Here is a 57,671-nt window from a genome sequence, read left to right on the forward strand (position 1 = left end):
CCTCGGGGGAGGCCGATGCGGTTTTTGGGCAGTGCTGGAGGCAGCCGATGGTTTTCTTCCTCGAACCCCGGATTGGGGCTGGACTGTCAGGATATGTCGCGGAGCTTGGTTCAGCCTTCCTTTGCGGCGACCTTGGCCTTTCCACCAGCCCGCGCCCGGATCACGCCAGCTACCTCGCCAGCTGGCTGAAGGTGCTCAAGGCCGACAACCGGGCGATCTTCACCGCCGCGAGCGCGGCGGCGAAGGCAGCCGAGTGGTTGGAAAACCTGCAACAATCAGGCCTTTCTGCTGGGCGGTGATCCTGATAGCAACACCGGGTAAGCCGGAGACCAATAAACGCATGCCGCGCATATTTGACAATATCGACAACTCTCTTCTTCCCGAACTGAGTAAAGTTCTAGCTGTTTCCGAGCGGGCTGATTTCTGCGTAGGTTATTTCAATTTGCGGGGCTGGCGCCGGATCGATGAGCACATCGAAACCTGGTCTGGAGATAACGGGGATTCGTGTCGGCTTCTTGTTGGCATGCATCAATCGCCAGAACGAGGACTTCGTGAGAAGCTTGCCGCCGCGTTTCACGAGGACGGCATCGACAACGCCCGCGCTCTTGAGCTCAAAAAGGCACTTGCTGAAGAATTTCGGACACAGCTTACACTGGGTACACCCTCAAATAGTGACGAAGCAGGACTGCGGCGGCTTGCTCGCCAGATTCGAACCAAGAAGGTCGTCGTAAAACTGTTCCTGAGGCATCCGCTGCACGCAAAACTTTACCTTCTGCACCGCCCGGACCCGGTGAACCCAAAGGTGGGTTTCGTTGGCAGCAGCAACCTCACCTTTGCCGGCCTCTCCTTGCAAGGAGAGTTGAACGTCGACGTTATGGACCATGACGCCTGCAACAAGTTGGCAGAGTGGTTCGAAGCCAGATGGGCTGATCGATGGTGCGTGGATATTTCAGACGAGCTGGCCGAAATTATCGAGACCAGCTGGGCAGGCGAAGTCTTGATCCCACCCCACCACGTATATCTGAAGTTCGCCTATCACCTCGCGCAAGAGGCAAGACTCGGTCAGTCGGAATTTCGCATTCCATCCATTTTCGGCGACAAGCTTTTTGCCTTTCAGACTAGCGCAGTCAAGGTGGCCGCCCATCACCTCAACAAGCGAGGCGGTGTAGTTATTGGCGATGTCGTTGGGCTGGGTAAGTCCATTATGGCATCCGCCCTCCTCAAGATCGTTGAGGAAGTCGATGGACGTGCGCTGATCATCTGTCCGAAGAACCTGCTCGATATGTGGCACGACTATGTCGAGACCTACGAGCTAAACGCCAAAGTTGTATCCTTGTCTCGGGTTGAGAGCGAGTTGAAAGAGCTCAAGCGGTATCGAACTGTCTTGATCGACGAAAGCCACAACCTACGGAACCGTGAAGGGAAGAGATATAAAGCGATTGCGGACTACATTCGGACAAACGACAGTCGATGTATTTTGCTGTCAGCTACACCTTACAACAAGACCTTTATCGACCTCTCGTCACAGCTTCGTCTATTCATCGAAGACGATCAAGATATCGGGATTCGTCCTGAGGAAATGATCCGAACCATGGGCGGCGAAACAGAGTTTGTGCGAAGGCATCAATGCGCTGTCCGATCTCTCCCAGCCTTTGAAAAGAGTGATCAAACCGAAGACTGGCGCGAGCTCATGCGGCTTTACATGATCCGTCGTACGCGCGGTTTCATTTTGCAGAACTACGCTCAAACTGATGAGACTAGTGGCCGAAAGTACATCACGTTCTCTGACGGATCACGGTCATACTTTCCCGTGCGGCAGCCGAGATCGGTCAAATTTGAGATCGACGATAGCGACCCGCTCGACCCGTACGCCAAGGCATATTCGGACGAAGTTGTGTCCGCTATCGATGGCCTAGCATTGCCGCGCTATGGGCTCGCCAACTATCTCAACCCAGATCCGACACACCCACCTACGCCAGCCGAAGACACAATTATGGATGGGCTTGGTCGGGCCGGAATCCGGTTGATGGGCTTTTGCAAGACGAACCTCTTCAAACGCCTTGAGAGCGGTGGTCCGGCATTCATCCAATCTTTGCAGCGTCACATCATGCGCAATCAGGTTTATCTGCATGCATTGGAAAATGGCTTAGTAGTGCCGATCGGGACTCAGGACTCAGAGTTGCTCGATGTTTCAGACGAAGACGCCGATTCCGATGCCATCGAAGGCTTGTTCGAGACAGGCGAGTATGGGGAGACGGACAATGATGTCACTTCAGAAGTTTCCGAAGAACTTACGATCCTCAAGCAGCATGCCGCCCAAATCTATGGAGTGTACGCCAACGCCAAGAAACGGCGCTTCAAATGGTTGAAGGTAACGCACTTCAAGCGCGCATTGCAAACCGATCTACAAGCCGACATCGATGCTTTACGTCGTGTTCTCGAAATCTGCGGCCCTTGGGAAGAGGCGCGAGACAAAAAACTTCGTGCGCTCATCGAGTTGGTTACCGTGCGGCATCCGACAGACAAGCTTCTGATCTTCACGCAATTCGCGGACACCGCCCGATATCTTGAAACAGCCCTTCGCAACGCCGGGGTAACCGCTGTCGCCGCAGTTACCGGTCAGTCTGAGAACCCGACGCGGCTTGCGTGGCGCTTTAGCCCAAGATCGAACAAGAAAGAAAAGGTGGCCCAACAAGAGGGCGAGCTTCGAGTCCTGATCGCCACTGACGTGCTGTCAGAAGGGCAGAACCTTCAAGATTGCGCAACGATCGTGAATTTTGATCTGCCCTGGGCGATCATCAGATTGATCCAACGCGCCGGTCGCGTCGATCGCATTGGCCAGCAGGCTGATACGATCAACTGCTACTCCTTCCTTCCGGCAGAAGGCGTTGAGCGCATCATAAGACTACGCGCTCGCGTTCGGGCGCGGCTGAAGGAGAACCAGGAGGTAGTAGGCTCCGATGAAGCTTTCTTCGAGGACGATAACGAAGAGAACCCCATCCAAGATCTCTACAGCGAGAAATCCGGCATTCTTGACGGCGAAGATGAGGGTGAAGTGGACCTTGCTTCGTACGCATTTCAGATTTGGCAGAACGCTATTACTCAAGACCCAAAACTCAAAAAGTTGGTCGAAGATTTACCCGACGTTGTCTTCGCAACCAAGGCACTGCCATCAGTACCGGACGCGAAAGCCGGAGCGCTTGTTTACATCCGAACACCCGACGACAATGATGCATTGGCATGGGTCGATCAGGACGGCGCAATCCTTACTCAGTCCCCATTGGCAATCCTGAAGGCCGCCGAGTGTCCGCCAGCCGAGCCTGCCTTGGAGCGGACTGACTACCATCATGAGATCGTCCGCCAAGGGGTCGAACACCTCATGCAGGAAGAACGCACCACTCACGGCGCATTGGGGCGACCATCCGGTGCTCGATTCAAGACCTACGACCGCCTGAAGCGCTATCTTGAGCAGCAGGGCAACGAGCGGACTCTCTTTGTGACCGACCATTTCGTTCGAGACGTTGAGAAGGCGATGGCCGACATCTATGATTTCCCAATGTTTCAATCGGCTATCGATACTCTCAATCGGCAGCTGAAAACGGGCATTGGGGACCATCAACTTGCCCAATTAGTGATCGCGCTGAGAGAAGACGGGCGCCTCTGCGTGAAGCAGGACAAGGACGAAGTCGAAGCCGATATGAGGATCATTTGCTCCATGGGTTTGAAAGGCTGACAATGGCAATCGACAGACCCCGCGCTACTCAACACCTCAGGGCTTTCGATTTTGCCACCCTCTTCGTCGAAGAGCTTGGCTGGGATCGACCAGGTTCAAGCCAGACCGAGATGATAAATGCTGGTGGTCGAGACTACCATCTATCGCCCGTCGCCAATAAGCGCGGCGTCAGAATTTTCCATTGCCCAGAAATTCCTGATCGCGGCATCCGCCAATACATCGAACGGGAGATCACAAAGCGCGCCTTTGAGCACCTCATCATTTTCACTGACGAGGAGCGGACTAGGCAAATCTGGCAGTGGGTCGCCCGAGAGAAGGGCAAGCCAGCCGCCTTCCGCGAGCATATGTGGCTAGCGAACAGCGCACCCGATCCGTTGATCCAGAAGCTCGATCACATTGCCTTCACCCTGAATGATGAAGAGGGACTGACGCTGTCAGGCACGACATTGCGCATGCGCGATGCGTTCGACCGCGAAAAGATTACGAAGCGTTTCTACGAGGATTTCAAGAAGCAGCACGACCGCTTCCTCGGCTTCATCGATGGCCTCGCGAACGTGTCGGACCGTCAGTGGTACGCCTCCCTGATGCTCAACCGGCTGATGTTCGTCTATTTCATTCAGAAGAAGCGCTTCTTGAATGGCGACATTGACTATCTAAAGACCAAGCTGGCCGAGGTGCGCGCCGAGAAGGGGGATGACCAGTTCCACACTTTCTACCGTGCGTTCCTGTTGAAGCTGTTCCACGGTGGCCTCGCCACACCCACCAATGCCCGTGATGACGACACAGCGCGACTGCTCGGCAACATCCCCTATCTCAATGGCGGCCTTTTCGAGCCTCACGCGCTGGAGGCCGACGGTAACGACATCCAGATCGCCGACGCGGCATTCGAGGGCGTATTCAGCTTCTTCGACCAGTACGAATGGACGCTCGACACCCGCCCCATCGAGCAGGCCGATGGCAAGGAGATCAACCCCGATGTCCTCGGGCACATCTTTGAAAAGTACATCAACCAGAAGCAGATGGGGGCGTACTACACCAAGGAAGACATCACCGATTACATCACCAAGAACACCGTCATTCCATGGCTTTTCCAGAATGCCATCGCACACGACAAGGTGGCCTTCGAGCCGGGTAGCGCGGTGTGGCGGATGCTTTCCGAAAACCCCGACGCCTATATCTACCCGGCGGTGAAACATGGGGCGGATCAACCGCTTCCCGACAATATCGCCGCAGGCATCGACGATGTCGCCCAGCGTGGTGATTGGAACAGGACCGCCCCTGCCAGCCACGGCCTGCCGACCGAAACTTGGCGTGAGCTGGTCGCCCGGCGCGAACGCTATGCAAGCATCAAGGCCAAGGCGGCGTCCCGCGAGATTACGTCCATCGAGGATTTCATCACCTTCAATCTCGATATCCGCCAGTTCGCGCGCGATGCGATCCAATATGCCGAAAGCTCCGATCTGGTCGATGCATTCTGGAAAGGCATAAGAAGCATCAAAGTGCTCGATCCGGCCTGCGGATCGGGAGCGTTCCTGTTTGCCGCGCTCAACATCCTGTATGATCTGTATGATGCATGTCTTGAGCGGATGGAGCAGTTCGTAGAGTCCTCGCCTCCAACCAAAGGCGGCTATCCGCCCCACAAGAAGTTCCGCGAAGAGCTAGAAGCGGTCGAGCGCCACCCCAACCGGTCCTATTTCATCTACAAATCGATCATCCTCGACAACCTCTACGGCGTCGATATCATGGATGAGGCGGTGGAGATTTGTAAGCTCCGCCTGTTCCTGAAACTCGCTGCCCAGCTTGAACGCGCCGACCAGATCGAGCCGCTGCCTGATATAGATTTCAACATCCGGGCAGGAAACTCGCTGATCGGCTACACCTCAATGGCTGATGTGCGGAAGGCGACCAAGACCAAGGGCTTCGATTTCGACGACAGCGCGGGCAAGATCGAGGCGGCGGCGCAGGACTTGGACGCTGCCTTCCGTCTATTCCGGGAGCAGCAGACCGCACTGCACGGAGCCATCGGAGCGGACCACAAGGCACAGCTTCGCAAACGGCTCGCAGCGCTCGAAACGCAGTTGGATCGCTTTCTAGCCAATGACTACGGCGTCGAAACCGACGGAGATACGTCTGCCAAGGCCAAGTTCGCGACGTGGAAGGCTAGCCACAAGCCGTTCCATTGGCTGATCGAGTTCCATGGGATCATTACCGGCGGCGGGTTTGATGCTGTGGTTGGAAATCCGCCGTATATTGAGTTATCGAAAGTCAAAGCTGACTATGTCCCGCGGGGCTATGCCACATCGACTAGTGGCAACCTGTACGGTCTTTTCGTCGAGCATGCCGCAAAGATATCGTCCGCAGATTCCTATAGCGGACTAATCGTTCCAATTTCGGTGATGTGCACGAAACGTACGATCGACGTACAGAAATGCCTACTATCAAACTCGATAATTTGGGCCTCCACCTTCGACGTATTTCCAGCGCGTGTCTTTGAAGGGGCAGCGCAGCGTGTCAGCATCGTGTTGTGGTCAAATCCCGAGCGCAATGAGAAAAAGCTCTATACCACTAGGTACCTGCGGTGGTTCCAGCAGGAAAGGGAGACATTGATCGAGCGCCTGGAATACGCTGAGACCCACGGACTTGGAAAACTGGGCTGGCTGCCCCGGCTCGGATCTCAACGTGAGACTTCTATCCTCAAGCAGCTGAAGGGCACGCCACTATCGGCGCATATAAAACGTGCCGGTGGGACACCGATTTATGCTCATAGAATCGTGAATAACTTTGTGAAGGCAGTAAAATTCCCGCCCTTTTTCAAAAAGGCTGACGGAACCGTAACAACATCAGACGACTTCAAGATTATAGGCTTGGAGAAAGCCATGATCGGTCCGTTTGTTGCTGCGCTCAATTCGTCTTTGTTCTATTGGTATTGGCGAGCGCACGGGGACGGATTCCATTGCGGCTATCGAGACATCGGGATGTTCCCGTTCAGTTTCGAAAAGCTGCCCCCTACGAAGTTAGGCGACGTCGAGCGGATAGCCGAAAAGCTCAGTGCAAGCTTACGCGACAATTCAGAAATTCGAACGAGAAATCAGAAGGCCACTGGCCTGGTCCATTTGCAGACGTTTTTCGTCGGAAAGTCGAAGAGCATCATCGACGAAGTGGATATGATCCTTGCAGAGATTGCTGGCCTCCAGCCAGAGGACACAGACTTCATCATCAACTACGACATTAAATACCGCATGGGTGCAGACGAGGACGATGCCAAGTGAATCGCTCGCCGCGCACAACGCTCCGTCGGTGTTGGCAAACGCACCGATCGCCTTTTTTTGCTCCCGATCCTGCCCCGGCGACATCATCCTGAAGGCGCAGGACTGGGCCAATGCGCGGGGGCCGGAGAGTGCGCTGGTGATCGGCGGCTTTCACACCCCCGTTGAGCGCGACGTACTGCGCATCCTGCTGCGCGCCGGAGCGCCCTTCATCGTAGTCTTGGCCCGGGCCGAGCAAGGCTGGCGCGCGCCGAAGCCTCTCGGCCCCGCGATCAAGGCCGCCGTCGCATCCGGCACGGCGCAGATCGTCAGCCCGTTTCCCGCCACCCAGAGACGCACAACCGGTGCAACCGCCGAAACCCGCAACCGTCACATCCTGACCCTCTGCAACACGGTCTTGATCGCGCATGCCTCACCAGGAGGCAAGACTGAGGCTCTGGCAGGCGAAGCTATTGCAGGCGGACTTCGGGTCGAGACCTTCGAATCCCCCTCCAATGCCAATCTCATGGCCTTGGGGGCCACCACAGGATCAATGCAATGACAGAGCCCGAGGCAGTTCCCGCCGATATCCTTGCCGAAATCAGGCAGCGGGCAAAGGCCGAGTGGCCCGATGATCCGGATTGGCAAGAGGATTTCATTGCGGAGGAGGCCAGCGGCTATCTCGCCTTTCAAAAGATCGATTTCTCGATGGCTGCGACGGTCAAGGACCAGATAACCGCAGAGGCACTCCAATATTTCGAAAGCTGGGAAGAGCGCGCCGACCAAGCAAGGGACGAGGTCGAAGCCTATGCCGAGATCGCCGCGACCGCACCTGACGATATCCCGGCAGACGTGCTGGCCCGTATCAAGCAGGACATTGCGAAGGAAAACGATTGGTTCACGACGCAATTGGACAACCTGCGAGGTGCCATCGATGCCTATCGCTATGTTTGCGAAACACGCCAAAAGGTTGGGCCGATCCGCGACCTGTTGATCCGCATGGAAAAGGTCATCGGTGAAGAATGCTACAACGGCAACATTCAGAACTACAGCTCATGGGGTGAATGGGAAGGCGAAGGTCGCTCTTTCCGCTATCCGGTGACGTTCATTCGCGATGGAACCGAGGAAAAGCGCCGGTCGCATACAGACGACTTGGAGCACGAGGAGCTTGTAACCGGCTACTACAAGTTTGGTGCCAACGAATTGAGCATTTATCGTGCTCTTGTACGCATAATCGACATGCTGAAGGCGGATTACGGCTTGGAATTGCCTGACGCGGCACAAGGGACTGAAAGCAATGATTGAGGGCGCGCGCAAACTTCCCATGCAGCACATTTCAGTCCGCGTGCCGTGGCACGATGCCGGATGGAACGGGAAAATTTGTTCGAACCCTCTCGGGAATACGTATTGCATCGCGCTACCGCGCATCGGCGACACCCGCGATGATGATTGGGAGACGGCGAACGCCGGAGTAGTGTTCGATCCAGAGGGCCAGCGACTGCCGGCCTGCGCCGCAGAACGCGGCGCATTCATGTCTGAAACTGCCTATGAACGGCGCTTTCCGCACCCTTATGCGCGACAAAACAACGCGCTCTACACTCATTTCCGCACGACGACCTATCGCCACGCGCCGCGTTCGGCCTCAGCCGTTCCCTTTGCCTGGATGATGAAGGAGGCGAAGACTGGAATACCGGCTATCGCAGAGCGTCTGTCTTTGGGCTTTCGCCCCGAACGCGAACCTGAACTCGGCTTCCACAGCATTTGGGTGCAAGAGCGTTCCAATCAGCTGGTCATGCTCGACACCTTCTTTGAGGCGATCAAGCCTCAGGAGTCACTGGTTTTCTTCTATGCGAAGCGGACACCACTGACGGACGATCCGCGCCGTGTGATCGTGGGCATGGGCCGCGTCACCGGCATCAGCGGGCCTACCGAATATGCCTATGAGAACAGGCCCGATCATGGACTGCGCTCAATGGTATGGGAGCGCAACGTTAGTCATTCGATCCGCCCCGAAATCGGCGACGGCTTCCTGTTGCCCTACCAAGAATTGCTGGCGCTCGCCGCTGAGGACGCAGATTTTGACCTCACCCCATACGTCCTTCACGCCCCGGAGGAGAATTGGGATGCCTTTTCGATGGGGTCTGAGCATGTCAGCCACGATCAGGCGGTATCGGTGCTTCTGTCCGCTGCTATTGTCATTTCTCGCTACGAGGCTTTGTTACCCGGCGACTGGAGCAAGGCACGAAGCTGGATCGATGCGGAACTCAATCGCCTGTGGCGGTTGCGGGGTGCCTTCCCCGGCCTTGGCTCTGCGCTTACCGCCTTGGGGCTGGAAAATGGTACTCTCATCGCACACGAGGTCGGGGCACAGCTGCATGCCGACGGCAAGGAAGAAGTGCGCGATCCATGGCCGTTGGTCGATGAGGTCTTGCGGGATCCTACCAATCTGCCTGCCGATCTGAGAAAGTCTGTTGGACCAGTCATCGTTCAGCTTTGGGATAAGCTGAAGCCGGAACGGCTCGCTTTGCTGAAATTGCTAGCCCGTTTCGAGATATCTGCTGAACAGGCGAAGCGCTGGTGGGTCCATGAGGTCCGCAAAAAGGCCGGACTTGCCGTGGAAGATTCCGAGCTACTGGCAAACCCATATCTTTGCTTCGAAATGGATCGCGGGTGGCCGGATGCGATTTCTTGGGGCACAATTGACCGAGGTCTGTTCCCCGACCCGCAGATTGATGCTGCGGTCCCTGTGCCTGAGCCCTCTGCTTGCCCGGAGCCTATCGACCCGAGACGTGGCAGGTCGCTGATTATAAAGACACTCGAAGAGGCGACTGCGGAAGGTCACACGCTGCTACCGCAGGAATGGATTGTAAACCGTATTCGCGACGCTGAGGTTTCTCCCGCATGCTCGATTGGCAGCGATTGGTTCGAGGCATTCGCAGAAAATCTTGCCCCGGTCCTTGCAGTAACGGAAGATGCCTCAGGAAGCCCCGCATGGCAGCTTGACCGCTACGCAGACACGCGAACACTAATCGGAACTCGTATTCGTAAGCGGCTTAGTGGCATTCGCCACAACGCTGACGAAAACTGGCGAGTCCTGATCGACAAAATGATACCCGTTGCAGCAGGCGCAGATGATGCCGAGGAGCAAGCGGCCCGGAACGAAAAAGCCATCGCCTTGGAGGAAGTCTATCGGTCGCGTGTGTCTGCGTTGATCGGACCAGCAGGAACCGGCAAGACCACCCTTCTACAAGCATTGCTGTCTATCCCAGCGGTGAAGAACGGTGGTGTCCTTCTCCTCGCGCCGACGGGCAAGGCCCGCGTCCAAATGCAAAAGAAGGCGGGGGATGTGAAGGCATTCACACTCGCGCAGTTTCTGTCCGAATATGAGCGGTATGATGGCAAATCGTTCCGCTATTTTGTGACCGGCCAGCCGCCGCGTGAAAACGGATTTGCTACTGTCATAATCGATGAAGCCTCCATGTTAACCGAGGATCAGCTTGCCGCCACTTTGGATGCTCTTGATGCCGCTGCTGTGCAGCGGCTCGTGCTGGTAGGTGACCCCCGCCAACTTCCACCAATCGGCGCAGGGCGCCCATTTGTTGACGTCATAACGCTCTTGCGAGAAACCGATGCAAAGCGGGTGCCCGGCCTTGCCGAGCTAAGCATTGTCCGGCGTCAAACGGGTGGTGACGGTGTACTGTTGTCCCGTTGGTTTTCCGGTGAAGCACCTGATCCTGGAGCAGATGAAGTTTGGGACAGACTTGCTTCTGGCCATGCAAACGGCGTTCGGGCTATCCGATGGGGGAATGATGCTGATCTACAAGAGCGGCTGCTTGCAGAGTTGACCGCCCATGTTCGCCGTCAAGCGGACCCTTCCTGGTCCGACGAGACTGCTTTCGAAGTCAGCTTGGGCGGGTCAGAATTCAGAGGGCGAGCGTACTTTTCACCTTCGCGGCTAGTAGACGGGCAGCGAAACGGGGGCGGCGCAAATTCCGAAAGTTGGCAAATACTAGCCCCACTGCGGGGCGGCGAAACCGGCGTCGATGGCATGAATCGCTGGATCAAAAGGGTCTTCCGCAGTTCGGCGCGATCTTGGGCTGAGCCTGAGGATCCAAGGTATCGTAAGATCGCGAAGCCAATGGGAAGTCAGGGGATTTTATACGGAGATAAGGTAATCAACCTTTCGAATGGCAGACGTTTTGATGTCTATCCTGAAGATTCAAATGCCTACTTGGCGAATGGCGAGATCGGACTGGCGGTAGGCCAATACAAGGGAATGAAATGGAAGCCCAAGAAGCTCCCATGGAAACTTGAGGTCGAGTTTTCAACGCAACTTGGTCAAAAATTCGGCTTCTCGGAATCCGATTTCTCCGATGACGGCAGCGACCGGCTCGAGTTGGCATATGCGTTGACGATCCATAAGTCACAAGGAAGCGAGTTTGGCACGACATTCGTGGTGATACCCAACCCCTGCCGCCTTCTTTCCCGCGAACTTCTCTACACAGCGCTTACTCGACAACAGCAGGAAGTGATCATTCTCTATCAAGGCGAGATTCGTGAGTTGATGAGAATGTCCGACGCATCAAGGTCAGATACCGCGCACCGTCTTACGAACCTTTTCGCACCCCCCTCACTTGTTCAGCATGGAACCAAATTTCTCGAACAAGGCCTTGTCCATCGCACCATTCGGGGAGACCTGGTTCGATCAAAGTCAGAGGTCATCATCGCTAATCTTCTGGATTCGATGGGCGTTCCATACAGCTATGAACAGCCCTTCGTCGGCCTAGATGGGTCTGTCAGATACCCGGATTTCACGGTTGAAGATGCCGAGAGCGGTCGTCGCTTGTTGGTCGAGCATTTGGGAATGCTTGATCGACCTGACTACAAGAGCCGCTGGGAAAAGAAGCTGCTCTGGTACAGGAAAATGGGAGTGAAGCCGGTCGAGGAAGGTCAGGCGGAAACGGGACTTCTCATGACGAGTGAGATCGATGGCTTCGACGCCGCCAAGGTGAAGACCAAAATTGAAGCTGCCCTCGGAAGTTAGAATCTATTTTGATTTGGATACGCATTTCATGATCAACGCGGGGTGCTGCCCTGCCGGGCGACCTGCTCTATCCGCTGGCGCAGACCGGGCCTGTAGTCCCGGCCCCTTCGGGTGACGATCAGGAGCAGGTCGAAGCGGAGCGGGAATTCCTGGGGGACGCGCTCTGTCCCGCGCATTCTGCGCTCCTGAGGGCGCGGCACCTCTGAGCTAACCCGCAGGCACTCTTGCCTCTCTCATTGCCGGAGGCCCGCTGGCGCACTGATCGCGCGCGCAGAACCTCCGTCGGCTTCGCGCCGTTGCAAGGGTGCCAATATTCTTTGGATCGCCGGGCGATCCCTGACGGGAACGCCAAGGGCTTTGCCCTCTCGTTCCCGAAACCGGAAATAGACGCCCCCGTGTGGCGGGCTGTGCCCGCTGGCCCGCGCCAGGGCATCGATTCCGGTTTTCCCTCCCCCTCCCATCCTCGCCGGAAGGCAGACCGCATGCCGCGTGTCGGATGCGGCTTTGCCGGAAGGAGTCAGGCAGATGGACGATCAAATCTTGAACTACCGCGCTTGCGGAGCCGAGTGCCGCGAGGATTGGTTGCGGATGCTGGCGAACGAGAACGGCTTGCCGTTGGTGACGGTGCAACGCTTGGCAGAGGAACTAGGCGAGCGTGAGGATTTCGGCGAGCTGGTCGATATTTGTGAGTTTGGCGGGAGGGTGGTGCAATGACTGCTGGCACCCTTTCCCGCAGCGAGAGGATTGCCCGGCTTAATGATAGGGCGCGGCAGGCGATGGGCCTTGCCTGTGTTGCCGAGGCGACCGAGGGATTCCGTGCCTTGCCCGAGGAGGATCAGTCACGGGTGCGCGAGCTGGTCGAGACATTCGACGCGTTCACGCCGGACAACGATCCTTATGGTGAACGCGATTTCGGGGCGATCTATCAGGATGGCGAAGGTCGCTGGACGACCACGCGACCGGCGCGGCCTGCCCAAACCGTGTTCTGGAAGATCGATGCCTACGACCGCGACTTGCGGTTCGGCAGCGATGACCCCGCCAATCCCGCAGTTACCCGGCGGGTGCTCACCATCATGCTTGCCAGCGAATATTGAAGGGAGGCAATCCGCGCGCCGCCTGACACGTCAGGCGGCGCGTTGATCCACGAAGCAGTGTTCGTTGTGCCAATCAAGGAAGGCGGGTTCAGGATCGAACCGCACTGCCGAGCGCAATGTCTCGTTTTCGAATTGCCGGAAATAGTCGCGCGTCTCGCGGCTCTGGCTTTCTCGCAGTTGCCGCGAGACGCGTATGCGCCGCTGGCGATCTACCGTGATGAGCCCGCGATCAAATGCGCGGTCGAGTGTCGCAGAAAGCAGCAGGCCATTGGCCGGGTTGTGCCGGTTCTCGCTGTCCTTGCCCCACGGCTTGATGTGGCTTGCCGTGAGCAGGCGCGGATCGGCGATCCCAGTGATGCAGCAGGTCTCTTCGTAATTGGCGAGCACCGCGCGGCGGAAGAAGTTTTGGCCAACGCGCTGATTGACGAGCGCCTGTGTGGTGGACTCGCCTTGATAGGGTTCGAACCGGAATTCGCTGCGCTTCTCATTGAGGCGCGTTGGCTTGCTAGGCAGCTCTAATTGGCCGATTTTGGCTGCCCATAGGTTCGCTGCCTGTGAGACGAGACCGGTCCAGTCCTGGCCGAACTCGGAATAGGTTGCGCGATCCAGCTTGGATGCACCGTCCAGACCCTTGCGTCCGCTGTCGGTGATCTTGGGATCGAGGCTGGCGAAGTTGCACAGCTTCATCGCGACCGAGCTGTTCGTGCGCCCGAGCGCAGCGGCGAGCTCCTGGATTTCCGGATTGCCCGAGTGCAGCTTTCCGAACGGCAGCTGAAAGTAGAGATACAGCGCCAGCACCGTCTCCTCTTCGCTCCAGCGTTTCCGTGAACTGCCCTCGATTGCCACGACGAAGGTTTGGGCGAGAGTGATCCAGCGCGCAAGTGTGACGGTTTGCCATGCGTTTGCATGTCTTTCGATCAGGCGGTTTCGTTCTTGAGCACCCCAACTGGCCGCACTCGGTCAGCCTTCAATGTCCGGCCCGCGCCGGTTCGCTCCGCTCACCCGTGTTGGACATGAATGCTGCCCTTGGCCGTGCGGCCCTTCTGTTTGGTGCAACGAGCCACCAGACACGAAAGGAAATCATCATGGCACGCAGCAATACCGCACCCGCTCAGGAGACCAATCCGCCGGATTTCCTCGCCTGGCATGTCGCCAACAAGGGCGACAAGGGTTTCTGGACCCGCATCGGAGCCGCGTGGTTCCATCGCGACCGCAAAGGACTATCGCTTCAGCTCGAAGTAGTGCCGATCAATGGCCGGATCGTCCTGCGCACGCCGCTGGACGACGAGAAGAAGGAACCGGGCGCTTAGCGCCCGGCCTTCGCCCGTAGGGCCGCAAAGTTGACCGTGAGGTAATTACAGGGCGCGGGGAGCGACGATCTGCGATGAACGGGCGCTGGTCTATCTTAATGGACTTGCATTGGCCACACAGCTCTCGCAACTCAACGGCCATCTAAGGCGAGCTAAAGTTGCCACTGTTGTGGATCGATCGTGCAAATTCCTTGACAGTTGCGCCTGACAAATGTCGAACAAATATGGAACGGGGTGATCGATGAACGGCGTCGTAGATGAATTTATTGGTAGGTTCCTAACTGAACTACGGGAGGACAATGCCGCCGTCTTTGTTGGCGCCGGGCTTTCTAAGGCCGCGGGCTTTGTAGATTGGCGGGGCCTACTCGCGCCGATTGCCACTCCGTTGGGGCTCGACGTTGAGAAGGAAAACGATCTCGTCGGCTTAGCCCAATTTCATCTCAATACTAACGCTGGCAACCGTAACCAGCTGAATCAGCTTCTTATTGAACAGTTCGCGGATTTGCCTGCACCTACTGAAAATCATCGGCTGCTCGCGCGCCTTCCGATCCGTAGCTACTGGACCACCAACTATGACCGGTTGATCGAGCAAGCTTTGAAGGACTGCGGCAAGCGGGTCGACGCGAAATACACCGTTGAGCAACTTTCTCTAACTGTTCGCGGGCGAGATGCCATCGTATACAAGATGCACGGTGACATCGAACACGCCGATAAGGCCGTGCTCACAAAGGATGACTACGAGCGTTACGCTGGGACGCACGCACCGTTCATCACCGCACTTTCAGGCGATCTGGTTGAGCGAACCTTCTTATTCCTCGGATTCAGCTTCACTGATCCCAATCTGGACTACGTTTTGGCGCGGATACGCTCGCGCTTCGAGAAGAACCAGCGGCAGCACTTTTGTATCGTCAAGACTCGCTCCAAACTGCCGAATGAATCAGATGCAGACTTCGCCTATGCCAAGACGCGGCAGGACCTCGTTGCTCAGGACCTGCTGCGATTTAACATCAAGACCATCGCCGTCGAAGAGTTCAGTGACATCACCAAACTTCTGTCCACGATCGTAGATCGGTTCCGGCAGCAGACCGTCTTCATTTCTGGAAGCGCGGCGGATTACGGCCAGTGGGGCCAGCAAGAAACCGAAAATTTCTTGATGCGCCTTGCTGCTGCACTCATCGACCGCGATTGCCGGATCAACAGCGGTTTTGGACTCGGCATAGGCAGCGCCGTCGTCACTGGCGCAGTAGAGCAGATTTACTCCAACAATCAGCGCAGCATCGACAGCCATTTGCTGCTGCGCCCCTTTCCGGCTGGCATCCAGGACCAAGCCGAACGCGAACGGGTCTTTGAGCGTTATCGAACCGAGCTTATCGCTCAGGCCGGGATAGCCATCTTCTTGATAGGGAACAAGCTGGACACAGGTAACTTGGTGCCTGCAGACGGCATGCGGGTCGAATTCGATCTGGCACGCAATGCAGGCCTGCATTGCTTGCCGATCGGCGCAAGCGGCGGGATATCGGCAGACCTTTGGAGCGAAATGATGGCTGAACTCAAGATCGCGTATCCAGAGCGCGACGACAATTTTTATGAACTTTTCGAGCGGCTCGGCCAGAAGGTAGACAATCCGCACGAGCTTCTCGACCCTTTACTCCAAATCATCGATATTCTTAGGAAGGAATAGCCATGGCGCGTCACACCTTTTTCAGCTTCCACTATGAGCGCGACGTTTGGCGGGCGGGGCAGGTCCGCAACAGCTGGGTCACACAAGACCGGATCGCATCGGGTTTCTTCGACAAGGCAGCTTGGGAGGAGGTGAAGAAGAAAGGCGACGCGGCGATCAAGGCCTGGATAGATGCTCAGCTGAAAGGAACATCGGTAACGGTCGTGCTAATCGGCGCCGAGACGGCGAATCGTGACTATGTGAATTATGAAATCACGCAAAGCTGGGCCAAGGACAACGGCCTATTGGGTGTTTACATTCACAATCTCAAAGACAACGCGCAGAAGACTGACACAAAGGGCGTCAATCCATTCAGTCAATGGACGTTTCGGCGGAACGGCGTCGTTGTCTCCATCCCCACCTATGATTGGGTCAACGATAACGGCTACGCCAATCTCGGCAGTTGGATTGAAGCCGCAGCAAAGGCCGCTGGACGTTAGAATTGCGACCTCCCAGGTGTGACCACGAGCATTTAGAGGCGAATTAATGTCAACGTTCACTGAAGGCCGCATTCGCCAGCGCGCGCAGAGGAAGACCGGAAATTTCAGGAATGCGACGACTGTCCTAAAGGAGGAAGTTGCAGCGACCAAGGTCAAGACTAGCTTCGACATATTTCTCAGCCATTCGACATCTGACGCCGAGATCATCCTTGGAGTTAAGGGCGTTCTCGAAGACTATGGAAAGTCAGTCTACGTCGATTGGCTGGAAGATCCTCAGTTAGACCGAAGCAATGTGACTGCCGCCTCGGCGGAGGTGATCCGGTTGCGGATGCGCCAGTGCAAGTCGTTAGTTTACGTGCACACCGCGAACTCTGGAGGCTCCAAATGGATGCCTTGGGAGTTGGGCTATTTTGACGGCTTCAACGGTGCAGTGGCGATTCTTCCGGTCACAAAAAGCCGTGAGGCGAGCTTCAAAGGTCAAGAATACCTCGGCATTTACCCCTACATCGATGAAGCGCCTTCAAAAGGTAGCACAGTTGAAGAAATCTGGGTGAATAAGGGCAGCACTGCATCACGACGATGGGCAAATTGGATCAACGATCCTCGCGCCTTCCGTTAATCAGGCAATTCATGCAAATTTTCGAACGAGGGGGCGTGACCTCGTGTTGAACGAACGCGGAGCCGCGAAGAAGTCCACCTAAGCAACCTATTTTGGATTGCTCGCCTCGCCTCTTCGAAGACTGTCCAAGTAGTCGCTCCACCACTGGGCCATCTTCACGCGCTCATCCCAGTAGTTCCCGCGATTGTAGACGCCGCGAATGGCGTTGCTGTCACCATGGGCGAGAGCACGTTCGATAGCGTCGGGATGCCAGAGCCCGCTTTCGTTGAGCATTGTTGACGCCGTAGATCGCAGCCCATGCGCCGTCACTTCGTCCTTGGTGTAGCCCATGCGACGAAACGCCGCGTTGATCGTATTCTCGCTCATGGGGCGCTGGCTTGTGTGAAATGCAGGGAAAATGTAGCCCTTGCCGCCGGTGATCGATTTTAGCTCTCGGAACAGATCCAGCACCTGGCGAGATAGCGGCACCACATGGGTCCGGCGCGCCTTCATCTTGCCTTCCGGAATTGTCCAGGTGGCCTTTTCCCAATCGATCTCGTTCCACTCGCCGTGGCGAAGCTCACCGGGGCGCACAAAGACATGCGGTGCGATCTTCAACGCGAATTTGGTGGCCGGGTAGCATTCGAAACCATCGATAGCGCGAAGTAGCCCGCCCAACTTCTCGGGCTCAAGGATCGCCGCGTAGTGTCGTGCCCTTGGCGTGACCAATGCACCCTGCAGGATCGATGTTGGATCGGTTTGGCACTGCCCAAGCGCGGCTCCATACCGAAATACCCGGCTTGCGAAGGATCGGCATTTCTTCGCGGTTTCGAGATTGCCTTTGGCTTCGAGTTTCTTGAGCGCCGCCAGCATCAACTGCGGATCGACGTCGTTTATTGGCATATTGCCGATTGCGGGCTTGAGCAGTTCCAGGAACCAGCGCGCCTTGCGCAGCGTGGCCTCCGCCCTGCCTTCGGGCATCATCTTTTCGTCGATGTACTTGTTGGCGATGACCTCGAAGGTGTTCTCAGCGCCGAGCTTGATCCTCGCCTTCTTGCGCTTCCGCTCCAGCATCGGATCGATGCCATCCGAAACCTTGAGCCGCGCTCGGTCGCGAAGCTGGCGCGCTTGCGACAAGCTGATCTCAGGGAATGCTCCGATGGGTAGCTTCTTTTCCTTCCCGCCGAAGCGGTACTTGAAATACCAGAGCTTGGAGCCGTTCGGCTTCACTAGCAGCAGCAGCCCCCGCGAGTCGTATTTCTTGTACGACTTGTCGGCGGCCTGGAAGCCTTTGATTTCCTGCACATTGAGGCTCATTTGGGGGCCTCACTTTCGTGCGATTTGGGGGCTTTTGAGCTGGAGCCCCCAGCCGAGGCCCCCAGAGACGTTGGAACAAAGCGGAACAAAACAAGACCTCGCTTTCTGCGCTAGAGGCCAAGAATGGCAGAATTCCGCCATTTTTGCAATGTTTTGGAACGCTCTGATGAGAACAAATGGTGCCCAGAAGAGGACTCGAACCTCCACGACCTTGCGATCGCCAGCACCTGAAGCTGGTGCGTCTACCAATTCCGCCATCTGGGCACGGGGTAGGAGCGGGCGCTTAGCCCTTGGGGCGCAGGGTTGTCAATCGCGAAGCCGCCGGAATGCCGTAAAAAGTCACGAAGGCGCGTTCGGCCTGCGCCGAGTGTTGTTTCGCGCGGCGCTCTGGTGCATGGGGAGAGCGCCGGTTGTCATGGAAAACCGGCGCGATGCATGCATGCGTGTGAGGCGAGTAATGGCGAATGACAGGCTGGTAACGGTTTTTGGCGGCGGCGGGTTTCTCGGTCGCTATGTGGCGCAGGAGCTGTTGCGCGCAGGCGTGCGGGTTCGCATTGCCGAACGCCACCCGACCGACGCGTTGCGGGTCAAGCCGCTTGGCTCGCTCGGGCAGACCCAACTGGTTGCCGCAGATGTGACCAAGCCGGAGAGCGTGGCCCGCGCGGTTGAGGGCGCGGATGTCGTCATCAATCTGGTGGGGATCCTCAATGGCGCATTTGACGCGGTCCAGCGCGTCGGGGCGGGCAATGTCGCGCAGGCCGCGGCGCGCGCTGGCGCAACTGCTCTCGTGCATATCTCCGCCATCGGCGCGGACACAGAGAGCGCGTCTGGCTATGGACGGTCCAAGGGGGAAGGGGAGGCGGCCGTCCGCGCGGCATTCCCCAACGCCACGATCATCCGTCCGTCGATCGTCTTTGGCCGCGAAGACCAGTTCCTCAATCGCTTTGCCGGGTTGATCCGGATGGCGCCGATCGTGCCGATCATTGCCGGAGAGACGAAGTTTCAGCCCGTCTATGTCGTCGATGTGGCGCGGGCAATCGGAACGGCGGCGCTGGATGCGGCGCAGTTTGGCGGGAAGAGCTTTGAGCTGGGTGGGCCGCAGGTGTTGAGCATGGAGCAGATCAACCACTGGATCGCGGGGCGCACCGGCCACAGCCCGGCGTTTGTTCCGCTGCCCGCCTTTGCCTCCTGCGCGCTGGCGACCGCCACGGGCTGGGCGCCGGGCGCGCCGATCACGCGCGATCAATGGGCGATGCTGCAAAAAGACAATGTGGTTGCCGCCGGAGCGCAGGGGCTCGCCGCATTCGGCATCACACCCACACCGATGGCGGCGGTCGCCGATGCGTGGCTGGTGCAATATCGCAAGCACGGCCGCTTTGGCACCCGCGTAAAGGCATAAGGCAGGTCTATGGATATCGTCACACCCGTCCTCCTCGGAATTGTCGAGGGGCTGACGGAGTTCATTCCGGTATCCTCCACCGGTCATCTGGTGCTGGCCGGGGCGCTGCTCGGTTTCCATGGCGAGGCGAGCAAGACCTTCGACGTAGTGATCCAGCTCGGTGCCATCCTGGCGGTGATCGTGCTGTACTGGCGCCGCTTCTGGGATGTAATGGTCGGCCTGCTGCGGATGGAGCAGGGGCCAGTGGCCTTTACCCGCAACATCCTGCTGGGCTTTCTGCCGTCGATGGTGGCGGGTGCGCTGGCGTATAACGCCATCCGCGCCATGCTCGAATCGCCCACGGTGGTGGCATGGGCGCTTATTGCGGGCGGTATCGCCATTCTCGCGATCGAGCGGATGGCGAAAACGATCACGACGACCAGCGTCGAGGCCATGGGATGGCGCACGGCGCTCGGCATCGGCATCATCCAGTGTTTGTCGCTGGTGCCGGGGGTCAGCCGGTCGGGTGCGACGATCATGGGTGCGCTGGTGCTGGGGGTCGAACGCAAGACGGCGGCGGAATTCAGCTTCTTCGTCGCTGTGCCGACGATGCTCGCGGCGAGCAGCTATTCCATGCTCAAGGATGGCGTGCATCTGGGGAGCGCGGAAATCGGTGGAATCGCCATCGGGTTTGTCGTGTCGTTCATCGTGGCGCTCGTCGTCATCAAGGCGTTCGTCGCGATGGTCTCGCGCTTCGGCTTCACCCCGTTCGCGTGGTACCGCATTATTGCCGGGGCTGCGGCCTTAGTTTGGCTGGGAGGACATTAGGTCCGATTTGGCCATATTTACCGTGCCAGCATCACGGCTTGTCTCAAATCAGGATCGGTGAATCGCTTTTAGGGTAGTATAACTGTCCTATAACGTGTTTTTCGCGTGACTCGCGCGCTTTTAATGGCTATGGCCCCTGCCGAACCAGTGTAGGCAGGAGCGCGGCGATGGCCGATAACCCCATGTTGAAATTCGTCGCACTCGGGCAGGATTATCCCGACAAGCGCGATGCGGCTGAGCGCGGGCATGATTTCGCGGAGATCAGCCGCAGCTTCGCGGTCGAGAAGGCGGAGGAGCAAGCGTCACGCTGCTCACAATGTGGTGTGCCCTATTGCTCCACCCATTGCCCGCTGCACAACCATATCCCCGACTGGCTGCGCCTGACCGCCGAGGGGCGGCTGCGCGAGGCTTATGAGCTGTCCAACACGACATCGACCATGCCTGAGATCTGCGGCCGCATCTGCCCGCAGGACCGGCTGTGCGAGGGCAATTGCGTGATCGAGTTTTCCGGTCACGGAGCCGTGACGATCGGCAGCGTGGAAAAGTTCATCACCGATACCGCATGGAAGGAAGGCTGGGTCGAACCGCTTGTCGCGGGAAAGCCGACCGGCCAGTCCGTAGGCGTGATCGGCGCGGGTCCGGCGGGGCTGACGACAGCGGAATATCTGCGCGCGGCCGGGCATGAAGTGCATGTCTATGACCGCCATGATCGCGCGGGCGGGCTGCTCACCTATGGCATCCCCGGCTTCAAGCTGGAAAAGGACGTCGTCATGCGCCGCGTCAACCGCCTGAAGGACGGCGGCATCGTCTTTCACGAGAATTTCGAGGTCGGCCGCGACGCGACGCTCGACCAGCTGCGCGAAAAGCATGACGCGATCCTGATTGCGACCGGCGTGTACAAGGCGCGCGGGATCAAGGCGCCCGGCGTCGGCACCGGCGGTGTGGTCGCCGCGCTCGACTATCTCACCGCCTCAAACAAGGCGAGCTTTGGCGACGCTGTGCCGGAGCATGAGGATGGGTCGCTGCTCGCGGCGGGCAAGAATGTCGTCGTCATCGGCGGCGGCGACACGGCGATGGATTGCGTGCGCACGGCGATCCGCCAGGGTGCCAAGTCTGTAAAGTGCCTCTATCGCCGAGACCGGGAGAATATGCCTGGGTCGCAGCGCGAAGTCGCCAATGCCGAGGAAGAAGGCGTCGAGTTCGTCTGGCTGTCCGCGCCGGTGGCGTTTGAGGGCACCGATCATGTGACGGGCGTGAAGGTCACCAAGATGCGCCTTGGCCAACCCGATGCGTCGGGCCGCCGCGCGCCTGAGCCAGACCCGGGCAGCGAGTTCACACTGGAGGCCGACTTGGTCATCAAGGCGCTGGGCTTTGACCCCGAAGACCTGCCCAAGATGTTCGGATCGGATGAGCTGTCCGTCACCCGCTGGGGCACGCTGCGCGTCGACCACAAGACGATGATGACGAGCGTCGACGGCGTGTTCGCCGCCGGCGACATCGTGCGCGGCGCTTCGCTGGTGGTGTGGGCCATCCGCGACGGTCGCGACGTGACCGAGCATATGCACCGCTATCTGAAGGCGAAGGCCGCGAGCGGGGTGAAGGCCGGGGAAAGGGTCGCGGCTTAACTTGCCGCAGAATTTACGGTTCGCTTCGCAGAGCCGCGTTTGACAAAAGTTGAGAGAAGGTCCGATCATGACCAACAGCACATGGACAGTCGATGCCGCAGAGCGGGAACGCATCGCCGAGCATGGTATGTACCGCCCCGAGTTCGAAGGCGACGCCTGTGGCGTGGGCCTTGTCGCCGCGACGGATGGCAAGGCTTCGCGCCGGGTCGTGGTGTCGGCCATCGATGCGCTGAAAGCCGTGTGGCATCGCGGCGCTGTGGACGCGGATGGCAAGACCGGCGATGGCGCGGGCCTGCATGTCGACCTGCCGGTGCGCTTCTTTGACGATGCGATCGCCGACAGCGGCCACAAGCCGATGCCCAACCGCCTTGCCGTCGGCATGATCTTCCTGCCGCGCACGGACCTGGGCGCGCAGGAAATGTGCCGCACTATCGTCGAGAGCGAGATCATCGACGCGGGCTACACCATTTATGGCTGGCGCCAGGTGCCGGTCGATGTGTCCGTCATCGGCGAAAAGGCACAGCAGACGCGTCCCGAAATCGAGCAGATCATGATCGCCGGGCCGATGCCCGAGGCGCGCGACGTCGCCGAGTTCGAAAAGGATCTCTACCTCATCCGCCGCCGGATCGAGAAGAAGGTCGTCGCCGCGCAGATCAACGACTTCTACATCTGTAGCCTGTCGTGCCGTTCGATCATCTACAAGGGGTTGTTCCTCGCGGAATCGCTCTCGGTCTTTTACCCGGACTTGCAGGACGAGCGGTTCGAGAGCCGCGTCGCGATCTTCCACCAGCGCTATTCGACCAACACTTTCCCGCAATGGTGGCTGGCCCAGCCGTTCCGCACGCTCGCGCACAATGGCGAGATCAACACGATCCGCGGCAACAAGAACTGGATGAAGAGCCACGAGATCAAGATGGCGGCGCTCGCTTTCGGCGAGCAGTCGGAGGACATCAAGCCGGTGATCCCGGCGGGCGCGTCCGACACCGCGGCGCTGGATGCCGTGTTCGAGGCGATCTGCCGCGCGGGCCGCGATGCGCCAACGGCGAAGCTGATGCTGGTGCCCGAAGCGTGGGGAACGCATAACGATACGCCCAAGGCGCATCTCGACATGTACAACTACCTCGCGTCCGTGATGGAGCCGTGGGATGGCCCGGCCGCGCTCGCCATGACCGACGGCCGCTGGGTGGTCGCTGGCGTCGATCGCAACGCACTGCGTCCGCTGCGCTTTACGCGCACGTCGGACAATCTGCTGATCGTCGGTTCCGAAACCGGCATGGTCGTCGTGCCCGAGTCCACGATCATCCAGAAGGGCCGCATGGGCCCCGGCCAGATGCTCGCCGTCGACTTGGCTGAAGGCGAGGTCTATCACGACGCGGCGATCAAGGACCGGATCGCGGCCGAACGCCCCTATGGCGATATGGTCAAGGGCTTCAAGTCGCTCGATGATCTGCCGCCTGCCGCACCCGATGCGCTGCCCAGCTTCTCGCGCCCGGAACTCAACCAGCGCCAGATCGCGGCCAACATGACGCTCGAGGATATGGAGCTCATCCTCGCGCCGATGGTGGAGGACGCGAAGGAAGCGGTCGGATCGATGGGCGACGACACGCCGCTCGCCGTCGTGTCCGACAAGCCGCGCACGATCAGCCATTTCTTCCGCCAGAATTTCAGCCAGGTCACCAACCCGCCGATCGACTCCTTACGCGAACGGCATGTGATGAGCCTCAAGACGCGCTTTTCCAACCTTGCCAACATCCTGGAGGAAGACGCGCAGAACGACCATGTGCTGGTGCTCGATTCGCCGGTGCTGACCTGCGCGGAATGGACCCGGCTCAAGGCGCAGTTCGGCAAGGCGGTTGCGGAAATCGACTGTACCTTCCCTGCCGAAGGAGGGCACGAGCAGCTGCGCGCCGCGATTACGCGTATCCGGAATGAAGCCGAACATGCGGTGCGCGCAGGACAGACCGAACTGTTCCTGACCGACGAGCATATGGGGCCGGATCGCATCGGCATCGCCATGATCCTCGCGGCTGCGGCGGTGCACACCCATCTGGTGCGCAAGGGCCTGCGGTCCTATTCGTCGATCAACGTGCGCTCGTCCGAGTGCCTCGACACGCATTATTTTGCCGTGCTGATCGGTGTGGGCGCGACGACGGTGAACGCCTATCTTGCCGAAGCGTCGATTGCCGACCGGCAGGCGCGCGGCCTGTTCGGCGACATGGATGTCGACACCTGCATCGCCCGCTATCGCAAGGCGATCGACGAGGGGCTGCTGAAGATCATGTCCAAGATGGGCATCGCGGTCATCAGCTCCTATCGGGGTGGCTATAATTTCGAGGCGGTGGGTCTGTCGCGCGCGCTGGTCAACGACCTGTTTCCCGGCATGCCGACCAAGATTTCGGGCGAGGGGTATCATTCGCTGCACTTCAGCGCGATGATGCGCCACCGCGCGGCCTATGATAGCGCCGTCGCACGCCTGCCCATTGGCGGTTTTTATCGCCAGCGGGCGGGGGGCGAGACGCACGCTTATTCCGCGCAGCTTATGCACCTGTTGCAGACAGCGGTGGCGACCGACAGCTACTCGACCTACCTCCAGTTCTCGCGCGGGGTCCGGGATCTTCCACCCGTCTATCTGCGCGACCTGATGGAGTTCAACTATCCGCGCGAACCCGTCGCGATCGACGAGGTCGAGGCAATCACCGAGATCCGCAAGCGGTTCGTGACGCCGGGCATGTCGCTGGGCGCACTCTCGCCCGAAGCGCATGAGACGCTCGCCATCGCGATGAACCGCATCGGGGCCAAGGCCGTGTCTGGCGAGGGCGGGGAAGACAGCATCCGCTTCACTCCCTATCCCAATGGCGACAACGCCAACTCGACGATCAAGCAGATCGCGTCCGGGCGCTTTGGCGTGACGGCGGAATATCTGGGTGCCGCCGAGGAACTGGAAATCAAGGTTGCGCAGGGTGCCAAGCCGGGCGAGGGCGGCCAGCTTCCCGGTTTCAAGGTGACCGAGATGATCGCGCGCCTGCGCCATTCGACGCCGGGCGTGACGCTCATCTCGCCCCCGCCGCACCACGACATCTACTCGATCGAGGATCTCGCCCAGCTCATCTACGACCTGAAGCAGATCAACCCGCGTGCGCGCGTCTGCGTCAAGCTGGTGAGCCAGGCAGGCATCGGCACCGTTGCGGCGGGCGTCGCGAAGGCGCATGCCGACGTCATCCTCGTCGCGGGCAATGTCGGCGGCACGGGCGCATCGCCGCAGACCAGCGTCAAATATGCCGGTACGCCATGGGAAATGGGCCTTTCGGAAACCAATCAGGTGCTGACGCTCAACAAGCTGCGCCACCGGGTCAAGCTGCGGACCGACGGCGGCCTCAAGACCGGGCGCGACATCGTGATCGCCGCGATCCTCGGTGCGGAGGAATATGGCATCGGCACACTGAGCCTTGTCGCCATGGGCTGCATCATGGTGCGCCAGTGCCACAGCAACACCTGCCCCGTGGGCGTGTGCGTGCAGGACGAAAGGCTGCGCGCAAAGTTCACCGGCACGCCGGAAAAAGTCATCAACCTGATGACCTTCATCGCCGAAGAAGTGCGCGAGATCCTGGCGCGTCTGGGCTATCGCTCGCTCGATGAGATCATCGGGCGGACCGAACTGCTGCGGCAGGTCAATCGCGGGGCCGAGCATCTCGACGATCTCGATCTTAACCCGATCCTTGCCAAGGTCGACGCGGACGACAGCCAGCGGCGCTTCACCCTCGATGCGCACCGCAACGAGGTGCCCGACAGCCTCGATGCGCAGATCATCTCGGATGCGAAGGCCGTGTTCGAACGGGGCGAGAAGATGCAGCTCACCTATACGGTGCGCAACACGCATCGCGCCGTGGGCACGCGCTTCTCCGCGCGGATCACCGAAAAGTTCGGCATGTCGACCCTTGCAGATGGCCATGTGCACATTCGCCTGCGCGGGTCGGCTGGCCAGTCATTGGGTGCGTTTCTGTGCAAGGGCATCACGCTCGAAGTGTTTGGCGACGCCAATGATTATGTGGGCAAGGGCTTGTCCGGCGGTATCGTCGCGGTGCGCCCCATGGTGTCTTCGCCGCTCGAAAGCCAGAACAACACGATCATCGGTAACACCGTTCTTTACGGCGCCACGGCGGGCAAGCTGTTCGCGGCGGGGCAGGCGGGCGAGCGTTTTGGAGTCCGCAACTCCGGCGCGCAGGTTGTGGTCGAGGGCTGCGGGGCCAATGGCTGCGAGTATATGACCGGCGGCACGGCGGTCATCCTCGGCCATGTCGGCGCGAACTTTGGGGCTGGCATGACCGGCGGCATGGCGTTTGTGCTCGACGTTGACAACGGCTTCGAGGCCAACGCCAATCCCGAGAGCATTGTATGGACCCGGCTCGACAGCGCCCATTGGGAAGGCGTGCTGCGCGGCCTGATCGAGGAGCATGTCGAGCGGACCAGCAGCAAGTGGTCTGCGGCGCTGCTGGAGGACTGGGACCGTCGCCGAGGCCAGTTCTGGCAGGTGTGCCCCCGCGAAATGCTGAGCAGGCTGGAACATCCGCTGTCCGACCGGGAAGAGGTGATCGCGGCGGAATGAGTGTCGGGCAGCGGATCCCGTTGCCTGCCTCTGGCGATCCTCGTTATAGATCATTGTAATCAGGGAACAATTTCTGTAGAAAAGGGTTGTTGTTGTGGGATCGTCCAGCGGAGTCGTGCCATGGCCCACAACCTGCCCGTGCAAAAAGCCGAACAAGACGTGCCGCAGCGGCATAGTTCGGGAATGGGAAATGTCCTTCTGGTTGTCGCCGCCTTTGTGATTGGCGCGGTCATCGCGCTGATGATGGTGCTCGGCGCTCCGGCGCGTTCCAGCCCGGCAGCCGATAAAGCCTTGGCGGCACAACCGAATTCCGGCGCCCCTGCTGCGGCTGGTGTCGTTCCTCATTGACGATAGCGGCCGGGTCCGCGGCCCTCCTTTTGCCCGTTCAGTAAATCTTTGTCTTTTTGCGGCACATTGCGCCCCTGTCGGAAATCTTTACGCATGTCTGTAAGGATCGGTGTGGGCACGGTGCATGATCAGACTGTTTAAACATTATGTGCCGCACGCAGTCCTGCTGCTGGGCCTCCTCGATTTCATCACGTTGCTGTGTTCGGCGGAAGCCGCCTGGGTCATTCGCGCACGCGAAATCGGCATGGATGTCGACTATGTGCTTAACCGTGCCGGGCCGCTGCTGAGCTTCGCCGCCGCTCTCCAGGTCTCGATGATTGCGGTCGGCGTCTATGGCAACGAAGCGCTGCAATCGCTGCGCTACGCCGTGGCACGGCTGCTCGTGGCGGTGTCGCTGGGCATCATCTTCCTGTCGGTCATGTATTTCCTGCTGCCCGGCCTGACGCTGTGGCGCTCCAACTCACTCTACGCGATGATGATTGCCGGTGCCGCGCTGATCATGATCCGCATCGTACTGGGCTCGATGTTTGGCGGAGAAGTGTTCAAGCGACGGTTGATCGTGCTGGGCGCGGGCGCGCGGGCCGAGCGCGTGCGCCAGCTCGAACAGCGTAAGGGATCGGGCTTCCTCGTTGTCGGCTATATCGGCATGAACGATGGCACCCACGTTATTCCCGAGGCGATCAACCGCAGCGCGATCTACAATCTGTCCGATTTCGTCGTGCGCCTCGCCGCGAGCGAAGTGGTGCTCGCGCTGGAAGAGCGGCGCAACGCCATCCCGATGTCGGATCTGCTACGCATCAAGACCACCGGCGTGCACGTCAACGATCTCTCCACCTTTCTCGAACGCGAGACCGGCCGTGTCGACCTCGACAGCGTCAACCCGAGCTGGCTGATTTTCTCGGACGGCTTTTCCGCCGGTCGCCGCCTGTCCAGCATTGCCAAGCGGCTGTTCGACATCATTGCCAGCGCCGCGCTGCTGATCCTGACCGGTCCAGTTATCCTGCTGTCGGCCCTGCTGGTGAAGCTCGACAGCAAAGGCCCGGCGTTCTACCGGCAGGAACGCGTGGGCCTCTACGGCCAGGAATTCTGGATCGTGAAGTTGCGCACCATGCGCACCGACGCGGAAGTGGCCGGTCAGGCGGTGTGGGCCGAAAAGGACGATCCGCGCATTACCCGCATCGGCCGCTGGCTGCGCAAGCTGCGCATCGATGAGCTGCCGCAGACCTGGACCGTCCTCAAAGGGCATATGAGCTTCGTCGGCCCGCGCCCGGAACGCCGCCAGTTCGTCGACGATCTGGAACAGCAGCTGCGCTATTATGCGGAACGGCACATGGTGAAGCCCGGTATCACCGGCTGGGCGCAGATCAACTATCCCTACGGCGCATCGCTGGAGGACAGCCGCAACAAACTGGAATATGACCTTTACTACGCCAAGAACTACACGCCGTTCCTCGATCTGCTGATCCTGATCCAGACCGTGCGTGTTGTCCTGTGGCCCGACGGCGCGCGATAGGGCGGCGATGAACGGACCTCTTCAGGTCGTCGGCGATTGGGGCCATGTGGTGGCGGCGGGGCTGTTCGCGGTGCTCGCGATCGGCATTGGCCGCCGCTGGAGCAGCTCGATGGAGGGCAAGCTTCTCGTCGCGGCCCTCTCCCTCACCGCCATCTGGTCGCTCTCCATCGCGTTTGAGGGTGTCCATCAGCTCGAGTCGGGGATCATGGAAAGCCTGCGCAACTGCGGATGGCTCGCCTGCCTGTTCGCGTTACCCATGCAGGCGTCGGCCCGCCTTCCCGATGAGCCGGGACGTCCTAGTCCGCCGCGCGCGCGCGGGGCGGTCGCCGTCTATGCTGTGCTGATCGCCGTGCTGGGCGCGCAGAGCGTGGTCGACATGATGTGGGCCATCAGCGAGCCGGGCGCAGGCACAGCCGCCGTGGTGGAGACGGGGCTGATCCTGCGCATGATGTGGGCCATCGGCGCGCTCGTGCTGATCCAGCGGATCTTTTCGACCGCCGATCCGGTCGCGCGCGCGCGCGTGGCTCCCCTGATCGGGGCCATGGCGGCGATGTGGACCTATGACCTTGTGCTGTATTCTTCGGCCTACAGCGCGGCGGGCGTGGCTTCATTGCTGTATGTTCTCCGGGGCGGCGCGATGGCCGCGCTGGTCCCCGTGATCGCTCTCGTCATTCAAACGCAGGCGAACCTGCAAATCCGTCCGTCCCGTGCGCTGGCGCGGCGGGGCCTGGGCGTCGTCGCGGTCCTCGCCTTGCTGGTGCTGCTGATGATCGGGCTGTCTCTGGTCGAGGAAATCGGTTCGCCGCTTGGCCGACTGATTGCGACCGGCGCGGTCTTCGCTCTCATCGTCGGCGGCCTGCTCGTCCTGCCCACGCTCCGCTTCCGTTCCTGGGTCCGCGTGATGGTGGCGAAGCATTTCTTCCGCCACCGCTATGATTATCGCGAGCAATGGATGGGCTTTGCCGACACTATCGGTCAGGCGATTTCCACTGATGCGTCCCTCTATACCCGTGCGATCAAGGCGGTTGCCGACATCACCGGCAGTCCGGGCGGTGCGCTGCTTCTGATCGCGGAGGATGGGCAGCGCCTCGCCGTGCACAGTCAGTGGAACTGGACGGGCAACGGCGTCGACGGATGCGTCATCGACGGGTCGTTGCTGGATGCGCTGCGCGACACATTCTGGATCATCGACATCGACGGGCGCCGTGCCGCGCAGGACGGCCCACCGCTGCCGGACTGGCTGATGGGCGACAAAAGCGCGTGGGCGCTGGTGCCGATCATCCATTTCGATCAGTTGACGGGAGCTTTGCTGCTCGCCCGCCCGCGGTACGATCGCGCGCTCGACTGGGAAGATTTCGACATGCTCCGCACGGCCGGACGGCAGGTCGCGAGTTACATCGCCGAAGCGCAGGGGCAGCAGGCGCTGGCCGACGCGCGCCGGTTCGACGAATTCAACCGCCGCTTCGCGTTCATCATGCACGACATCAAAAATCTGGTGAGCCAGCTTGCTCTGCTCGCCCGCAACGCACAGCGCCATGCCGATAATCCGGATTTCCGCTCCGACATGGTCCTGACCCTTCAGGACTGCGTTGGCAAAATGAACGACCTGCTCGCCCGTCTGTCGCAGCACAACAGCAGCGCGGCGGCCGAAGCTATGGCGTTCTCGCTCGGTGATGTGGCGCAGCGCGTGGCGCGGGGCAGGGGCGGCGCCCATGCTATCCTCACCACCGGCGATCTGGCGATCACGGCAAGTGCCGATCCCGCCCGTGTCGAACAGATTGTCCGGCACCTTATCCAGAATGCGATGGAGGCAAGCGGGCCGGATGCCCCGGTCGTGCTGCACATCGAGCGCAGCGGCGGCATGGCGTGCCTCAGCGTGATTGACAAGGGCTGCGGCATGACCGGCGAGTTCATCCGTGATGAACTGTTCCGTCCGTTCGCGTCCACAAAGACAGGTGGCTTCGGCATCGGTGCCTATGAAGCGCGCGCCCTTGCCCTTGCGATGGGCGGCCGCCTGTCGGTCGAGAGCGTGCCGGGCAAGGGCAGCCGCTTTACCCTTTGGCTACCGCTTGCCGATACAGCCGCTCCGTCGATTGCCGAGGAAAGAGCCGCCTGATGACGGACACGCCGCCCAAAATCCTGCCCAAGCTGCTCATCGTTGAGGATGACATCGGCCTGCAACGGCAATTGCGCTGGGCCTATGAAGATTACACCGTGCTGCTCGCCGGATCGCGCGCCGAAGCGATCGAGCTGTTGCGCGCGGAGGAGCCGGATGTCGTGACGCTCGACCTCGGCCTGCCGCCCGACCCCGACGGGACGAGTGAGGGCTTTTCCGCGCTGGCGGAGATACTGGCGCTCAAGCCCGACACCAAGGTCATCGTCGCCTCCGGCCACGGGGCGCAGGAAAGCGCGCTGCGTGCCATCGCGGGCGGCGCGTGGGATTTCTACCAAAAGCCGATTGAGATCGACGCGCTGGGACTGATCGTCAGCCGCGCTTTCCATGTCCATGCGCTGGAGCGGGAAAACGCCCGCCTGGCCGAACGGGTCACCGGCGACGGTCCGGTGCTGGGACAGATGATCACATCCGCGCCGGAAATGCTCAAGGTCGCGCGCACGATCGAGCGGGTTGCGGGGGCGGACGTGTCCGTCATGCTGCTGGGCGCGAGCGGCACCGGCAAGGAACTGCTCGCACGCGGCCTGCACGACTCCAGCCCCCGGCGTAACGGCGCTTTCGTCGCGATTAACTGTGCGGCGATCCCGGAGACCCTGCTGGAATCGGAGCTGTTCGGCCACGAAAAGGGCGCCTTCACTGGCGCGGTCAAGACGACACAGGGCAAGATCGAGCAGGCGCAGGGCGGTACGCTGTTCCTTGACGAAGTCGGTGACATCCCCCTGCCGTTGCAGGTCAAGCTGCTCCGCTTCCTGCAGGAGCGGGTGATCGAGCGCATCGGCGGGCGGCAACCGATCGCGGTCGATACGCGTATCGTCTGCGCCACCCACCAGAATCTGGAAGCGATGATCGCGCAGACGACCTTTCGTGAGGATCTCTATTACCGCTTGGCCGAGATCGTCGTGCGCATCCCCGCCCTCAAGGAGCGGCCGGGCGACGCCGCGCTGCTTGCCCGCCATTTCCTGAAACGCTACGCCAAGGACATGAACCCCACCGTCAAAGGTCTTGCCGCCGATGCGCTGGCCGCGCTCGATACATGGCACTGGCCGGGCAATGTGCGCGAGCTGGAAAACCGCGTGAAGCGCGCGGTCATCATGGCGGACGGCAAATATGTGACGGCGAGCGACCTCGACCTGCAGGGAACGGGCGACGAACCCGCCGAGCTGCTCAACCTGAAGGCCGCGCGGGAAGTTGCCGACCGCACCGCGATCCGCCGAGCCATTGCTCGCACGCAGGGCAATATCTCCGGCGCGGCCAAGATGCTGGGGATCAGCCGTCCGACGCTCTATGATCTGCTCAAAAGCTATGACATTCAGGCGTAGCGTACTCCCCGCCGCGCTTGCATTGCTGATGCTGCTGCCGTCCGCCGGGGTGCGGGCGGGGTCCAATCCCGATGCGCAGGCAGCGTTGAAGCGCGGGCTGGCCGCGCTGGCGAAGGAAGATCCGCGCACCGCCCGCGTCGAATTGATGAATGCAATCAAGGCCGATCCCGCTCTGGCCGCCGCACGCGTCGCGCAGGCCCGTGCGTTGCTGATGCTCGGCAACGGTCAGGGTGCGCAGGACGAGCTGGATCGTGCTCGGCAACTGGGCGCTGCTCCCGGTGCCATCCGGCATCTGCTTGCCCATGCGGCGCTGCTGCAGGGGCGGGCGCAGGATGCGGCGGATCTGGCGCAGGCTGCCGATATAGACCCGCGTCAGGCAGTGTTCGCCGCGCGCATCGCGGGACAGGCCTATCAGGCGCTCGGGCAATATGACGCCGCAGCCCGCGCGTTCGACAGGGCGCTGGCCCTCGCACCGAATGACGCGCCGCTCTGGGCGGACATCGGGCGCTTCCGCATCGCGACTGGTGATATGGCGGCCGCCGTGGTCGCGTCGGACCGGGCGGTGGCGCTTGCTCCCCGAAACTCCGACACGCTGGTGTTGCGCGCGCTGCTGGTCCGCGAGCAATATGGGCTGGTCGCGTCTTTCCCCTGGTTCGAGCGGGCGCTCTCCGTTGACCGGCATTATGTCCCGGCCTTGATCGAATATGCCGCAACCCTGTCCGACGCGGGACGGGCGGGGGCGGCGCTTTCGCTTAGTCGCCGTGCGCTTGCGCTCGCCCCCGGTTTGCCGCGTGCCTATATGCTGCAAGCGGTAATCGCCGCGCGGGCCGGGGACTATGATCTCGCCCGCGCGTTGCTGGCGCGGACGCACGGCGCGCTCGATGGACAGGCGGCGACCCGCTTGTTGCGCGGGGTGCTGCATCTCCAGTCGGGCAACAGCACGCTGGCGATCGACCAGTTGGCGCCGGTGCTCGACGCACAGCCGCTCAACCTGCGCGTGCGGCTGTTGCTCGCGCGGGCCTATGCGCAGGACCGACAATATGACGAGGCGGAGAAGGTGCTCTTCCCGATGGTCGAGCGCGCCGACGCGGGGAACTACGCCCTCATTCTCGCTGCACGCGTTCAGGAAGCGCTGGGACATCCGGACGTGGCCGAGCGTTTTCTGACGCGTGCCGCCGCCGGGACGCGAGGCCGATCGGATGTGTTCCTCGGCGCGGGAACTCCCGGCGAGACGGCGCCCGATGCGGTGGCGGCCCCGGCTTCGGCCGCACCGAATATCCGCTATATCCGTGCGTTGCTCCAGGCGCGAGAGATCCAGACCGCGCTCGCCCGCGCGAAGGATCTGGTGCGCGTCAATATGGGCGCTCCGGCCGCGCATGTCGTGCTGGGCGATTGCCTGATGGCGGTCGGGCGCCCCGACGAAGCGGCTCTGGTCTATCAGCGCGCCGCCAATATCCGTTTTACGGAGGACGTCGCGTTTCGCCTGATCGACGCATGGCGCATGGCCCGCCGCCCGGACCTCGCGCAGCAGGTGCTGTCGGTCTACCTTTCCCAGAACCCGTCGAGCGTCTCGGCACAACGGCTTGCCAGTGCGTATACCCTGGGGGCAGGGGAAGCGGTCCGCGCGCTTCCCCTCCTGCAGGGCCTGCAGCAGCGTCTCGGCAACAACGACGCGCTACTCATGACCAATCTTGCCTGGGCGTGGATGGACCGCGACGATGCCGAACAGGCCTTGCCTTACGCAGCCCACGCTTATCGCCTCAACCGTGCGAGCGCGGTGACGAGCGATGTGCTGGGCTGGGCGCTGTTCCGCGCGCGGGAGGACAAGATCGCCGCACGCGACCTTCTCGAGAAGGCGCTGGCAATCGCGCCAAACGAACCGCTGGTGCAGCTGCATCTGGGGCAGGTCTACTCGTCCCTGGGCGAAACCGGCGCCGCGCGCGACCTGCTAAATCGTGCCGCGCAGGCAAAGGACTTCCCCCGCCATACTGAAGCGCTGGCGGCGCTGGCGCGGCTCTAGGCTGGCAGAACTTTGTGCAATGCCGTTCGTGCTGAGTCTCGACACGCTCGATGGCTACTCTGGGCGAACGGATCGCCCTGCAGCCATCATTCTTTAGGCGTGTTGGGTTCCCACACCGACACGACATCCTCATAGACCGGGCGCGGCCGCTCCTCCAGCGGGCGCGACGGCGTGCCGATGAACACGAATCCGGCAATCATGCTCTCCGCATCGCCGAAGGCGTCACGCACCCGGTCGCTGTAGGAGGGCCATCCGGTCAGCCATCCCGCCGCGAACCCCATGGCATGCGCGGCATGTGAAAGGTTCATGATCGCGGCCCCCGCCGACAGCTCCTGCTCCCACCGGGGAACCTTGCTGTGCGCCACCGGACGCGACAGCACCACGACCAGGGCGGGTGCCTGATGGGCGAACTGATGCATCGCCTCGATCTCCAGCCGCCCCGCTTCGGGCTTGTCCGCGCGATAGGCTTCTTCCAGTGTCTGAGCTAGAGCCGCCCGCTGCTCCGGCGGGACGATGATGAATCGCCACGGCGCCAGCTTGCCATGATCAGGGGTGCGCAGTGCGATTTCAATCATCGCGCGAAGTTGCGCGTCGTCAGGGCCGGGGGAGGCGAGATCGCGCGGCTTGCCGCTACGGCGGCTGCGCAACAGGGCGAGCGGGGAGGATGTATCGTTGAACATGGCGCAGATGTGGAGCGACATGCGCCGGATCGCAAGCCCGGCGTTTGTCGCATTAAGGGTTCACAACGCATAAAATCGGGTTAGGCTGACCGATCCCTCTCGTACGACAGGTCTCTCCCGTTATGACCACCCCCGACATTCCGCTGTCCGACGCCGGTTATCCGCCGCGCGAGGGGCCGACCTTCCTCGGCCATCCGCGCGGTCTGTACGTGCTGTTCTTCGCGGAGCTGTGGGAGCGGTTTTCCTACTACGGCATGCGGGCGCTGCTGATCCTGTATCTGACCAAGCATTTCCTGATGTCGGATGCGCAATCGGGCATGATCTACGGGGCGTATACGTCGCTGGTCTATGTCACGCCGGTGGTGGGCGGCTGGCTGGCCGACCGCTATCTTGGCCAGCGCAAGGCGGTGCTGTTCGGCGGCATATTGATAGCCTTTGGTCACCTGCTGCTGGGGCTGGAAGGGGATGGTGGACAGGATGAGGTCGCGCTCAACGCCTTCTGGACCGCGCTCGCGTTCATCATCGTCGGCACAGGTTTTCTGAAAGCGAACATTTCCGTTATCGTCGGTCAGCTCTACCCGCGTGAGGACATGCGTCGCGACCCGGCCTATACGATCTTCTACATGGGCATCAACGTAGGCGGCGTGCTCGGTCCTCTGGTGTGCGGCATATTGGGCGAGACGCTGGGCTGGTCCTATGGGTTCGGAGCGGCGGCAGTGGGCATGCTCGCGGGCATCGTCGTGTTCGTGCTCGGCAAGCCATCGCTGATGGGTAAGGGTGAGCCGCCCGATCCGGCAAAACTTGCGCAGCGTATCGGCGGCATGATCTCGCGCGAATGGCTGATTTACCTCGGCAGCCTTCTCGGCGTCGCGCTGGTGTGGTGGCTGATCCAGAACCATAATGCGGTCGGCGTGTTGCTCGCCGGGACGAGTGCGGTCGTCGTCGCCTTCCTGTTGTGGGACGCGACGACGCGCATGAACCGCATTGAGCGCGACCGTATGTTCGCCGTCCTGTTCCTGATCGCGCTCAATCCGCTTTTCTGGGGGTTGTTCGAACAAGCCGGATCGTCGCTCAGCCTGTTCACCGATCGCCATGTTGACCGCACCCTTCTCGGCATGACCATCCCGGCTTCGGTGTTCCAGTCCGTCAACTCCTTCTTCGTGATCACGCTGGCGCCCTTGTTCGCAGGCCTGTGGAGCTGGACGAGCCGTCGCGGGTGGGAGCCCTCCGCCCCGGCCAAATTCGGCGCGGCGCTTATCCTCGTTGGGCTTGGTTTCCTGCTGCTCGTCGCCGGGGCGCTGGCGGTGGGGACGGGCAATCCCACGCCGGTCATTTTCGTGCTCGGCATCTACTTCTTGCACACGATGGGCGAGCTGTGCCTGTCTCCCGTCGGACTGTCGGCAATGTCGAAGCTGTCGTTGCCGCGCATGGCGAGCTTGGTCATGGGCGTGTGGTTCCTGTCGACCGCCGCCGGGGATTTCATCGCGGGGATGATCGCTTCGGCCATCGGCGCGAAGGGAGCGGAAGGCGGCGATCAGGTCGGGGCGGTGCTGACCATGTACGAATTCGTGGGTGGAATCGCGATTGGCGTAGGCGTCGTGGTGCTGCTCGTCGCACCATTCATCCGGCGCCTGATGCACCTCGACACATTGAAAGACGAAAGCTGATTTTTCCGCGTCGCCGCCCGTGGCAAAGGGCAATGTTCACGCTATAGCGGAGGTAGGACGAGCGGGAGAGTGTGCGCGACGATGAGCAGGAAATATTTCGGAACCGACGGCATCCGCGGCCGCACCAACCAGTGGCCGATGACGGCCGAGCTGGCGATGAAGGTCGGCATGGCGGCGGGCGCGCATTTCCAGCGCGGCGACCATCGTCATCGCGTCGTCATCGGCAAGGATACGCGCCTGTCGGGCTATATGGTCGAGAACGCTCTTGTCGCGGGGTTCACCTCGGTGGGCATGGATGTCGTCCAGTTCGGGCCGATCCCGACACCGGCGGTGGCGATGTTGGCGCAGTCGATGCGCGCGGACCTCGGCGTGATGATCTCGGCGAGCCACAATCCTTACGCCGACAATGGCATCAAGCTGTTCGGTCCGGACGGGTACAAGCTCTCCGATGCCGATGAGCTGAAGATCGAGGCGCTGCTCGACGAAAGCATCCCGCTCGCCTCCGCGCAGGACATCGGCCGCGCCCGCCGGGTCGAGGATGCGCGCGGGCGCTATATTCACGCCCTCAAATCCAGTTTTCCCGCCGATCTGCGCCTTGATGGACTGCGTATCGTCATCGATTGCGCGAACGGCGCGGCCTATCAGGTCGCTCCTTCGGCGCTGTGGGAATTGGGCGCGGAGGTAATCGCGGTTGGCGTCACGCCCAACGGCACCAATATCAACGACGGCTGCGGCTCGACCGCGCCGATGCTGCTTCAGGAAACGGTGGTGTCGGCGGGTGCGGACATCGGCATTGCGCTCGATGGCGACGCGGATCGGCTCATCATCGTCGACGAAAAGGGCGAGATCGTCGACGGGGACCAGATCATGGCGCTGATCGCGGCGAACTGGGCGCGCGAAGGGCGGCTGACGGGTGGCGGCCTTGTCGCGACGGTGATGTCCAACCTCGGGCTGGAACGCTTTCTGGCCGCGCAAAATATCGCCCTCATCCGCACGCAGGTCGGCGACCGCTATGTGCTGGAAAAGATGCGTGAGGGGGGCTTCAACGTGGGCGGAGAGCAGTCCGGCCACATGATCCTGTCCGACTATGCGACGACCGGCGACGGCACTATTGCGGCGTTGCAGGTGCTCGCCGCGCTTGTCCGTTCCGGCAAGCGAGCGAGCGAGTTGCTCCACCAGTTCGACAAGGTGCCGCAGCTCCTCAAGAACGTGCGCTTTTCGGGCGGCAAGCCGCTCGACCATGCCGAGGTCAAGCGGACGATCGCGCAGGCGGAGGCCGATCTCGCAGGGAGCGGCCGCCTTGTCATCCGCCCGTCCGGGACGGAACCGGTGATCCGCGTCATGGCCGAGGGCGACAGCGCCGATCAGGTCCGCGATGTGGTCGACCGCATCTGCGCGGCCGTGGAAACGGCGGCGGCCTGATGCTCGCTATGCATCCGGATTGCGAACGGTGCGGGGCGGACCTCCCGGCGGACGCGGGCGGGGCGTTCATCTGCTCGTTCGAATGCACCTTTTGCGCGGCATGCGCGGAGGCGCTGGACGATCGTTGCCCCAATTGCGGCGGCGAACTGCTCGACCGACCGACGCGGACCGGCAAGGCATTGGCGGATAACCCGGCCTCGACCGTCCGCCACTTCGGCGTATGACCGCAAACGCTCCGCTCGCTCGTATCCTGATTCTCGCCGGGTCGGACAGCGGCGGGGGCGCGGGCATTCAGGCGGATATCAAGACCGTCACGATGCTGGGCGGCCATGCGATGACGGCGATCACCGCCATTACCGCACAGAACACGCTGGGCGTGAGTGCCGTGCATCCCGTCCCCACCGATGTGGTAATCGCACAGATGGATGCGGTGATCGACGATATCGGCATCGACGCGGTCAAGATCGGCATGATCGGATCGGCGGACACCGCGCAGGCCGTGGCGGACCGGCTGGAACGGCTTGGTAGTGTACCAATCGTGTTCGACCCGGTGATGGTCGCGACCAGCGGATCGGTGCTGGCCAATGCCGATACCATCGCCGCCTTCACGCGACTGATGCGCATTGCGACCGTCACTACGCCGAACCTGCCGGAGCTTGTTGCGTTGGGCGGGGAGGCGGCTGTGCTGGCTCAGGTCCGCGCATTGCTCATGAAGGGCGGTCATGCGGACGGCGACACGCTCACCGACCGGCTGGTTCTGGCTGATGGGACGGATCAGGTCTGGCAGGACACCCGCATCGATACTCCCCACACCCACGGCACCGGCTGTACGCTGGCGAGCGCCATCGCCACCGGGCTGGGGCAGGGGATGAGCCTTCCCGACGCCATCGCCCGCGCGCGGCTTTACGTCCGTGCCGCGCTTGCCTGCGCGCCGGGCCTGGGGCGGGGGCATGGACCGATGGGCGTGCCGAGGGATTTTTCGCGCCATGCCTGATTTCGTCCACGAACTACGCCACAATGGCCCGGTCGCGGGCGTGGACGAAGCCGGACGCGGGCCGCTCGCCGGGCCGGTCGTGGCGGCGGCCGTGATCCTCGATCCCAACGATCATCCGCCCGGCCTCAACGACAGCAAGAAGCTCTCCGCCGCCCGCCGCGCCGAGCTCGAAATCCTCATCAAGGAAAAGGCGCTCTGCTGGGGCGTTGGCATCGCAAGCGTCGAGGAGATCGACACGCTCAACATCCTCTGGGCGACGATGCTGGCGATGACCCGCGCGGTCGAGGCGCTGTCGCACGATTGCGTGCATGTGCTGGTCGACGGAAACCGCTGTCCGCAATGGCGCTGGGCTTCGACGCCGGTCGTGGAGGGCGACGCCAAGTGCCTTTCCATCGCCGCCGCGTCGATCATCGCCAAGGAAACCCGCGACCGCATGATGATCGCCGCCGCCGCCGACCATCCCCATTATGGCTGGCACAGCAACAAGGGCTATGGCAGCGCGCAGCACCTCGCCGCCCTGCGCCAACATGGTCCGTCACCGCTCCACCGGCGCAGCTTTGCGCCCGTGGCGCAGCTGGTTTTGTTGTAGGGTACGCGGCCTTCCCGGTACCCCTCCCGTTCGTGCTGAGTGTCCTTGAGCGAAGTCGAAAGGACGTATCGAAGCACTGGCCCTTCGATACGGGGCTTCGCTAAACTCAGCCCCACTCAGGACGAACGGAAGGAGAGATTGCAGAATTTGGTCATTCCTTCGCCCGTTAACGAAAAATATTCGTGACCTGCCCGCGTCTAGATGTTGAGTCCCATACCCGCCTCCAGACTCCATATCTCGTTCTTTATCCCGTTTTCCAACCATTTTCCCGCCCGTTAACCAAAGTTACCGCGCTTGACGCTAGACTCGCGCGGACTCATTCCGGCTGCATCAGTTTCGGGGGTTAGACTATGGGTGTTATGGAACGCGTCGCGACGCGCACGAAAAAGGCTGCCGCAAAGGCTGTTGTCGCGCCCGTCGTGCCGCTGGAGGCCGACCGGCTGATCCAGGGCGATTGCGTCGCGGAAATGCGCAAGCTGCCCGATGCATGCATCGACATGATCTTCGCCGATCCGCCGTATAATCTTCAGCTCGGCGGCGATCTGTTCCGGCCTGAGGGCGGCCGCGTCGATGCGGTCGATGACGCGTGGGACAAGTTCGACACGCTGGCCGTCTATGACAAGTTCACCCGCGACTGGCTGACGGAAGCGCGCCGCATCCTCAAGCCCAACGGCACCATCTGGGTGATCGGCAGCTACCACAATATCTTCCGCGTCGGCACCAGCCTGCAGGATCAGGGCTTCTGGATTTTGAACGACATCATCTGGCGCAAGTCCAATCCGATGCCCAATTTCAAGGGCACGCGCTTCACCAACGCGCACGAGACGCTGATCTGGGCGAGCCAGGGCGAGGACGCGCGCTACACCTTCAACTATCGCGCGATGAAGACGTTGAACGACGAGCTGCAGATGCGCTCCGACTGGGTGATCCCGATCTGCAGCGGGCAGGAACGCCTGAAGCGCGACGGCACCAAGGCGCACCCCACGCAAAAGCCAGAGGCGTTGCTCTACCGCATCCTCCTCGCCTGCACCAAACCGGGCGACGTGGTGCTCGACCCGTTCTTCGGTACCGGCACCACCGGCGCGGTCGCCAAGCGTCTGGGCCGCAGGTGGATCGGCATCGAGCGCGAGGACAAATATGTTGAGGTCGCGCTGGAACGGATCGAAGCGGCCCTCCCGCTCGATGAATCCGCCCTCACCACCATGCAAAGTCCGCGCCAGCAACCCAAGGTCGCGTTTGGAACGCTGGTGGAAACCGGTATGATCGCACCGGGGACAGTGCTGAGCGACACCAAGCGCCGCTGGAAAGCGGTCGTCCGCGCCGATGGGTCACTGCAGTGCGGAGACGAAAGCGGTTCCATCCACGGCCTCGGCGCCAAACTGCAGGGCGCACCCAGCTGCAACGGCTGGACCTTCTGGCATGTCGACGGGAAGGATGGGCTGAAACCGATCGATACGCTGCGGCAGACCTATTTGCTGGCGAATGAGGATTGAGAGTAGGTAACGCTGCTGCCTTAGCAAGGGGTAGCGGGACCCTGGGTCAAGCCCGGGGTGATGGGAAGGACAGGATGGCCGCCCGCGACTTCCTCTTGCGCCCATTGCTTCACCCGCATAACCCAACCCCATGATCGACCCCGCCACCCTCACTCCTGCCACTCGCCTATACCTCCGCCCGATCTGGTTTGCCGAAAGTCCGGTGAGGCTGGATGGGCAGACGGCGCGGTTGGGCAATGGGCTGTTGTGGTTTCAAGGCTATGAGGTCACCGCAATCGAGGGTGACACGCGCCCGGTACGCGAGCGCATCAGTGTCGCCGATTTTGCGGGTTGGACTACACGTCTGCCCGAACCCCTTGCTCAGCGCGCCCATGCGCTCGCCGCCAATGTCGCCGCGCTTCGTGCGCCGCTGACGCTCGGTACGCGCACGATCCGCTTCGATGTGCCGCAGGTCATGGGCATTCTCAACATGACGCCCGACAGCTTCTCCGACGGCGGCAAGCACCTTGATGATCCCCAGGCGGCGGCCGATAGCGGCTTTGCGATGGGCGCGGCGGGCGCGGCGATCATCGATGTCGGGGGCGAGTCCACCCGCCCCGGCGCCGACACCGTGTGGGAGGGGGACGAGATTGCCCGGGTCGTTCCCGTGATTGAGCGGCTCGCGGCATCCGGAACGCCGGTCTCCATCGACACGCGCAAGGCGGCCGTCATGGAGGCCGCGCTGGGCGCAGGCGCGTCCCTCGTCAACGATGTCAGCGCGCTGCTGCACGACCCGCGCAGCATGGACGTCGTCGCGCGCGCGGGTTGCCCGGTCATCCTGATGCATGCGCCCTCTCCGGGGGAGGATCCCCACGCCGATCCCTCCTATCACGATGTCGTGACCGATGTGTTCGACTGGCTGGAGGCGCGCATCGCCGCCTGCGTCGCGGCGGGCATCGTGCGGGAGAAGATCATCGTCGACCCGGGCCTCGGTTTCGGCAAGACGCTCAATCAGAATCTTGCGATCATCAACCGGTTGGCGCTGTTTCAGGGGTTGGGTGTACCGCTGTTGCTGGGTGCGAGCCGCAAGCGGATGATCGGCGCCCTCTCCAACGAAGCGCCCGCCAGCGCACGCCTCGGCGGCTCGGTCGCACTGGCGTTCCGGGGCGTGGAACTCGGCGCGCAACTGCTGCGCGTGCATGACGTGCCCGAAACGGTGCAGATGGTCCACGTCTGGCGCGGCCTGCGCGATGCCGCGCTGACCGAGGGGGGATGACGGTTTAAATCAAAGTCCCGTATCGAAGGGTGCTTCGATACGCCATTTCGACTTCGCTCAATGACAACTCAGCACGAACGGGAAGAAACAATTCTTTAAACCGTAAAGCTTTCCCCGCAGCCGCAGCTACCCTTGGCATTGGGATTGTTGAACACGAACCCAGCGGTAAAGTCGTCCTCCACCCAGTCCATCGTGCTGCCGACGAGATACAGCACCGACCCGCCGTCGATGTAGAATACACCGCCGGGCGTTTCGATCTTCTCGTCGAACTTCGCTTCCTCGGTCACATAATCGACCGAATAGGCAAGACCCGAGCAGCCCCGGCGGGGCGTGGAGAGCTTGACGCCGATCGCCCCCTCGGGCGCACGCGCCATCAGATCGGCGATGCGCTGTTCGGCTGCGGGGGTGAGGATGACGGCGGCAGGCCGGGCGCGGGTCGGCGTTTGTGCGTTCATCACAGCATCCCCAGTTCGAGCTTCGCGTCGTCGCTCATCAGTTGCGGGTCCCATGGCGGATCCCAGACCAGATTGACCTCGACATCGCCGACGCCTGGCACCGCGCCGACACGCAGCTCGACCTCGGCGGGCATGGATTCGGCGACCGGGCAGTGCGGCGTCGTCAGCGTCATCGTCACGACGACATGCCCGCCGTCCGTCACGTCGACGCCATAGATCAGGCCGAGATCGTAGATATTGACCGGAATCTCCGGGTCGAAAATGTCCTTGAGCGCGCCGATCACGCCTTCATAGACATCGCCGCCCGGCTCGCCCGCTTCCACGGACGCAGGCTGCTGCGCAAGGAAGCCCTCGAGATAATCCTTCTTGCGCTCCAGCTTGTCGCGTGCGCTTTCCGGCTGCTCGACGGCATCCTCCACGCGCGCCTTGGGCGGCGAAGTCACCGCCTCCACTTCCTCGACCGCGAGCCTGTGCTGTTCCTCGCTCATGTGAATATCTTCCTTACCCGCTCGATGCCGCGCACCAGCGCCGCGACATCGCTTTCGTCATTGTAAATGCCAAAGCTCGCTCGCGCGGTCGCCTCGACGCCCAGATGCCGCATCAGCGGCTGCGCGCAGTGGTGACCGGCGCGGATCGCCACGTCTTCCTCATCCAATATGGTGCCGACATCGTGGGGATGCACCCCCTCGACCTCGAAACTCAGGATCCCCGCGCTGTTTTCCGGCCCGAACAGGCGCACGCTGTTGAGATCAGAGAGGGCTTCGCGGGCCTGCGCCACCAGCGCTACTTCGTGCGCATGGATCACGTCGAGGCCGATCGCCTGCACATAATCGATTGCCGCTGCCAGTCCTGAAACGCCGACGATATGCGGCGTCCCTGCCTCGAACCGCGTGGGGGCGGGGGCATAGGTTGTTTTCTCGAACGTGACCTTGTCGATCATCGATCCGCCTCCCTGATAGGGCGGCATCGCGTCGAGCAGCTCCTTGCGCGCCCACAGCACGCCGATGCCGGTCGGGCCGTAAAGCTTGTGTGCGGAAAACACATAGAAATCGCAGCCCAACGCCTGCACATCGACGCCCAAGCGCGGCACCGCCTGGCACCCGTCGATCAGGACCTTCGCGCCGACGCCGTGGGCAATCGCGCTGGCCCGCTCGACATCGAGCACGCTGCCCAGGACGTTCGACACATGGGCGAGGGCCACCAGCCTGTGCGCGGGCGTGATCATCGCCTCCATCGCGTCGAGGTCGATCTGGCCATCTTCGGTTAAAGGCACGACGTCGATCGACGCGCCGACCTTTTCCGCGATCATCTGCCACGGCACGATGTTGCTATGATGCTCCAGCGTGGAGAGCAGGATGCGGTCGCCGGACGTCAGGTTCGCGCCGCCCCAACTGGCGGCGACAAGGTTGATCCCCTCGGTCGCGCCGCGCACGAACACGATCTCGCTGTCCGAACCTGCGCCGATGAAGTTCGCGACCTTGCGCCGTGCGGCTTCATAGCCAATCGTCATATTGGCTGAGCGCGCATAGACGCCGCGATGCACCGTCGCATAGTCGGGGCCGTAGGCGCGCGCGATCGCATCGATCACTTGCTTTGGCTTCTGCGCGGTCGCGGCGGTGTCGAGATAATGCCACGCGCCCACGCCCGGAAAGTCGGCGCGCCAGTTACGGGTCAGAATGTCCGTAGTCATGCCAGCGCCTCCAGCTTCGCCAACGCCGCCGCTTCGAACCTCTCCCGTTTCGCGTCGTCCGCAATCCCGTCGAACACGCCCGCGACAAAAGCGCGCAGCAGCAGCGTCTGCGCGGTTGCCGGGTCGAGCCCGCGCGACGCCATGTAGAACAAAGCCGACTTGTCCAGCTCGCCGACGGTTGCGCCATGCGCGCATTTCACGTCGTCGGCGTAGATTTCCAGCTCCGGCTTGGCGTTGGCGGTCGCCGTGCGGTCGAGCAGCATGGCCTTGACCGATTGCGATGCGTCGGTTTTCTGCGCATCGCGCGCCACGGCGATCTTGCCAAGATAATTGCCCGTCGCACGCCCTGCGAGGACGGATCGCACGACCTGTTCGCTGGTTGCACCCGGTGCGGCGTGGTGGACAGTGGTGACGATCTCCAGCGTCTGCTCACACCCGCCGATGATCGCGCCGTGCAGCGCAAAATGCGCGCCTTCGCCCAGCGTCACGCTGATCGTCACCCGGCCCAGCTTGCCGCCGATATTGAGGACGTGAAAGCCGCACGATCCGCCCGCTGCAATTTCTACGCGGTAATCCCGGATCGCGACCGCATCGTCCGGCGCATCCTGCAACAGCACATGTGCCGCGCTGTCTCCCGCGCGCACGATGATCAGCTCCGGCGCTGCGGCCGGCCATGCCGTGGCGAGCGCGTCCAGATCGCTGTAGCGCCAGGCTTCATCGCGCCGCGTGGGAAGGGCAAGCGCGTTCACGCGGCCACCACCTCGGCATAGCCTTCGCGCTCCAGCTCGAGCGCCAGTTCCGGGCCGCCGCTCTTCACAATGCGCCCACCGGCGAGCACATGCACGAAGTCCGGCTTCACATAATCGAGCAGTCGCTGGTAGTGGGTGATGAGCAGCACCGCCTTGTCGGGCTTGCGCATGATCGCGTTGATCCCAGCACCGACGATGCGCAGCGCGTCGATGTCGAGGCCGCTGTCCGTTTCGTCGAGGATCGCGAGCTTGGGGTCGAGGATGCCCATCTGCACCATCTCGTTGCGCTTTTTCTCGCCGCCCGAAAAGCCGACATTCACCGGGCGCTTGAGCATGTCCATATCCATGCCGAGCAGCGCCGCCTTCTCCTTGGCGAGCTTGATGAACTCGCCGCCGGACAGCGGCGCTTCCCCGCGCGCCTTGCGCTGCGAATTGAGGCTCTCGCGCAGGAATTGCAGGTTGGACACGCCGGGAATCTCTACCGGATATTGAAAGCCGAGGAACAGGCCAGCCGCTGCGCGCTCATGGGGATCGAGGGCGAGGAGGTCGATGGCTCCCACATCCGTTCGTGCTGAGCCTGTCGAAGCACCGTCCTTTTCTTCTCTCTTATCGCCGGAGAAGGACAGCCCTTCGACAAGCTCAGGGCGAACGGAATTGGATTGGAACGTGACCGTGCCCCCCGTCACCTCATAGCCGGGCCGCCCGCCGAGCGTATAGGCCAAAGTCGATTTCCCCGCGCCATTCGGCCCCATGATCGCATGGATTTCCCCTGGCTGGATGGTGAGCGACAGCCCCTTGAGGATCGGCTTGTCCGCGACGGTGTTCGAGAGGTTAGTTATTTGAAGCATTTTCTATTCAAACCATTTTGTATGCATATTTTGCAGGAAAGTCACATCATCGACCGGATACCCAGATGCCGTTCCGATAACTGCATCAATGCCGCACTTTGGGCACAGGGCTGTAAATGGGTCAGAAGCCGATGCAAAATTCCCCTGCGTTTCTTCCACCCAATTTTCAATTTCAGATGATTCATAAATTTTGAAGCAGTAGAAACAGCCACATTTCGAGCTATTGAGCAGTTCCTGCCGATTAGTTGAGCAATGCCGATGTGCGCTATCTAAAAACTCTGTCGAGAAGCTCACCCCACGCTCCCCTCAAGCGAGATCCCCAGCAGCTTCTGCGCTTCCACCGCGAATTCCATCGGGAGTTGCTGCAGCACCTCCTTGGCAAAGCCGTTGACGATCAGCGCCACCGCCTCTTCCTGCCCAAGCCCGCGCTGCATCGCGTAGAAGAGCTGGTCGTCGGAAATCTTGCTCGTCGTCGCCTCATGCTCGATCGTCGCCGACGGGTTCTTCACCTCTATATAGGGCACTGTGTGCGCGCCGCATTCGCTGCCCAGCAGCAGGCTGTCGCACTGGGTGAAGTTGCGCACGCCCTCCGCGTTCGCCGCCACGCGCACGAGGCCGCGATAGGTGTTGTTGCTGCGCCCCGCGCTGATGCCCTTGCTGACAATGGTCGAGCGGGAGCCTTTGCCCAGATGGATCATCTTGGTGCCGGTGTCCGCCTGCTGGCGGTTGTTGGTGACGGCGACCGAATAGAATTCGCCAACCGAATTTTCGCCGGACAGCACGCAGCTGGGATATTTCCAGGTGATCGCGCTGCCCGTCTCGACTTGCGTCCAGCTCACCTTGGAGTTGCGCCCCTGGCACAGCGCCCGCTTGGTCACGAAATTATAGATGCCACCCTTGCCGTCCGCGTCGCCGGGATACCAGTTCTGCACCGTCGAATATTTGATTTCAGCATCGTCCAGCGCGACCAGTTCGACCACGGCGGCGTGCAGCTGGTTCTCGTCGCGCATCGGCGCGGTGCAGCCTTCGAGGTAGCTGACATAGCTCCCCTTGTCCGCGACGATCAGAGTGCGCTCGAACTGGCCGGTATTCTCCGCGTTGATGCGGAAATAGGTGGAAAGCTCCATCGGGCAGCGCACGCCTTCGGGAATGTACACGAAAGTGCCGTCGGAAAAGACCGCGCAGTTCAATGTCGCGAAGTAATTGTCGTGCATCGGCACGACCTTGCCGAGATATTTGCGCACGAGGTCGGGGAATTCGCGCACCGCTTCGCTGATCGAGCGGAAGATGACGCCCGCTTCCTCCAACTCCTTGCGGAAGGTGGTGGCGACCGACACGCTGTCGAACACCGCGTCGACGGCGACCTTGCGGCTGCCCGCGACCCCGGCGAGCACTTCCTGCTCCGCAATGGGAATGCCCAGCTTCTCGTACACACGCAGGATTTCCGGGTCGACCTCATCCAGAGAGGCGAGTTCCTTCCTCGGCTTGGGCGCCGCGTAATAATAGGCGTCCTGATAGTCGATCGGCGCGATGTCGAGCTTCGCCCAGTCCGGCGATTCCATCGTCTGCCACAGCGCGAACGCCTTCAGCCGCCAGTCGAGCATCCATTGTGGTTCATTTTTCTTAGCCGAAATGAACCGGACTGTCTCTTCGCTCAATCCTTTAGGCGCGAAATCCTGCTCGATATCACTGGAAAACCCCCACTCATAGGTTTCCAGCTTCTTGGCGGCATCGCGCGCGGCGGCGTCTTTCACTTCGGTCATGACAGGGCTCCGCTGACGGCAAGAGGGGCGGAGCGGGGCAGGGCGGGAGCGGCGGACGACAGGCTGGCAAGGCTGACCCCGCCCAAGGCGCCACGCACCGCTTCGTTCACCACGCCCCAATGCGGCTGGACAGCGCAGCTGCCTTCGAGCGCGCAATCATGGCGCCCGCTCTCGACGCAGGATGTCATCGCAATGGGTCCTTCGACCGCCTCGATAATCTCGGCGAGGCTGATAGCAGCAGCAGGGCGGGCGAGGGTGATCCCACCGCCTGTGCCGCGCACCGATTTGATGAGGCCCGCGCGCGTGAGGAGGCTGACGAGCTTTTGAGCTGTGGGCAGGGGAATGCCGGTTTCCTGCGCCAGATCGGTCGCGCTGACCCGCGCGGCACCGCAATGGCGCGATGCGGCCCGCATCATCACGACAGCATAATCGGCAAGGCTGGACAGCCGCACTCTGCACTCCTAATCGGACAAATTCGATCTGATTAGGCATGTGGCTTCGGAAACCGTGCAAATCAACCCGCAAAACCTTGTTGCGAGTCGTTAGCAAAGCGCCCGGAATCCGATCCAAGATTCAGCTGATGCGGTTGATCTCCGCCACGAGTCCCGTCAGCGCGCGGCGCTGTACCGTCAGACGGGCGACATCGGTGGGGTCGTTCATCAACTGGTGCGGCGTCAGGCCAATGAACTGCTTGATCTCGCGGATGAAGTGCGGCTGGTCGTAGAAGGTGCCTTCCTCGCACAGGTCGACCCAGCTTTTCTTGTCGATCACGATCTGCGAAGCGCACCGCAACGCCCGATACTTGCGCGCCAGCAGCTTGGGTGGTGCTCCGTACAGCCGGTTGGTGGTGCGGGCGACCTGCCGGGCGGAAAGTCCACTCGCCGCCACCAGTCGATCCACCTGGGGGGAGCTTTCGTCGCTCAGCCAGGCGTCGATCGCCGCGACTGCCGTCTCGACCCCGGCCGGAATGGGGCGAAGCTGCGATTCCAGGAACTGCCACAGGCGCTCAACGATGATATCGGGATCGCGCTCCGCCCGCATCATATCCAGCATGTCCTGGAATTGCGGTCCATGGGTGGCGATCACGTCGTAAATGCTGTCAATCCACCGGTCGGCGCTCTCGCACCCCAGTGCCATCCATCCCAGCGGTAGGAAAGAGGTCCCGAACACCACGCTGGGGCTGTCGAGCTGGAAGCGGGTCGCGCCCATGGTCGGTCCCACCATGCAGACTTTCGGCGTTGCGGCTTCCCGTCCATCGTGAAATGTGTAATGCCCGCTGCCCGACAGCATAAAGCGCAGCTGCGGCATGTCCGCGCGGGTGAGATCGCTGTATTGCGGTCGCTTGACAGTAAACAAATAGACCGACCCGAAGAAATTCCGCAGATGTTCGGGTGGAACCCAGTAGCGCAGGCCTACAAATCCCTCTTCGGTGTTGTCGGGATAGTTATGATACATGATCTGCGCAATGTCTCCGGCTCGTCTGCATTGCAGCGCAAAGTGAGGTTTTATTGGCTGTGATGCAACCCCTATCGGCAGGTGACAGGACAGGACACAAAAAAAGGGCCCAGCGGAAAACCGCCGGGCCCAAGGAAAAAAGGTCTCTTAAGCCAAATGACCAAGAGCCCTTCGGGTCGCAATTGCTCAGTACTGCAACAGCGAATGACTCATCTTGTACAAAATGGACATGTAACATTTATCCATCAATTTTTTGATCCATTGCGACATCTTTATCCCAGTTCGGGGGCAAAAGTGGACCAAAAGGGGACATGGTTGGCGGCCGAGCCATATTGTTCGTTGGATTTTTGACGCCAGCACGAGGGCAAGGCATAGGCGCGGAATGATTTATCCGCTGCTTCGCCCGCTGCTGTTTCGTATCGATGCGGAAACCGCCCATGGCCTCACCCTGCGCGCGCTGTCTGCCCTGCCTTCGGGGACGCCCGCGCCGGCGGATCCTCTCCTGGAGATTACGGTCGCAGGCCTCCGTTTCCCCAATCCGGTGGGCCTTGCCGCCGGTTTCGACAAGGACGGACTGGTGGCTCACAAAATGCACCGTTTCGGATTTGGTTTCGCGGAGCTTGGTACGCTGACTCCGCTACCCCAGGACGGCAATCCCCGCCCGCGCCTGTTTCGGCTGACGGAGGACAAGGCGGTCATTAACCGCATGGGCTTCAACAATCGGGGCCAGGCTGCTGCCGCCGCTCGGCTGGCCTCTATTCCACGCAACGGGAGAATGATCGGCATCAACATCGGTGCGAACAAGGACGCGTCCGACCGTATTGCCGATTACGCAACCGGGGTGCGGACCATGGCGCCGTTCGCCGATTATCTGACGATCAACATCTCGTCCCCCAACACGCCGGGCCTGCGCGCGTTGCAGGACCGCGCAGCGTTGGACGACCTGCTCTCCGCCGTAATGGAAGCACGCGGTGCGGACCAGACGCCGATCTTCCTCAAGGTCGCGCCCGATCTTGAGCCCGCCGACATGGATGACATTGCCGCCTGCGCTGTCGCCCATCGGCTCGACGCGCTGATCGTGTCAAACACGACGATCAGCCGACCGCCGCTCCGCTCCCGCCATGCGCAGGAGACAGGTGGCCTGTCCGGCGCGCCGCTGCACGATCTGGCACTTGCCCGCCTGCGCGATTTCCGCACGCGGCTGGGCGCCGCGGTGCCGCTGATCGCAGCGGGCGGGATCGCCAGTGCAGAACAGGCCTATGCCCGGATTTGCGCCGGGGCGTCGCTCGTGCAGATCTACAGCGCGATGGTCTATGAAGGACCGTGGCTCGCGGCACGCATCAACGCCGGGCTTGTGACGTTGTTGCGGCGCGATGGCTTTGCATCTCTCAACAACGCCGTTGGCAGCGGGGCTGACGCGGGCTAGGCTCGTGGAATGATCCGGATTTTCCTTGCCTTCGTGCTGCTCTTCGCCTGTCCCCAATTTGCGCGGGCGCAGGGTGTCGTGTCTTCCGCCGACCCGCGTGCCAGTGCGGCGGGGCAGGAGATCCTGCGCATGGGTGGCAACGCCACCGACGCCGCGATGGCGATGATGCTGGCGCTTACTGTGGTGGAACCGCAGTCGAGTGGCATTGGCGGCGGCGGGTTCCTGCTGCATCATGATGGGCGGACAGGCCTCATCGACACGATCGACGGGCGCGAGACCGCACCTGCATCGGCCAGTCCGCAGCTTTTCATCGGGGCCGATGGCAAACCGTTGCCCTTTGCCGAAGCGTTCCCCGGCGGGCGCTCCGTGGGCGTTCCGGGAAATGTCGCCCTGCTTGCAAAGGCCCATGGCAAATGGGGCAAGCTGCCCTGGGCCGACCTCTTCGCGCCCGCGATCCGGCTGGCGCGCGATGGGTTCGTGGTAAACGCCGTGATGGCCCGCCGGTTGCAGACCGTCGCGCCGCTCTGGAAGGATTTCCCAGAGGCGCGCGCGCTTTACTGGATCGAGGGCAAGCCCGCCACGGAAGGCGCGACGATCCGCAACCCGAAGCTCGCCGCTTTTCTCCAGCGACTCGCCGCCGAAGGGCCGGAGGCCTTCTATACCGGCAGCAATGCCGAAGCGATCAGCGCTGCAGTCGGCGCAGCGGCGCGCAACGCCACCGGCATGACACCCGCCGACATCGCGGCCTATCGCGCGAAGGAGCGCCCGGCGGTCTGTTCGCATTACCGGGTTTATACCCTGTGCGGCATGGGGCCGCCGTCCTCGGGCGCCACCACCGTGTTCCAGATCCTCGGCATGCTCGAACGCTTCGATCTCGCGAAGCTGGGCAAGGATAATCCGTTGAGCTGGCATCTGATCGCGCAGGCCATGCGGCTCGCTTATGCTGATCGGGAAATCTATGGGGCGGACCGCGATTTCGTCGATGTGCCCGTCGCCGGTCTGCTTGATCCGGCCTATATGCGCCGGCGTTCCGCGCTGATTTCCATGATCCGCGCACCCGAAAAATATGAGGCTGGCACCCCGCCGGGCGCAAGGCCCCGCACTCCGGCCGTGCAGGCGGAAGTACCCGGCACGACGCACTTCGTTGCGGTCGACGGCGCTGGCAGCATCGTGTCGATGACGTCCACCGTGGAAGGGCCATTCGGCAGCCAGATCGCGGTCAACGGCTATATGCTCAATAACGAGCTGACCGATTTCACCTTCGCACCCGAGAAAGATGGCGCGCCTGTCGCCAACCGGGTGGAGCCGGGCAAGCGCCCGCTCTCGTCCATGGCGCCCACGATCGTCTATGACGCACGCGGCAAAGCAGTCTTCACGGTCGGCGCGGCAGGCGGCAAGACGATCATCATGCAGGTCGCCAAGGCGTTGATCGCCCATCTCGACTGGGGGTTGAGCGCACAGGATTCAATTGAGCTGGGGCTGGTCTATTTCAACGCGGACGGGCTGGCGCTGGAGCAGGGGAGCAGCGCGGAAGCGCTGAAGCTGCCGCTCGAATCGCTGGGTCATCATGTGTCGGTCGGAACATGGGCGCTCAAGGCCAATGCGGCCGAATTGACCACCACCGGGTGGGTCGGCGCCGCCGATCCGCGCAGTCCGGGGGTGGCCCTCGCGCAATAGCGTCGGTATAACCGCCCAAAAATGACGTTACGGCGGAGAGATGATGCGCGCGTTCGAGCGGTTCCCCAACCTCGTCACGATGTTCTTTACCCGTGCGGGGGAAGAGGGTGACAAGCCGTTCCTGTGGCGCAAGGAAGCCGGAAGCTGGCGCGCGCTCACCTGGACGGAGACCGCCGTGCAGGTCGCAACCCTTGCCGCCGCGCTGAAGGCGGAGGGGATCGGCCCCGGCGACCGGGTAATGCTGGTGATGGAGAACCGGCCGGAATTCTGCATCGCCGATCTCGCGATCATGGCGGCGGGCGCGATCAGCGTGCCGACCTACACCACCAACACGACGCGTGACCACGATCATATCCTGACCGACAGCGGCGCGCGGGCGGTGATCGTGTCGACCACCAAGCTGGCGCGTCCGTTGATGCCCGCTGTGCTGCGGTCAAACGTGCGTCTTGTCATCGGGATAGAAGCCTTGCCGCAGGTCCAGTCCGACGCTTTCACCTGCCACCGCTGGAACGACTTGATCGCCGCACATAAAGGGGACGTCGCTGCCTGCGCGGCTGCGCAGACGATGCAGCGCGACGACCTTGCCTGTATCATTTACACCAGCGGCACGGGCGGTTCCCCGCGCGGCGTAATGCAGCATCATGGTGCGATCCTCACCAACGTGGCCGGTTGTGTCGCAATCATCGCGGAGGATTTTGGCTGGGGCGAGGAAGTGTTTCTCTCGTTTCTCCCGCTTTCGCATGCCTATGAACATAGTGGCGGTCAGTTTCTTCCCATCGGGCTGGGCGCGCAGATCTATTATTCGGAAGGGTTGGACAAGCTCGCCAGCAATATCGAAGAGGTGCGTCCGACGATCATGGTGGTCGTCCCCCGCCTGTTCGAGTTGCTGCGCGCGCGTGTTCTGAAGGCGGTGGAAAAGCAGGGGCGCGTGCCCGCACTGTTGCTGCAACAGGCGTTGCGCATTGGCGGGAAGGGCATGGCGGGCCAGCGCCTGTCGCTGCTTGACTGGCCGATGCGGCTGCTTGTCGACCGGACGATCCGGCCGAAGGTGCAACAGCGCTTCGGGGGCCGCATCAAGGCCATGGTGTCGGGCGGGGCACCGCTCAATCCGGATGTCGGCACCTTCTTCCACGCGCTCGGCATCACCCTGCTTCAGGGCTATGGCCAGACCGAGGCGGGGCCGGTCATCAGCTGCAACCGCCCGCGCGTCGGTATTGCGATGGACACCGTCGGTCAGCCGCTTCCCGACGTCGAGGTGCGCATCGCGGAAGACGGAGAAATCCTCGTGCGCGGTGAGCTGGTGATGAAGGGCTATTGGCGCAACGAAGCCGAAACCGCCCGCGTCATCCGCGATGGCTGGCTGCACACCGGCGACATCGGCGAACTGGATACCAAGGGTCGCATCCGCATCACCGATCGCAAGAAAGATCTGATCGTCAACGACAAGGGCGACAATATCGCCCCGCAAAAGGTCGAGGGGATGCTGACCCTGCAGGACGAGATTGCGCAGGCGATGGTGAGCGGCGACAAGCGCCCCTATATCGTTGGATTGATCGTGCCGGAGGCCGAATGGCTGGCGCAATGGGCGCGAGACCGAGGCGTGGAGCCGGACCTGCGCGTGCTGGCAACATCACCCGACCTGCACAGCGCGTTACGCGCCGCCGTCGACCGGGTGAACGCCGAACTGTCGGCCACCGAACGCGTGCGTCAGTTTATCATTGCTGATGAGCCATTCACGACCGAAAATGAAATGCTGACCCCGTCGATCAAGATTCGCCGCCATGTCATCCGCGACGTGTATCGGGAGAGGCTGGATGCGCTCTACCGGGCGTAAGTCATTCCGGATGATAGAACTTTACTGTTAGGGCAGGTGACCCGCCCTCAGGCCGCGCTGTCGATCCCCAGCTCGGTGAGCTTGCGATAGAGCGTCGAGCGCCCAATTCCCAGGCGGCGCGCTACTTCCGTCATGCGGCCGCGATAATGGCCGATAGCGAGGCGGATGACGTCCGCTTCGATGTCAGAGAGCGGGCGCATATGGCCGTTGTTGCCGAACAGGGTGACGCCGACGCTCTGGTCGCGGCCCATCTCGACGGCGGTCATGCCGCCCGCCTGCCGTGCACTGATCTGCGCGGCGATTTGCGGGAAATCCTGTGGGGTCAGCGCGTCACCGTCGCACAGCACGGATGCGCGGAACAGCGCGTTCTGCAACTGCCGCACATTGCCGGGCCAGCTGTGTTGCATGAGCAGAGTGAGCGCCTCGCTGGTAATCCCGAGGCTGCGCAACCCCGGCTGGCTCGACAGGCGGCCAAGCAGATGGCGCGCAAGCGCAGGAATGTCACCGATCCGGTCGCGCAGCGGTGGCACGGCGACATGCATGACGTTAAGGCGGTAATAGAGGTCTTCGCGGAAGCGCCCCGCTTCCACTTCGTCGGCCAGAACCTTGTTGGTCGCGGCGATCACACGGACGTCGACATGGATCGGCTGGCGCGCGCCCAGCGGCTGGACTTCGCCGTCCTGCAACACGCGCAGGAGCTTGACCTGCGCCTCCAGCGGCATTTCGCTGACTTCGTCGAGGAAGATCGTGCCCTGGTCCGCATCGGTGAATTTTCCGACCTGCCGATCAAACGCACCGGTGAAGGCGCCCCGCTCGTGCCCGAACAGTTCTGATTCGACGAGGTTGGCGGGGATGGCGCCGCAGTTGACCGTCACCATCCGGCTGCGGAACCGCGGGGAGGCGGCGTGGATCGCGCGGGCGATGACTTCCTTGCCGACGCCGCTCTCGCCCTCGATCAGCACCGGAATACGGGCGCGGGCGGCCTTGGCGGCTATCGCCAGAGCGGCGAGATATTGCGGCGCGGAGCCGACGATTTCCTCAAACGCCAGTGGCGCGGACATCTTCTCGCTCAGCGGGCGAAGTTCGCCTGCGCGGTTGTGCGCATCGTCAAGCGTCGCGTCCAGCGCTGCCAGAAGGCGTTCCGGTGCGATCGGCTTGGACAGATAGTCGCAGGCCCCCGCGCGCATCGCTTCGACGGCGTCGAGCACATTGTTGTGGGCGGTCAGGACCAATATGGGCAGGGCCGGGCGGCGCGCACGGATCTGCTCGATCAGTTCGGCCGGGCGAATTTCGGGACTCCACTGGTCGAGCAGCACCGCATCGAGGCGCATGCCATCCTGCGTGCCGAGTGTTGCGATAGCCGATTCGTCATCGCTCGCGAAGATCGTGCGCCAGCCCGAACGGGCGGCAAGCGCTGACACCAGCCGCCGTTGCGCCGGTTCATCGTCGATCAGCATCAGCATCGGTGTGCCGTTGTGCGCCATTCCGTCCTCGCGAAGTTGTGGCAACGCTTTACCGCCTCGGGGTAAAGACGGTGTTAATCCTGTGGGAATCGCGACGCTGTTACGCGCATCACAGGGCTGATGCGCAAAATCGCAGCTTTGAGCGCAAATTCGCGGGGTTGTTGTCGACGCGGCTTGGCCCTAAGAGAGATGCCGGTTTTGAATCACACAGATGTCAGGGGACGAAAATGGCCGGTCAGAACGACATAAAGGCAGCCGAACAGACCTATAACGGGTTCATCGGCATGATGAAGTGGGGCACAATTGCTTCGCTGCTCGTCGGTGCGCTCGTCGTTATCCTTATCGCCTGATCGGGCGACGGATTGCGGACACAGGGGGAATTGTCGTGAAAATTTCGGTTTTAAAAGAACTCGCGCCGGGCGAGCGGCGGGTTGCCGCCACGCCTGAGACGGTGAAGAAGTTCATAGCGCTTGGAGCGAGCGTGGCGGTGGAGGCGGGTGCCGGTGTGGAAGCATCGGTTGCCGATGCCGAGTATGCCGCCGCTGGCGCGACCGTGGGCGATCGGGCGAGCACCGTGCAGGGCGCGGGGATCATTCTGGGTGTGCAGGCACCCGACGCCGCGACGCTGGCCGGGGCCGCCCCGGGTGCGCTGGTCGCCGCCGGGTTCAATCCCTTTGGCGAGCGTGCACGGGTCGATGGCTATGCCGGTGCCGGCCTGGAGGCGCTGGCGATGGAGTTCATGCCGCGCATCACCCGCGCGCAGTCGATGGACATCCTCTCGTCGCAGTCGAACCTCTCGGGCTACAAGGCGGTGCTCGATGCGGCGTCCGAATATGGCAAGGCGTTTCCGATGATGATGACGGCGGCCGGAACGGTCTCGGCCGCGCGGGTATTCGTCATGGGTGTGGGCGTTGCCGGGCTTCAGGCGATCGCCACCGCGCGGCGTCTGGGCGCGCAGGTCTCCGCGACCGACGTGCGGTCCGCCACCAAGGAGCAGATCGAATCGCTCGGCGCCAAGGCGATCTTCGTCGAGGACGTGAAGGGGATCGAGGGCGAGGGCGCGGGTGGTTACGCCACCGAGATGTCGGACGAGTACAAGGCCGCGCAGGCTGCGCTGGTCTCGTCGCATATCGCCAAGCAGGACATCGTCATCACCACCGCGCTGATCCCCGGCCGGCCTGCGCCGCGCCTCATCACCGACGCGCAGATCGCCAGCATGAAGCCGGGCAGCGTCCTCGTCGATCTCGCGGTCGAGCAGGGCGGCAATGTCGAAGGCGCCAAGGCCGGTGAAGTCGTCACCATCCACGGCGTCAAGATCGTCGGGCACCGCAACGTGCCCTCGCGCTTGGCGACGGATGCGTCGGCACTGTTCTCGCGCAACCTCTACAACTTCCTCTCCGCCTTCTGGGACAAGGAGAAGAACGCGCCGGTGCTCGACGAAGAGATCGGCAACGCCATCCGCCTGACGCAGGGCGGCAAGGTCGTGAACGAGAGGCTGCTGGCCAACTGATCCAGCCCCGGCTCTCGAGGAGCCGATACAAGGGGGAATAACATGGACTTTATTTCAATTCTTTCCATCTTCGTGATGGCCTGTTTTGTGGGCTATTATGTCGTGTGGTCGGTCACGCCCGCGTTGCACACGCCGCTGATGGCGGTGACCAACGCGATTTCATCGGTCATCATCGTCGGCGCGCTGGTCGCGGCGGCGGAATCGGTGGCACCAACCGCCAAGTGGCTGGGCCTCATCGCGGTGGTGTTCGCGTCGATCAATATCTTCGGGGGGTTTGCCGTCACGGAACGCATGCTCGCAATGTACAAGAAGAAGGAGCGCAAGTGATGGAGCATGCAGCCGCTTCCAGCGCCGATTTCTGGGTGCCGTTCGCCTATTTGGTGGCGGGCGTCC

48 protein-coding genes and 1 tRNA gene (1 of these 49 running past the window's edge) are annotated in these 57,671 nt (G+C 61.7%); 35 read left to right on the plus strand and 14 right to left on the minus strand.

All coding sequences use genetic code 11. The features are described 5' to 3' along the window. From FHS92_RS12050 to FHS92_RS12085, 8 genes are all read left to right on the plus strand, one after another. On the plus strand, positions 1 to 299 hold a 299-nt coding region (locus tag FHS92_RS12050; RefSeq protein WP_246351977.1), incomplete at its 5' end, for a zincin-like metallopeptidase domain-containing protein. After that, on the plus strand, positions 254 to 3,733 hold the full coding sequence (locus FHS92_RS12055) for a helicase-related protein (protein WP_221231036.1): 3,480 nt from the start codon (positions 254 to 256) through the stop codon (positions 3,731 to 3,733). The genes FHS92_RS12050 and FHS92_RS12055, both read left to right, overlap by 46 nt. 2 nt (positions 3,734 to 3,735) lie before the next feature. Next, a complete protein-coding gene (locus tag FHS92_RS12060; protein WP_184080991.1) occupies positions 3,736 to 7,002 on the plus strand; it encodes an Eco57I restriction-modification methylase domain-containing protein in 3,267 nt (1,088 codons plus the stop codon). Next, positions 6,992 to 7,540 carry a hypothetical protein gene (locus FHS92_RS12065; RefSeq protein WP_184080992.1) on the plus strand — a complete coding sequence of 183 codons (549 nt, stop codon included), beginning with the start codon at positions 6,992 to 6,994 and terminating at the stop codon, positions 7,538 to 7,540. The genes FHS92_RS12060 and FHS92_RS12065 overlap by 11 nt, the downstream gene beginning before the upstream one ends. Continuing rightward, positions 7,537 to 8,283, plus strand: coding sequence for a hypothetical protein (locus FHS92_RS12070; protein ID WP_184080993.1), 747 nt, complete (start codon positions 7,537 to 7,539; stop codon positions 8,281 to 8,283). The genes FHS92_RS12065 and FHS92_RS12070 overlap by 4 nt, the downstream gene beginning before the upstream one ends. Next, the gene (locus tag FHS92_RS12075; protein WP_184080994.1) at positions 8,276 to 12,022 is read left to right on the plus strand and encodes an AAA family ATPase; all 3,747 of its coding nucleotides are present in this window, start codon (positions 8,276 to 8,278) and stop codon (positions 12,020 to 12,022) included. The genes FHS92_RS12070 and FHS92_RS12075 overlap by 8 nt, the downstream gene beginning before the upstream one ends. 525 nt (positions 12,023 to 12,547) lie before the next feature. Beyond that, a complete protein-coding gene (locus tag FHS92_RS12080) occupies positions 12,548 to 12,736 on the plus strand; it encodes a hypothetical protein (RefSeq protein ID WP_184080995.1) in 189 nt (62 codons plus the stop codon). Further along, a complete protein-coding gene (locus FHS92_RS12085; RefSeq protein ID WP_184080996.1) occupies positions 12,733 to 13,116 on the plus strand; it encodes a DUF3768 domain-containing protein in 384 nt (127 codons plus the stop codon). The genes FHS92_RS12080 and FHS92_RS12085 overlap by 4 nt, the downstream gene beginning before the upstream one ends. Positions 13,117 to 13,146: 30 nt before the next feature. Here the strand turns inward: FHS92_RS12085 and FHS92_RS12090 are convergent, their stop codons facing one another. Beyond that, a complete protein-coding gene (locus FHS92_RS12090) occupies positions 13,147 to 13,914 on the minus strand; it encodes an HNH endonuclease (protein WP_221231037.1) in 768 nt (255 codons plus the stop codon). 287 nt (positions 13,915 to 14,201) lie between these two features. On the opposite strand from FHS92_RS12090, the gene FHS92_RS12095 reads away from it, so the two are divergent. From FHS92_RS12095 to FHS92_RS12110, 4 genes are all read left to right on the plus strand, one after another. After that, the gene (locus FHS92_RS12095) at positions 14,202 to 14,426 is read left to right on the plus strand and encodes a hypothetical protein (protein ID WP_173215381.1); all 225 of its coding nucleotides are present in this window, start codon (positions 14,202 to 14,204) and stop codon (positions 14,424 to 14,426) included. A 241-nt stretch (positions 14,427 to 14,667) separates the two neighbouring features. Further along, entirely contained in the window at positions 14,668 to 16,107 is a 1,440-nt protein-coding gene (locus FHS92_RS12100) for an SIR2 family protein (RefSeq protein WP_184080998.1), read from the plus strand. A 2-nt stretch (positions 16,108 to 16,109) separates the two neighbouring features. After that, positions 16,110 to 16,586, plus strand: coding sequence for a TIR domain-containing protein (locus FHS92_RS12105; protein ID WP_184080999.1), 477 nt, complete (start codon positions 16,110 to 16,112; stop codon positions 16,584 to 16,586). Between the two features lie 46 nt (positions 16,587 to 16,632). Beyond that, positions 16,633 to 17,205: a toll/interleukin-1 receptor domain-containing protein gene (locus FHS92_RS12110; protein WP_184081000.1), complete on the plus strand. Its 573-nt coding sequence runs from the start codon at positions 16,633 to 16,635 to the stop codon at positions 17,203 to 17,205. An 87-nt stretch (positions 17,206 to 17,292) separates the two neighbouring features. Here the strand turns inward: FHS92_RS12110 and FHS92_RS12115 are convergent, their stop codons facing one another. Both FHS92_RS12115 and FHS92_RS12120 read right to left on the minus strand, forming a co-directional pair. Then, a complete protein-coding gene (locus FHS92_RS12115) occupies positions 17,293 to 18,501 on the minus strand; it encodes a tyrosine-type recombinase/integrase (protein WP_184081001.1) in 1,209 nt (402 codons plus the stop codon). A gap of 177 nt (positions 18,502 to 18,678) precedes the next feature. After that, positions 18,679 to 18,765 (minus strand) — tRNA-Leu (locus FHS92_RS12120). Positions 18,766 to 18,958: 193 nt separating this feature from the next. Here FHS92_RS12120 and FHS92_RS12125 point away from each other — a divergent pair. The 9 genes from FHS92_RS12125 (at position 18,959) to FHS92_RS12165 (ending at position 34,308) form a co-directional block, all read left to right on the plus strand. Further along, positions 18,959 to 19,900: a complex I NDUFA9 subunit family protein gene (locus tag FHS92_RS12125; protein ID WP_184081002.1), complete on the plus strand. Its 942-nt coding sequence runs from the start codon at positions 18,959 to 18,961 to the stop codon at positions 19,898 to 19,900. Positions 19,901 to 19,909: 9 nt separating this feature from the next. Then, entirely contained in the window at positions 19,910 to 20,707 is a 798-nt protein-coding gene (locus FHS92_RS12130) for an undecaprenyl-diphosphate phosphatase (protein WP_184081003.1), read from the plus strand. Positions 20,708 to 20,874: 167 nt separating this feature from the next. Continuing rightward, positions 20,875 to 22,332 (plus strand): NAD(P)-dependent oxidoreductase, encoded by a 1,458-nt coding sequence (locus tag FHS92_RS12135; RefSeq protein WP_184081004.1) that lies wholly within the window; start codon positions 20,875 to 20,877, stop codon positions 22,330 to 22,332. 67 nt (positions 22,333 to 22,399) lie between these two features. Next, the gene (gene gltB, locus FHS92_RS12140; RefSeq protein WP_184081005.1) at positions 22,400 to 26,935 is read left to right on the plus strand and encodes a glutamate synthase large subunit; all 4,536 of its coding nucleotides are present in this window, start codon (positions 22,400 to 22,402) and stop codon (positions 26,933 to 26,935) included. Positions 26,936 to 27,055: 120 nt separating this feature from the next. Beyond that, positions 27,056 to 27,283, plus strand: a complete 228-nt coding sequence (locus FHS92_RS12145) for a hypothetical protein (protein WP_184081006.1) — start codon at positions 27,056 to 27,058, stop codon at positions 27,281 to 27,283. Between the two features lie 124 nt (positions 27,284 to 27,407). After that, a complete protein-coding gene (locus tag FHS92_RS12150; RefSeq protein ID WP_184081007.1) occupies positions 27,408 to 28,796 on the plus strand; it encodes a TIGR03013 family XrtA/PEP-CTERM system glycosyltransferase in 1,389 nt (462 codons plus the stop codon). A 7-nt stretch (positions 28,797 to 28,803) separates the two neighbouring features. Further along, on the plus strand, positions 28,804 to 30,912 hold the full coding sequence (gene prsK / locus FHS92_RS12155; RefSeq protein WP_184081008.1) for an XrtA/PEP-CTERM system histidine kinase PrsK: 2,109 nt from the start codon (positions 28,804 to 28,806) through the stop codon (positions 30,910 to 30,912). After that, entirely contained in the window at positions 30,912 to 32,288 is a 1,377-nt protein-coding gene (prsR, locus tag FHS92_RS12160; protein WP_184081009.1) for a PEP-CTERM-box response regulator transcription factor, read from the plus strand. Before prsK ends, prsR begins: the two co-directional genes overlap by 1 nt. Beyond that, complete coding sequence (locus tag FHS92_RS12165) at positions 32,272 to 34,308, plus strand: tetratricopeptide repeat protein (protein ID WP_184081010.1); 2,037 nt, start codon at positions 32,272 to 32,274, stop codon at positions 34,306 to 34,308. The genes prsR and FHS92_RS12165 overlap by 17 nt, the downstream gene beginning before the upstream one ends. 86 nt (positions 34,309 to 34,394) lie before the next feature. Here FHS92_RS12165 and FHS92_RS12170 read toward each other — a convergent pair whose 3' ends face one another. Further along, entirely contained in the window at positions 34,395 to 34,988 is a 594-nt protein-coding gene (locus FHS92_RS12170; RefSeq protein ID WP_184081256.1) for a nitroreductase family protein, read from the minus strand. Between the two features lie 122 nt (positions 34,989 to 35,110). Between FHS92_RS12170 and FHS92_RS12175 the strand changes: the two genes are divergently transcribed. The 7 genes from FHS92_RS12175 to folP all read left to right on the plus strand — a co-directional run bounded on the left by FHS92_RS12175 (position 35,111) and on the right by folP (position 42,408). Further along, positions 35,111 to 36,655 carry a peptide MFS transporter gene (locus tag FHS92_RS12175; protein WP_184081011.1) on the plus strand — a complete coding sequence of 515 codons (1,545 nt, stop codon included), beginning with the start codon at positions 35,111 to 35,113 and terminating at the stop codon, positions 36,653 to 36,655. A gap of 81 nt (positions 36,656 to 36,736) precedes the next feature. Continuing rightward, on the plus strand, positions 36,737 to 38,077 hold the full coding sequence (gene glmM / locus FHS92_RS12180) for a phosphoglucosamine mutase (protein ID WP_184081012.1): 1,341 nt from the start codon (positions 36,737 to 36,739) through the stop codon (positions 38,075 to 38,077). Then, positions 38,077 to 38,301 (plus strand): DUF1272 domain-containing protein, encoded by a 225-nt coding sequence (locus FHS92_RS12185; RefSeq protein ID WP_184081013.1) that lies wholly within the window; start codon positions 38,077 to 38,079, stop codon positions 38,299 to 38,301. The genes glmM and FHS92_RS12185 overlap by 1 nt, the downstream gene beginning before the upstream one ends. Then, positions 38,298 to 39,071, plus strand: a complete 774-nt coding sequence (thiD, locus tag FHS92_RS12190; protein WP_184081014.1) for a bifunctional hydroxymethylpyrimidine kinase/phosphomethylpyrimidine kinase — start codon at positions 38,298 to 38,300, stop codon at positions 39,069 to 39,071. The genes FHS92_RS12185 and thiD overlap by 4 nt, the downstream gene beginning before the upstream one ends. After that, positions 39,064 to 39,660, plus strand: coding sequence for a ribonuclease HII (locus FHS92_RS12195; protein ID WP_184081015.1), 597 nt, complete (start codon positions 39,064 to 39,066; stop codon positions 39,658 to 39,660). Before thiD ends, FHS92_RS12195 begins: the two co-directional genes overlap by 8 nt. Before the next feature lie 350 nt (positions 39,661 to 40,010). Then, positions 40,011 to 41,153, plus strand: a complete 1,143-nt coding sequence (locus FHS92_RS12200) for a site-specific DNA-methyltransferase (RefSeq protein ID WP_184081016.1) — start codon at positions 40,011 to 40,013, stop codon at positions 41,151 to 41,153. A 130-nt stretch (positions 41,154 to 41,283) separates the two neighbouring features. Then, the gene (folP, locus tag FHS92_RS12205) at positions 41,284 to 42,408 is read left to right on the plus strand and encodes a dihydropteroate synthase (protein ID WP_184081017.1); all 1,125 of its coding nucleotides are present in this window, start codon (positions 41,284 to 41,286) and stop codon (positions 42,406 to 42,408) included. Positions 42,409 to 42,503: 95 nt separating this feature from the next. Here folP and FHS92_RS12210 read toward each other — a convergent pair whose 3' ends face one another. The 9 genes from FHS92_RS12210 to FHS92_RS12250 form a co-directional block, all read right to left on the minus strand. Next, a complete protein-coding gene (locus FHS92_RS12210; RefSeq protein ID WP_184081018.1) occupies positions 42,504 to 42,863 on the minus strand; it encodes a HesB/IscA family protein in 360 nt (119 codons plus the stop codon). Next, entirely contained in the window at positions 42,863 to 43,351 is a 489-nt protein-coding gene (locus FHS92_RS12215) for an SUF system Fe-S cluster assembly protein (protein ID WP_184081019.1), read from the minus strand. The genes FHS92_RS12210 and FHS92_RS12215 overlap by 1 nt, the downstream gene beginning before the upstream one ends. Beyond that, on the minus strand, positions 43,348 to 44,553 hold the full coding sequence (locus FHS92_RS12220; RefSeq protein ID WP_184081020.1) for a cysteine desulfurase: 1,206 nt from the start codon (positions 44,551 to 44,553) through the stop codon (positions 43,348 to 43,350). Before FHS92_RS12220 ends, FHS92_RS12215 begins: the two co-directional genes overlap by 4 nt. After that, complete coding sequence (locus FHS92_RS12225; protein WP_184081021.1) at positions 44,550 to 45,302, minus strand: SufD family Fe-S cluster assembly protein; 753 nt, start codon at positions 45,300 to 45,302, stop codon at positions 44,550 to 44,552. Before FHS92_RS12225 ends, FHS92_RS12220 begins: the two co-directional genes overlap by 4 nt. Then, positions 45,299 to 46,150, minus strand: a complete 852-nt coding sequence (sufC, locus tag FHS92_RS12230; RefSeq protein ID WP_184081022.1) for a Fe-S cluster assembly ATPase SufC — start codon at positions 46,148 to 46,150, stop codon at positions 45,299 to 45,301. Before sufC ends, FHS92_RS12225 begins: the two co-directional genes overlap by 4 nt. A 3-nt stretch (positions 46,151 to 46,153) precedes the next feature. Beyond that, positions 46,154 to 46,444, minus strand: a complete 291-nt coding sequence (locus FHS92_RS12235) for a hypothetical protein (protein ID WP_184081023.1) — start codon at positions 46,442 to 46,444, stop codon at positions 46,154 to 46,156. Beyond that, complete coding sequence (gene sufB, locus FHS92_RS12240; protein WP_184081024.1) at positions 46,441 to 47,913, minus strand: Fe-S cluster assembly protein SufB; 1,473 nt, start codon at positions 47,911 to 47,913, stop codon at positions 46,441 to 46,443. Before sufB ends, FHS92_RS12235 begins: the two co-directional genes overlap by 4 nt. Then, positions 47,910 to 48,365: an SUF system Fe-S cluster assembly regulator gene (locus tag FHS92_RS12245; RefSeq protein ID WP_184081025.1), complete on the minus strand. Its 456-nt coding sequence runs from the start codon at positions 48,363 to 48,365 to the stop codon at positions 47,910 to 47,912. Before FHS92_RS12245 ends, sufB begins: the two co-directional genes overlap by 4 nt. A gap of 121 nt (positions 48,366 to 48,486) precedes the next feature. Beyond that, positions 48,487 to 49,368 (minus strand): helix-turn-helix domain-containing protein, encoded by an 882-nt coding sequence (locus tag FHS92_RS12250; protein ID WP_246351978.1) that lies wholly within the window; start codon positions 49,366 to 49,368, stop codon positions 48,487 to 48,489. Positions 49,369 to 49,750: 382 nt separating this feature from the next. Between FHS92_RS12250 and FHS92_RS12255 the strand changes: the two genes are divergently transcribed. Genes FHS92_RS12255 through FHS92_RS12265 form a run of 3 tightly spaced genes read left to right on the plus strand, consistent with a single transcriptional unit; the run spans position 49,751 to position 54,305 of the window. Beyond that, positions 49,751 to 50,794: a quinone-dependent dihydroorotate dehydrogenase gene (locus FHS92_RS12255; RefSeq protein WP_184081026.1), complete on the plus strand. Its 1,044-nt coding sequence runs from the start codon at positions 49,751 to 49,753 to the stop codon at positions 50,792 to 50,794. Positions 50,795 to 50,803: 9 nt separating this feature from the next. Next, on the plus strand, positions 50,804 to 52,471 hold the full coding sequence (ggt, locus tag FHS92_RS12260; RefSeq protein ID WP_184081027.1) for a gamma-glutamyltransferase: 1,668 nt from the start codon (positions 50,804 to 50,806) through the stop codon (positions 52,469 to 52,471). Between the two features lie 43 nt (positions 52,472 to 52,514). Continuing rightward, complete coding sequence (locus tag FHS92_RS12265) at positions 52,515 to 54,305, plus strand: AMP-dependent synthetase/ligase (protein WP_184081258.1); 1,791 nt, start codon at positions 52,515 to 52,517, stop codon at positions 54,303 to 54,305. A gap of 47 nt (positions 54,306 to 54,352) precedes the next feature. On the opposite strand, the gene FHS92_RS12270 is transcribed toward FHS92_RS12265, so the two are convergent. Then, on the minus strand, positions 54,353 to 55,789 hold the full coding sequence (locus FHS92_RS12270) for a sigma-54-dependent transcriptional regulator (RefSeq protein ID WP_184081259.1): 1,437 nt from the start codon (positions 55,787 to 55,789) through the stop codon (positions 54,353 to 54,355). Positions 55,790 to 55,995: 206 nt separating this feature from the next. On the opposite strand from FHS92_RS12270, the gene FHS92_RS12275 reads away from it, so the two are divergent. The 4 genes in view from FHS92_RS12275 to FHS92_RS12290 are tightly spaced (at most 42 nt apart) and all read left to right on the plus strand, a layout consistent with a single transcriptional unit that may run on beyond the window. Further along, complete coding sequence (locus FHS92_RS12275; RefSeq protein ID WP_184081028.1) at positions 55,996 to 56,118, plus strand: aa3-type cytochrome c oxidase subunit IV; 123 nt, start codon at positions 55,996 to 55,998, stop codon at positions 56,116 to 56,118. Positions 56,119 to 56,153: 35 nt separating this feature from the next. Beyond that, positions 56,154 to 57,278 carry a Rossmann-fold NAD(P)-binding domain-containing protein gene (locus tag FHS92_RS12280; RefSeq protein WP_184081029.1) on the plus strand — a complete coding sequence of 375 codons (1,125 nt, stop codon included), beginning with the start codon at positions 56,154 to 56,156 and terminating at the stop codon, positions 57,276 to 57,278. A 42-nt stretch (positions 57,279 to 57,320) separates the two neighbouring features. After that, positions 57,321 to 57,605 (plus strand): NAD(P) transhydrogenase subunit alpha part 2, encoded by a 285-nt coding sequence (locus FHS92_RS12285; RefSeq protein ID WP_184081030.1) that lies wholly within the window; start codon positions 57,321 to 57,323, stop codon positions 57,603 to 57,605. Further along, positions 57,605 to 57,671 carry the beginning of an NAD(P)(+) transhydrogenase (Re/Si-specific) subunit beta gene (locus FHS92_RS12290; protein WP_184081031.1) on the plus strand. 1,376 nt of this gene lie beyond the right edge of the window, so 67 of the gene's 1,443 nt are visible here — the first part of the coding sequence; it begins with the start codon at positions 57,605 to 57,607; its stop codon lies beyond the right edge, outside the window. Before FHS92_RS12285 ends, FHS92_RS12290 begins: the two co-directional genes overlap by 1 nt.

The organism is Sphingobium subterraneum (assembly GCF_014199435.1).
GTDB classification, from domain to species: Bacteria; Pseudomonadota; Alphaproteobacteria; order Sphingomonadales; family Sphingomonadaceae; genus Sphingobium; species Sphingobium subterraneum.

Excerpts from the sequence above, each read along its gene's own strand:
- FHS92_RS12060 (WP_184080991.1), top strand. The coding sequence starts at position 3,736 with ATGGCAATCGACAGACCCCGCGCTACTCAACACCTCAGGGCTTTCGAT.
- FHS92_RS12065 (WP_184080992.1), top strand. The coding sequence starts at position 6,992 with ATGCCAAGTGAATCGCTCGCCGCGCACAACGCTCCGTCGGTGTTGGCA.
- FHS92_RS12070 (WP_184080993.1), top strand. The coding sequence starts at position 7,537 with ATGACAGAGCCCGAGGCAGTTCCCGCCGATATCCTTGCCGAAATCAGG.
- FHS92_RS12075 (WP_184080994.1), top strand. The coding sequence starts at position 8,276 with ATGATTGAGGGCGCGCGCAAACTTCCCATGCAGCACATTTCAGTCCGC.
- FHS92_RS12080 (WP_184080995.1), top strand. The coding sequence starts at position 12,548 with ATGGACGATCAAATCTTGAACTACCGCGCTTGCGGAGCCGAGTGCCGC.
- FHS92_RS12085 (WP_184080996.1), top strand. The coding sequence starts at position 12,733 with ATGACTGCTGGCACCCTTTCCCGCAGCGAGAGGATTGCCCGGCTTAAT.
- FHS92_RS12095 (WP_173215381.1), top strand. The coding sequence starts at position 14,202 with ATGGCACGCAGCAATACCGCACCCGCTCAGGAGACCAATCCGCCGGAT.
- FHS92_RS12100 (WP_184080998.1), top strand. The coding sequence starts at position 14,668 with ATGAACGGCGTCGTAGATGAATTTATTGGTAGGTTCCTAACTGAACTA.
- FHS92_RS12105 (WP_184080999.1), top strand. The coding sequence starts at position 16,110 with ATGGCGCGTCACACCTTTTTCAGCTTCCACTATGAGCGCGACGTTTGG.
- FHS92_RS12110 (WP_184081000.1), top strand. The coding sequence starts at position 16,633 with ATGTCAACGTTCACTGAAGGCCGCATTCGCCAGCGCGCGCAGAGGAAG.
- FHS92_RS12115 (WP_184081001.1), bottom strand. The coding sequence starts at position 18,501 with ATGAGCCTCAATGTGCAGGAAATCAAAGGCTTCCAGGCCGCCGACAAG.
- FHS92_RS12125 (WP_184081002.1), top strand. The coding sequence starts at position 18,959 with ATGGCGAATGACAGGCTGGTAACGGTTTTTGGCGGCGGCGGGTTTCTC.
- FHS92_RS12130 (WP_184081003.1), top strand. The coding sequence starts at position 19,910 with ATGGATATCGTCACACCCGTCCTCCTCGGAATTGTCGAGGGGCTGACG.
- FHS92_RS12135 (WP_184081004.1), top strand. The coding sequence starts at position 20,875 with ATGGCCGATAACCCCATGTTGAAATTCGTCGCACTCGGGCAGGATTAT.
- gltB (WP_184081005.1), top strand. The coding sequence starts at position 22,400 with ATGACCAACAGCACATGGACAGTCGATGCCGCAGAGCGGGAACGCATC.
- FHS92_RS12145 (WP_184081006.1), top strand. The coding sequence starts at position 27,056 with ATGGCCCACAACCTGCCCGTGCAAAAAGCCGAACAAGACGTGCCGCAG.
- FHS92_RS12150 (WP_184081007.1), top strand. The coding sequence starts at position 27,408 with ATGATCAGACTGTTTAAACATTATGTGCCGCACGCAGTCCTGCTGCTG.
- prsK (WP_184081008.1), top strand. The coding sequence starts at position 28,804 with ATGAACGGACCTCTTCAGGTCGTCGGCGATTGGGGCCATGTGGTGGCG.
- prsR (WP_184081009.1), top strand. The coding sequence starts at position 30,912 with ATGACGGACACGCCGCCCAAAATCCTGCCCAAGCTGCTCATCGTTGAG.
- FHS92_RS12165 (WP_184081010.1), top strand. The coding sequence starts at position 32,272 with ATGACATTCAGGCGTAGCGTACTCCCCGCCGCGCTTGCATTGCTGATG.
- FHS92_RS12170 (WP_184081256.1), bottom strand. The coding sequence starts at position 34,988 with ATGTTCAACGATACATCCTCCCCGCTCGCCCTGTTGCGCAGCCGCCGT.
- FHS92_RS12175 (WP_184081011.1), top strand. The coding sequence starts at position 35,111 with ATGACCACCCCCGACATTCCGCTGTCCGACGCCGGTTATCCGCCGCGC.
- glmM (WP_184081012.1), top strand. The coding sequence starts at position 36,737 with ATGAGCAGGAAATATTTCGGAACCGACGGCATCCGCGGCCGCACCAAC.
- FHS92_RS12185 (WP_184081013.1), top strand. The coding sequence starts at position 38,077 with ATGCTCGCTATGCATCCGGATTGCGAACGGTGCGGGGCGGACCTCCCG.
- thiD (WP_184081014.1), top strand. The coding sequence starts at position 38,298 with ATGACCGCAAACGCTCCGCTCGCTCGTATCCTGATTCTCGCCGGGTCG.
- FHS92_RS12195 (WP_184081015.1), top strand. The coding sequence starts at position 39,064 with ATGCCTGATTTCGTCCACGAACTACGCCACAATGGCCCGGTCGCGGGC.
- FHS92_RS12200 (WP_184081016.1), top strand. The coding sequence starts at position 40,011 with ATGGGTGTTATGGAACGCGTCGCGACGCGCACGAAAAAGGCTGCCGCA.
- folP (WP_184081017.1), top strand. The coding sequence starts at position 41,284 with ATGATCGACCCCGCCACCCTCACTCCTGCCACTCGCCTATACCTCCGC.
- FHS92_RS12210 (WP_184081018.1), bottom strand. The coding sequence starts at position 42,863 with ATGAACGCACAAACGCCGACCCGCGCCCGGCCTGCCGCCGTCATCCTC.
- FHS92_RS12215 (WP_184081019.1), bottom strand. The coding sequence starts at position 43,351 with ATGAGCGAGGAACAGCACAGGCTCGCGGTCGAGGAAGTGGAGGCGGTG.
- FHS92_RS12220 (WP_184081020.1), bottom strand. The coding sequence starts at position 44,553 with ATGACTACGGACATTCTGACCCGTAACTGGCGCGCCGACTTTCCGGGC.
- sufC (WP_184081022.1), bottom strand. The coding sequence starts at position 46,150 with ATGCTTCAAATAACTAACCTCTCGAACACCGTCGCGGACAAGCCGATC.
- sufB (WP_184081024.1), bottom strand. The coding sequence starts at position 47,913 with ATGACCGAAGTGAAAGACGCCGCCGCGCGCGATGCCGCCAAGAAGCTG.
- FHS92_RS12250 (WP_246351978.1), bottom strand. The coding sequence starts at position 49,368 with ATGTATCATAACTATCCCGACAACACCGAAGAGGGATTTGTAGGCCTG.
- FHS92_RS12255 (WP_184081026.1), top strand. The coding sequence starts at position 49,751 with ATGATTTATCCGCTGCTTCGCCCGCTGCTGTTTCGTATCGATGCGGAA.
- ggt (WP_184081027.1), top strand. The coding sequence starts at position 50,804 with ATGATCCGGATTTTCCTTGCCTTCGTGCTGCTCTTCGCCTGTCCCCAA.
- FHS92_RS12265 (WP_184081258.1), top strand. The coding sequence starts at position 52,515 with ATGCGCGCGTTCGAGCGGTTCCCCAACCTCGTCACGATGTTCTTTACC.
- FHS92_RS12270 (WP_184081259.1), bottom strand. The coding sequence starts at position 55,789 with ATGGCGCACAACGGCACACCGATGCTGATGCTGATCGACGATGAACCG.
- FHS92_RS12275 (WP_184081028.1), top strand. The coding sequence starts at position 55,996 with ATGGCCGGTCAGAACGACATAAAGGCAGCCGAACAGACCTATAACGGG.
- FHS92_RS12285 (WP_184081030.1), top strand. The coding sequence starts at position 57,321 with ATGGACTTTATTTCAATTCTTTCCATCTTCGTGATGGCCTGTTTTGTG.